58 protein-coding genes (1 of these 58 running past the window's edge) are annotated in these 55212 nt (G+C 65.0%); 44 read left to right on the top strand and 14 right to left on the bottom strand.

The genetic code is table 11. The annotated features are described in order from the left end of the window. Positions 1-408, bottom strand: the 5' portion of a protein-coding gene (locus Q1U94_RS12995) for a VOC family protein (protein WP_300545411.1). Its footprint begins 24 nt before the window's first position; 408 of the gene's 432 nt are visible here — the first part of the coding sequence; it begins with the start codon at positions 406-408; the stop codon falls past the left edge of the window. Between the two features lie 157 nt (positions 409-565). Here Q1U94_RS12995 and Q1U94_RS13000 point away from each other — a divergent pair, with 157 nt between their 5' ends. After that, positions 566-1186 carry a winged helix-turn-helix transcriptional regulator gene (locus Q1U94_RS13000; protein WP_300545413.1) on the top strand — a complete coding sequence of 207 codons (621 nt, stop codon included), beginning with the start codon at positions 566-568 and terminating at the stop codon, positions 1184-1186. Here Q1U94_RS13000 and erpA read toward each other — a convergent pair. Next, positions 1183-1512, bottom strand: a complete 330-nt coding sequence (gene erpA, locus Q1U94_RS13005; RefSeq protein WP_300545415.1) for an iron-sulfur cluster insertion protein ErpA — start codon at positions 1510-1512, stop codon at positions 1183-1185. The genes Q1U94_RS13000 and erpA overlap by 4 nt on opposite strands. 66 nt (positions 1513-1578) lie before the next feature. On the opposite strand from erpA, the gene Q1U94_RS13010 reads away from it, so the two are divergent. From Q1U94_RS13010 to Q1U94_RS13055, 10 genes are all read left to right on the top strand, one after another. Further along, positions 1579-2787 carry a deoxyguanosinetriphosphate triphosphohydrolase gene (locus Q1U94_RS13010; RefSeq protein WP_300545417.1) on the top strand — a complete coding sequence of 403 codons (1209 nt, stop codon included), beginning with the start codon at positions 1579-1581 and terminating at the stop codon, positions 2785-2787. Between the two features lie 113 nt (positions 2788-2900). Next, positions 2901-3740 (top strand): SPOR domain-containing protein, encoded by an 840-nt coding sequence (locus Q1U94_RS13015; protein WP_300545420.1) that lies wholly within the window; start codon positions 2901-2903, stop codon positions 3738-3740. Then, entirely contained in the window at positions 3737-4756 is a 1020-nt protein-coding gene (gene nagZ / locus Q1U94_RS13020) for a beta-N-acetylhexosaminidase (protein WP_300545423.1), read from the top strand. The genes Q1U94_RS13015 and nagZ overlap by 4 nt, the downstream gene beginning before the upstream one ends. A 24-nt stretch (positions 4757-4780) precedes the next feature. Continuing rightward, positions 4781-5590 (top strand): ScpA family protein, encoded by an 810-nt coding sequence (locus tag Q1U94_RS13025; RefSeq protein ID WP_300545425.1) that lies wholly within the window; start codon positions 4781-4783, stop codon positions 5588-5590. Continuing rightward, the gene (scpB, locus tag Q1U94_RS13030; protein ID WP_300545427.1) at positions 5583-6392 is read left to right on the top strand and encodes an SMC-Scp complex subunit ScpB; all 810 of its coding nucleotides are present in this window, start codon (positions 5583-5585) and stop codon (positions 6390-6392) included. The genes Q1U94_RS13025 and scpB overlap by 8 nt, the downstream gene beginning before the upstream one ends. A 103-nt stretch (positions 6393-6495) precedes the next feature. Next, on the top strand, positions 6496-6714 hold the full coding sequence (locus Q1U94_RS13035; RefSeq protein WP_300545429.1) for a twin-arginine translocase TatA/TatE family subunit: 219 nt from the start codon (positions 6496-6498) through the stop codon (positions 6712-6714). A 3-nt stretch (positions 6715-6717) separates the two neighbouring features. Further along, positions 6718-7077 (top strand): Sec-independent protein translocase protein TatB, encoded by a 360-nt coding sequence (gene tatB, locus Q1U94_RS13040; RefSeq protein ID WP_300545431.1) that lies wholly within the window; start codon positions 6718-6720, stop codon positions 7075-7077. 5 nt (positions 7078-7082) lie between these two features. Further along, complete coding sequence (tatC, locus tag Q1U94_RS13045) at positions 7083-7895, top strand: twin-arginine translocase subunit TatC (RefSeq protein ID WP_300545433.1); 813 nt, start codon at positions 7083-7085, stop codon at positions 7893-7895. Between the two features lie 74 nt (positions 7896-7969). Then, the gene (gene serS, locus Q1U94_RS13050; protein WP_300545435.1) at positions 7970-9247 is read left to right on the top strand and encodes a serine--tRNA ligase; all 1278 of its coding nucleotides are present in this window, start codon (positions 7970-7972) and stop codon (positions 9245-9247) included. A 7-nt stretch (positions 9248-9254) separates the two neighbouring features. Beyond that, positions 9255-9614, top strand: a complete 360-nt coding sequence (locus Q1U94_RS13055; protein ID WP_300545439.1) for a hypothetical protein — start codon at positions 9255-9257, stop codon at positions 9612-9614. Positions 9615-9623: 9 nt separating this feature from the next. Here the strand turns inward: Q1U94_RS13055 and Q1U94_RS13060 are convergent, their stop codons facing one another. After that, positions 9624-10001, bottom strand: a complete 378-nt coding sequence (locus tag Q1U94_RS13060; protein ID WP_300545441.1) for a type II toxin-antitoxin system death-on-curing family toxin — start codon at positions 9999-10001, stop codon at positions 9624-9626. Further along, positions 9998-10225 (bottom strand): hypothetical protein, encoded by a 228-nt coding sequence (locus tag Q1U94_RS13065; protein WP_300545444.1) that lies wholly within the window; start codon positions 10223-10225, stop codon positions 9998-10000. Before Q1U94_RS13065 ends, Q1U94_RS13060 begins: the two co-directional genes overlap by 4 nt. A gap of 174 nt (positions 10226-10399) precedes the next feature. On the opposite strand from Q1U94_RS13065, the gene surE reads away from it, so the two are divergent. From surE to Q1U94_RS13105, 8 genes are all read left to right on the top strand, one after another. Further along, entirely contained in the window at positions 10400-11194 is a 795-nt protein-coding gene (gene surE / locus Q1U94_RS13070) for a 5'/3'-nucleotidase SurE (RefSeq protein WP_300545446.1), read from the top strand. A 13-nt stretch (positions 11195-11207) separates the two neighbouring features. Continuing rightward, the gene (locus Q1U94_RS13075) at positions 11208-11849 is read left to right on the top strand and encodes a protein-L-isoaspartate(D-aspartate) O-methyltransferase (protein ID WP_300545448.1); all 642 of its coding nucleotides are present in this window, start codon (positions 11208-11210) and stop codon (positions 11847-11849) included. A gap of 37 nt (positions 11850-11886) precedes the next feature. Further along, positions 11887-12270 (top strand): hypothetical protein, encoded by a 384-nt coding sequence (locus Q1U94_RS13080; RefSeq protein ID WP_300545451.1) that lies wholly within the window; start codon positions 11887-11889, stop codon positions 12268-12270. A 165-nt stretch (positions 12271-12435) separates the two neighbouring features. Next, on the top strand, positions 12436-13362 hold the full coding sequence (locus Q1U94_RS13085) for a peptidoglycan DD-metalloendopeptidase family protein (RefSeq protein WP_300545453.1): 927 nt from the start codon (positions 12436-12438) through the stop codon (positions 13360-13362). A gap of 134 nt (positions 13363-13496) precedes the next feature. Next, positions 13497-13799 (top strand): preprotein translocase subunit YajC, encoded by a 303-nt coding sequence (yajC, locus tag Q1U94_RS13090; protein ID WP_300545455.1) that lies wholly within the window; start codon positions 13497-13499, stop codon positions 13797-13799. A 32-nt stretch (positions 13800-13831) separates the two neighbouring features. Next, positions 13832-15484 carry a protein translocase subunit SecD gene (secD, locus tag Q1U94_RS13095; RefSeq protein ID WP_300545457.1) on the top strand — a complete coding sequence of 551 codons (1653 nt, stop codon included), beginning with the start codon at positions 13832-13834 and terminating at the stop codon, positions 15482-15484. Positions 15485-15499: 15 nt separating this feature from the next. Further along, positions 15500-16447, top strand: coding sequence for a protein translocase subunit SecF (gene secF, locus Q1U94_RS13100; protein WP_300545460.1), 948 nt, complete (start codon positions 15500-15502; stop codon positions 16445-16447). A 94-nt stretch (positions 16448-16541) separates the two neighbouring features. Next, positions 16542-17150: a urate hydroxylase PuuD gene (locus Q1U94_RS13105; protein ID WP_300545462.1), complete on the top strand. Its 609-nt coding sequence runs from the start codon at positions 16542-16544 to the stop codon at positions 17148-17150. A 166-nt stretch (positions 17151-17316) separates the two neighbouring features. Here the strand turns inward: Q1U94_RS13105 and Q1U94_RS13110 are convergent, their stop codons facing one another. Next, on the bottom strand, positions 17317-18585 hold the full coding sequence (locus Q1U94_RS13110) for a serine hydrolase domain-containing protein (protein WP_300545464.1): 1269 nt from the start codon (positions 18583-18585) through the stop codon (positions 17317-17319). Between the two features lie 79 nt (positions 18586-18664). Continuing rightward, positions 18665-19270, bottom strand: a complete 606-nt coding sequence (locus tag Q1U94_RS13115; protein WP_300545466.1) for a superoxide dismutase — start codon at positions 19268-19270, stop codon at positions 18665-18667. Positions 19271-19377: 107 nt separating this feature from the next. Here Q1U94_RS13115 and Q1U94_RS13120 point away from each other — a divergent pair, with 107 nt between their 5' ends. Both Q1U94_RS13120 and Q1U94_RS13125 read left to right on the top strand, forming a co-directional pair. Further along, positions 19378-20193 carry a squalene/phytoene synthase family protein gene (locus Q1U94_RS13120; protein WP_300545469.1) on the top strand — a complete coding sequence of 272 codons (816 nt, stop codon included), beginning with the start codon at positions 19378-19380 and terminating at the stop codon, positions 20191-20193. A gap of 88 nt (positions 20194-20281) precedes the next feature. Continuing rightward, positions 20282-20977 carry an SDR family oxidoreductase gene (locus tag Q1U94_RS13125; protein ID WP_300545471.1) on the top strand — a complete coding sequence of 232 codons (696 nt, stop codon included), beginning with the start codon at positions 20282-20284 and terminating at the stop codon, positions 20975-20977. A gap of 32 nt (positions 20978-21009) precedes the next feature. Here the strand turns inward: Q1U94_RS13125 and Q1U94_RS13130 are convergent, their stop codons facing one another. From Q1U94_RS13130 to Q1U94_RS13145, 4 genes are all read right to left on the bottom strand, one after another. Beyond that, positions 21010-21618, bottom strand: coding sequence for a methyltransferase (locus Q1U94_RS13130; RefSeq protein WP_300545473.1), 609 nt, complete (start codon positions 21616-21618; stop codon positions 21010-21012). 86 nt (positions 21619-21704) lie between these two features. Continuing rightward, positions 21705-23105, bottom strand: a complete 1401-nt coding sequence (trmFO, locus tag Q1U94_RS13135; protein ID WP_366917294.1) for a methylenetetrahydrofolate--tRNA-(uracil(54)-C(5))-methyltransferase (FADH(2)-oxidizing) TrmFO — start codon at positions 23103-23105, stop codon at positions 21705-21707. Positions 23106-23141: 36 nt separating this feature from the next. Further along, positions 23142-24410: a M48 family metallopeptidase gene (locus tag Q1U94_RS13140; protein WP_300545478.1), complete on the bottom strand. Its 1269-nt coding sequence runs from the start codon at positions 24408-24410 to the stop codon at positions 23142-23144. After that, positions 24400-25584 carry a YjgN family protein gene (locus Q1U94_RS13145; protein WP_300545479.1) on the bottom strand — a complete coding sequence of 395 codons (1185 nt, stop codon included), beginning with the start codon at positions 25582-25584 and terminating at the stop codon, positions 24400-24402. The genes Q1U94_RS13140 and Q1U94_RS13145 overlap by 11 nt, the downstream gene beginning before the upstream one ends. 285 nt (positions 25585-25869) lie before the next feature. Between Q1U94_RS13145 and Q1U94_RS13150 the strand changes: the two genes are divergently transcribed. The 5 genes from Q1U94_RS13150 to Q1U94_RS13170 all read left to right on the top strand — a co-directional run bounded on the left by Q1U94_RS13150 (position 25870) and on the right by Q1U94_RS13170 (position 30757). After that, entirely contained in the window at positions 25870-26760 is an 891-nt protein-coding gene (locus tag Q1U94_RS13150) for a hypothetical protein (protein ID WP_300545480.1), read from the top strand. Between the two features lie 91 nt (positions 26761-26851). Beyond that, positions 26852-27904, top strand: coding sequence for a hypothetical protein (locus Q1U94_RS13155; RefSeq protein ID WP_300545481.1), 1053 nt, complete (start codon positions 26852-26854; stop codon positions 27902-27904). A gap of 158 nt (positions 27905-28062) precedes the next feature. Further along, complete coding sequence (locus tag Q1U94_RS13160; protein ID WP_300545482.1) at positions 28063-28959, top strand: hypothetical protein; 897 nt, start codon at positions 28063-28065, stop codon at positions 28957-28959. A gap of 152 nt (positions 28960-29111) precedes the next feature. Beyond that, complete coding sequence (locus Q1U94_RS13165; protein ID WP_300545484.1) at positions 29112-30062, top strand: calcium/sodium antiporter; 951 nt, start codon at positions 29112-29114, stop codon at positions 30060-30062. 71 nt (positions 30063-30133) lie between these two features. Further along, complete coding sequence (locus tag Q1U94_RS13170; protein ID WP_300545486.1) at positions 30134-30757, top strand: exopolysaccharide biosynthesis protein; 624 nt, start codon at positions 30134-30136, stop codon at positions 30755-30757. On the opposite strand, the gene uvrA is transcribed toward Q1U94_RS13170, so the two are convergent. Further along, positions 30754-33627 carry an excinuclease ABC subunit UvrA gene (uvrA, locus tag Q1U94_RS13175; protein ID WP_300545488.1) on the bottom strand — a complete coding sequence of 958 codons (2874 nt, stop codon included), beginning with the start codon at positions 33625-33627 and terminating at the stop codon, positions 30754-30756. The genes Q1U94_RS13170 and uvrA overlap by 4 nt on opposite strands. Positions 33628-33974: 347 nt before the next feature. Between uvrA and Q1U94_RS13180 the strand changes: the two genes are divergently transcribed. From Q1U94_RS13180 to Q1U94_RS13215, 8 genes are all read left to right on the top strand, one after another. Further along, positions 33975-36020: a S9 family peptidase gene (locus Q1U94_RS13180; protein WP_300545489.1), complete on the top strand. Its 2046-nt coding sequence runs from the start codon at positions 33975-33977 to the stop codon at positions 36018-36020. A 235-nt stretch (positions 36021-36255) separates the two neighbouring features. Further along, positions 36256-36747, top strand: a complete 492-nt coding sequence (ssb, locus tag Q1U94_RS13185) for a single-stranded DNA-binding protein (protein ID WP_300545491.1) — start codon at positions 36256-36258, stop codon at positions 36745-36747. Between the two features lie 31 nt (positions 36748-36778). Then, a complete protein-coding gene (locus Q1U94_RS13190) occupies positions 36779-37783 on the top strand; it encodes a carbon-nitrogen hydrolase family protein (RefSeq protein ID WP_300545492.1) in 1005 nt (334 codons plus the stop codon). A gap of 157 nt (positions 37784-37940) precedes the next feature. Beyond that, the gene (locus Q1U94_RS13195) at positions 37941-38339 is read left to right on the top strand and encodes a BlaI/MecI/CopY family transcriptional regulator (protein ID WP_300545494.1); all 399 of its coding nucleotides are present in this window, start codon (positions 37941-37943) and stop codon (positions 38337-38339) included. Beyond that, the gene (locus Q1U94_RS13200) at positions 38336-40003 is read left to right on the top strand and encodes an ankyrin repeat domain-containing protein (RefSeq protein WP_300545495.1); all 1668 of its coding nucleotides are present in this window, start codon (positions 38336-38338) and stop codon (positions 40001-40003) included. Before Q1U94_RS13195 ends, Q1U94_RS13200 begins: the two co-directional genes overlap by 4 nt. A gap of 69 nt (positions 40004-40072) precedes the next feature. Next, positions 40073-41602, top strand: a complete 1530-nt coding sequence (locus Q1U94_RS13205; protein ID WP_300545496.1) for a serine hydrolase — start codon at positions 40073-40075, stop codon at positions 41600-41602. 78 nt (positions 41603-41680) lie between these two features. Next, positions 41681-42976 carry an SDR family oxidoreductase gene (locus Q1U94_RS13210; protein WP_300545498.1) on the top strand — a complete coding sequence of 432 codons (1296 nt, stop codon included), beginning with the start codon at positions 41681-41683 and terminating at the stop codon, positions 42974-42976. Continuing rightward, the gene (locus tag Q1U94_RS13215; protein ID WP_300545500.1) at positions 42976-43440 is read left to right on the top strand and encodes a DUF2269 domain-containing protein; all 465 of its coding nucleotides are present in this window, start codon (positions 42976-42978) and stop codon (positions 43438-43440) included. Before Q1U94_RS13210 ends, Q1U94_RS13215 begins: the two co-directional genes overlap by 1 nt. Here Q1U94_RS13215 and Q1U94_RS13220 read toward each other — a convergent pair. From Q1U94_RS13220 to Q1U94_RS13230, 3 genes are all read right to left on the bottom strand, one after another. Further along, entirely contained in the window at positions 43437-43994 is a 558-nt protein-coding gene (locus Q1U94_RS13220; protein WP_300545502.1) for a superoxide dismutase family protein, read from the bottom strand. The genes Q1U94_RS13215 and Q1U94_RS13220 overlap by 4 nt on opposite strands. A gap of 36 nt (positions 43995-44030) precedes the next feature. After that, entirely contained in the window at positions 44031-45044 is a 1014-nt protein-coding gene (locus tag Q1U94_RS13225; protein ID WP_300545503.1) for a kelch repeat-containing protein, read from the bottom strand. Between the two features lie 117 nt (positions 45045-45161). Then, positions 45162-46436 (bottom strand): ectonucleotide pyrophosphatase/phosphodiesterase, encoded by a 1275-nt coding sequence (locus tag Q1U94_RS13230; RefSeq protein WP_300545504.1) that lies wholly within the window; start codon positions 46434-46436, stop codon positions 45162-45164. A gap of 272 nt (positions 46437-46708) precedes the next feature. Here Q1U94_RS13230 and gyrA point away from each other — a divergent pair, with 272 nt between their 5' ends. The 10 genes from gyrA to tgt all read left to right on the top strand — a co-directional run bounded on the left by gyrA (position 46709) and on the right by tgt (position 55157). After that, positions 46709-49522 carry a DNA gyrase subunit A gene (gene gyrA / locus Q1U94_RS13235; RefSeq protein ID WP_300545506.1) on the top strand — a complete coding sequence of 938 codons (2814 nt, stop codon included), beginning with the start codon at positions 46709-46711 and terminating at the stop codon, positions 49520-49522. Beyond that, positions 49519-49773, top strand: a complete 255-nt coding sequence (locus tag Q1U94_RS13240) for a hypothetical protein (protein ID WP_300545508.1) — start codon at positions 49519-49521, stop codon at positions 49771-49773. The genes gyrA and Q1U94_RS13240 overlap by 4 nt, the downstream gene beginning before the upstream one ends. Positions 49774-49777: 4 nt before the next feature. Continuing rightward, on the top strand, positions 49778-50266 hold the full coding sequence (gene coaD, locus Q1U94_RS13245) for a pantetheine-phosphate adenylyltransferase (RefSeq protein WP_300545511.1): 489 nt from the start codon (positions 49778-49780) through the stop codon (positions 50264-50266). A gap of 2 nt (positions 50267-50268) precedes the next feature. Continuing rightward, positions 50269-51219 (top strand): peptidylprolyl isomerase, encoded by a 951-nt coding sequence (locus Q1U94_RS13250; RefSeq protein WP_300545546.1) that lies wholly within the window; start codon positions 50269-50271, stop codon positions 51217-51219. Positions 51220-51224: 5 nt separating this feature from the next. Continuing rightward, positions 51225-51677, top strand: coding sequence for a peptidylprolyl isomerase (locus Q1U94_RS13255; protein WP_300545514.1), 453 nt, complete (start codon positions 51225-51227; stop codon positions 51675-51677). A 132-nt stretch (positions 51678-51809) separates the two neighbouring features. Beyond that, positions 51810-51950 (top strand): hypothetical protein, encoded by a 141-nt coding sequence (locus Q1U94_RS13260; protein ID WP_300545516.1) that lies wholly within the window; start codon positions 51810-51812, stop codon positions 51948-51950. A 3-nt stretch (positions 51951-51953) separates the two neighbouring features. Beyond that, the gene (locus Q1U94_RS13265) at positions 51954-52259 is read left to right on the top strand and encodes a hypothetical protein (protein WP_300545518.1); all 306 of its coding nucleotides are present in this window, start codon (positions 51954-51956) and stop codon (positions 52257-52259) included. A gap of 49 nt (positions 52260-52308) precedes the next feature. Beyond that, positions 52309-52914 (top strand): peroxidase-related enzyme, encoded by a 606-nt coding sequence (locus Q1U94_RS13270; RefSeq protein WP_300545521.1) that lies wholly within the window; start codon positions 52309-52311, stop codon positions 52912-52914. A gap of 54 nt (positions 52915-52968) precedes the next feature. After that, positions 52969-54027 carry a tRNA preQ1(34) S-adenosylmethionine ribosyltransferase-isomerase QueA gene (gene queA / locus Q1U94_RS13275; RefSeq protein WP_300545524.1) on the top strand — a complete coding sequence of 353 codons (1059 nt, stop codon included), beginning with the start codon at positions 52969-52971 and terminating at the stop codon, positions 54025-54027. Further along, positions 54024-55157, top strand: a complete 1134-nt coding sequence (tgt, locus tag Q1U94_RS13280; RefSeq protein ID WP_300545527.1) for a tRNA guanosine(34) transglycosylase Tgt — start codon at positions 54024-54026, stop codon at positions 55155-55157. The genes queA and tgt overlap by 4 nt, the downstream gene beginning before the upstream one ends. The last annotated feature ends 55 nt before the right edge of the window (positions 55158-55212 follow it).

The raw sequence follows: 55212 nt of genomic DNA on the forward strand, positions 1-55212 counted from the left end.
GCCCTGCAGCGCGGCTTCGACATCCATCCAGGCCAGTTCCCAGATATGGCCGTCCGGGTCGGCGCAGCTCCGGCCGTACATGAAGCCGAGATCCTGTTTCGGGCCGGGATCGATCCGGCCGCCCGCCTTGCCTGCCCTGTCCACGGTGGCATCGACATCGGCCCGGCTCTCGCGCGACAGGCAGTTGAGTACCTGGGCGTGGGTGGTGGCGTCGACGATCGTCCGGTCGGTGAAGTCGGCGAACCGGGCATGGGTGAGCAGCATCACATTGATCGCCTCCGAGAAGCGCATCATGGCTGCGGTTCCGTCGCAGAACCGGGAGTCCTTGACGGCACCGATCGCTTCGTAGAAGGCGATGGACCGGTCGAGATTTCTGACGGGCAGGTTGACGAATATCATCTGGGTCATTGTGCGATCCTCTTCGGGGTCCGGCGTGTCTTGGCGATTCTGTCGAAGCGAGTTATAAAAAGCAACTATGAAGTTAAAAAAAATAACACAAAATAGGCGGGACGCCTTCGAGGGACCGCCGCGGCGTTATGACGACGCCTGTGCGGCTGCGCACGCGATGGAGATTCTCGGCGAGCGCTGGGCGCTTCTGGTGGTGCGCGAACTGCATACCGGTCCGAAACGCTTCACCGACATCAAGGCGGCCCTGCCAGGGATCAGTTCGAACATCCTCACCCAGCGCCTGGAGGGGCTGGAGCTGACGGGGATTGTATGCAGGCGGGTCTTGCCGCCACCGGCGGCGTCGACGGTTTACGATCTGACCGAATGGGGCTTGCAGAGCGCACCGGTCCTGATGGAGCTGGGCCGGTGGGCGGCGCGTTCGCCCTGGCTGCACGGCACGCATTTTTCGCCCGCCTCCTTCATGCTCTCGCTTCGCACCATGTTCGATCCGCACAGCGCGAAGGGCGTGGCGGGGCAGATCGACTTCCAGCTTGGCGATACCCGGCTGACATCCCGCATCGGCAATGGGCAGATCGAGATCGTGCCGGGGGAGGGGGCAAGCCCCGATCTGGTGCTGTCAGGCCCGGCCGAGGCGGTGGGCAGCTTCATCTATGGCGGTGTGCCGCTGGCCCAGCTGGAGACGGAGGGCGTAGTCACGGTCGCCGGCGACCGCGGCCTGGCCGACGTCCTGCCGGGTTGTTTTCCGCTGCCGGAGACGGCGGAAAAGCCGGACGGCTAGATCGAAAAACTTGTCCCGCAGCCACAGGCGGCGGTGGCGTTGGGATTGTGGATCTGGAAAGAGGCGCCGATCAGTTCGTCGACATAATCGATCTCCGAGCCTTCCAGGAAGGGCAGGGAGGCCTCGTCGATAACGACTTTGGCACCGTCGCGCTCGATCACCATATCGTCCGCATTGACGGTGGAATCGAGATCGAACTTGTAGGAAAAGCCGGAGCAACCGCCGCCTTCGACACCGACGCGGAGCAGCGTGCCCGCGGCCTGGGCGGCGAGGATGGTGTTGATCTGTTTGGCCGCTGAGGCCGAGAGTGTCACATTAACCGTCATGGCAGACCCGTCCGGGGGCGTTTCCGTTTGCGCGCTCTTCCCGTATATGGACCGCCTGACGCGCCGATGAAAGGCCTTGACCACATGACGATTGCGGCCATCGACCGTTCCCGTGCTGCCTATGCCTGCCATCCATCCCGGTCGCGGGGGCGGCGTTTTGCCCAGCCCGACAGCGAAATGCGCAACGCTTTCCAGCGCGATCGCGACCGGATCATCCATTCCGCCGCCTTCCGCCGGCTGAAGGAAAAGACCCAGGTCTTTGTGGCGCATGAGGGCGATCAATACCGCACCCGCCTGACCCACTCGCTGGAAGTGGCCCAGATCGCGCGCACTCTGGCGCGCACGCTGGATGCGGACGAGGACCTCGCCGAAGCCCTTGCCCTGGCCCATGATCTGGGGCATCCGCCCTTCGGGCATGAGGGCGAGCGCGTGCTGGCCCAGCGCATGAAGGATTTCGGCGGTTTCGACCACAATGCCCAGACCCTGCGCGTGGTGACCAAGCTGGAAGTGCGCTATCCGGAGTTCGAAGGACTGAACCTGACCTGGGAAACGCTCGAAGGCGTGGTCAAGCACAATGGTCCGCTGCTGGCGAACGGTGCGCGGGAAGAGGATCTCGCCTGGGCTTTCACGGCTTATGATGGCTGGCGCGATCTGGAGCTCGACACGCATGCCGGGCTGGAGGCCCAGATCGCCGCGATTTCCGACGATATCGCCTATAACAACCACGATATCGACGACGGGTTGCGTTCGGGGCTTCTGGAACTGGAGCCGTTGCTGGAGCTGCCGCTGGTGGGCGAGATTTTCCGCCGCGTGGAAGAGCGCTGGCCCGGGCTCAACCGCAACATCCTGATCCACGAAGCGGTGCGCGATCTTATCGGGGTGATGGTGGGGGACGTTCTGGAAGAGACGCGCCGCCGGCTGGACGAGGCCCGGCCCGACAGCGCCGAAGCGGTTCGCGCGCTCGACAGTCCGGTCGTGGCCTTTTCCGAGGAAATGACGCTGCATCTGGCCGCCCTGCGCCGCCACCTGTTCGCCCACATGTACCGGCACTACAAGGTCAACCGGATGATGAGCCAGGCCGGGCGGGTGATGCGCGATCTGTTCGACCTCTATCTGAACGACCCCGGCGTGCTGCCCACCGGGGTGCAGGCCGGCATGCGCGGCGCCGGCACGGCGGAATCGGCGCGGCACATCTGTGACTATATCGCCGGCATGACCGACCGTTTCGCCGTCGAGGAGCATCGCCGTCTGTTTACCGTTCAGGGATATTTCTAGCGGCAGACGGCATTGGGTTGACCTGCCGCATGAAACCGGCGGCCGGTCGGTGCTATCGTTATGGTGCGTCAGGCGATTCGCGTGGCGCTAAATGTGTGAGACGCCAGGACACGATGACGGATCAGGACGACGACGAGCGGATCGGAGCCTACGCGCCGCCCGCGGATGAATTCTCGACCTTCGATGCGCGCGAGGAAGACGCGCGCCGCGGCCCACTCTTGCTGACGGCGGCTCTGGCGGTGTTCATCCTGTTCCTCGGCGTGGTCTGGAGTGCCTACAATCAGGGCCTGCGCGAAAGCGGCCGCGATGGCGCGCCGCGCCTGGTGCCCAATGAGGAGCCCTATCGCGAACGCCCCGCCGATCCGGGCGGCGAAGAAACACCCGACACCGATCTGGATGTCTACAACCGCCTGACCGGCGAGGATGAGGGCGGGGACGAGACCGTCTCCCTGCGCCCGGCCCCGGAGGAACCGCTGGAGGAAAGCCGTCCCGCCCTGCGCGTGGAAACGGTCGATGCCGACGATGCGGGAACGCCGCCGGAAGATACCGCGCGGGAGGCGTCGGATGTGACGCCGCGCCCGGCGCCGGCCCGCCCCGAACCGGAACCGGCGGCTACGGATCCGGACCCCGCCCCGGCCCGCGAGCCCGATCCGGCTCCGGCCGAGCCGGCCGCGCGCGATGCGGTGCCCGCGGTCGACCTGTCGGGTGACTGGGTGGTCCAGATTGCCTCCTTCCGCAGTGGAAGTGATGCCGAAGCGGCCTGGGTCGCCTTCCGGACCCGCTTCTCCGACATTGCCTCGGGTCTGGCACCGGATGTGGCACAGGTGGAAATCGCCAATCGCGGCACGTATCACCGCCTGCGCATCGCGGCCTTCGCCACGCGCGATGACGCCGTGGCCTTTTGCTCGACCCTGCAGTCGCGCGGGCAGGATTGCCTGGTGGCCCGGCGATGAGCGGTGTGACGGCGGCGATCTACGGGCTGGAAGGCACGACGCTGAGCCCTGAGGAGAAAGCCTTTTTCCGCGATGCGGACCCCTGGGGCTTCATCCTGTTTGCGCGCAATGTTGACGGCGTGCGCCAGTTGGCGCGGCTGACCATGGAGCTGCGCGACTGTGTTGGCCGGGATGCGCCGGTGCTGATCGATCAGGAAGGCGGACGCGTGGCGCGGCTGAGGCCGCCCACCTGGCGCAAGGCGCCGCCGGCCCAGCTGTTTGGCGATCTCTTCCTCAGGGATGAGGAGGCCGCAATCGAGGCGACCTGGCTTAATCATCGCCTGTTGGCGCACGAACTGCGCACGGTGGGAATCGATGTCGATTGCGCCCCTGTGGCCGATCTGCGTATTGCCGGAGCCGATGCCATCATCGGCGATCGCGCTCTCGGCGAAACGCCGGAGCCCATTATCCATCTCGGCCGCGCCGCCATGGACGGGCTGATGGCGGGCGGTGTGGCGCCGATCGTCAAGCATATACCCGGCCACGGCCGGGCCATGGCCGACAGTCATCTGGAATTGCCGGTCGTACCGGAAGAGCACGGCCTGCTGTCGGAGACCGATTTTGCCCCGTTCAAGGGTCTGAGCGACGCCCCGATGGCGATGACAGCACACATCGTCTACGCCGATATCGACGGTGACCATCCCGCGACCCAGTCGGCCGAGGTGATCGGCAGGATCATTCGCGGCGAGATCGGGTTTGACGGCCTGTTGATGACCGATGATCTGTCGATGAAAGCGCTGACCGGCTCGTTCCGGGAACGCGGCGAGCGGTCGCTGTCGGCAGGATGTGATATGCTGCTGCACTGCAATGGCGACAGGGCCGAGATGGCGGCGGTTGCGGAAGGGGCCGCACGGCTGGACGGCCGGCGCCTGGACCGGGCCCTGGCGGCCGAGTCCGCGCGCGCGCGTATCGAAGATTTCGACCCGGCCGAGGCCGAATCGCGGCTCAATGATCTCTTGGTGCCGGTTGCCGGCTAGCCGGCGGTCAGATCGGAGCACGGATTGAGCGAAGATTTCGAGGAAGACGTCCGGTTCGAGGCCGCCGAAGAGGCGGAGGCCGATGCCCTGATCGTCGATCTCGACGGTTTCGAGGGCCCGCTCCACCTGCTGCTGGCGCTCGCGCGCAAGCGCAAGATCGATCTTGCCCGCATCTCCATTCTCGAGCTTGCCGAACAGTATCTGCAATTCATGGAGGCGGCGCGCCGGCGCCGGCTCGATCTGGCCGCCGACTATCTGGTGATGGCGGCCTGGCTGGCCTTCCTGAAGTCCAAACTTCTCCTGCCCAAACCGCCCAGGGACGACGAGGAACAGCCGGCTGAGATCATGGCGGCCGCACTGGCCTTCCGCCTGCGCCGGCTTGAAGCCATGCGGGCGGCCGGCGAGGCCCTGTTCGCCCGGCCGCTGCTCTATTCGGATGTGCACATGCGGGGCGAACCGGAGGGTGTGCGCTCGACACGGTCCGTCACCTACGAGGCCGATCTCCACGACCTTCTTTCCGCCTATGCCACACGCCGTGTTCGCCAGGTGCGGTCGAGCTACCGTCCGCCTGCGCCGCGAGTCTATGGCCTGGAAACTGCACGGGAACGTCTCGAGACGCTGATGCCCGAGGTGAGGGAGTGGTGCGAACTGGACAGCCTCTTGCCCGATAACGGGGAATTGGGGGCCGATCCGCCGCCCCTGCGTTCGGTGCGTGCAAGCTCGATGCTGGCCGCGCTTGAAATCACCAGGGAAGGCCACGCACGATTGCGCCAGCGCGAGGCCTATGCGCCGCTCTATGTTCGCGCAGCCGGGGAAGACGCGAAGCATGACTGACGATACCGACAGCAAGACGGACGATGCGATTTCCGATGCGATCGCGGCGCTGCGCGAACGTGCCAGCCACCAGGGCCCCTCGGCCCTGGCCGACGAGGAGGCGTCTCAGGCGCTTGGCGTCCATCTGGCCGTCAACACGGAGCGCCGCAATCTGCGTATTCTTGAAGCGCTCCTGTTTGCCGCCAGCGAGCCGCTGGACGAAGAGACGCTGATCGGCCGGCTGCCGCTGGAGGCGAATATCCAGCATCTCCTGGCCACACTGGCCGCCGAGTATGAAGAGCGCGGTGTGCGGCTGGTCGAGGTCGGTGGGCGCTGGCGGTTCGAAACCGCACCGGATCTGGCCGACGTGCTGACCGAAGTGCGCCAGGAACCGCGCAAGCTGTCCCAGGCGGCCCTGGAAACCCTGTCGATCATCGCCTACCACCAGCCCGTCACGCGTGCCGAGATCGAGGAAATCCGCGGCGTTGCGGTGTCCAGGGGCACGCTTGATTTACTGTTTGAATTGCGCTGGATCCGCCCGCGCGGCCGGCGCCGCACGCCGGGCCGGCCCGTGACCTACGGCACCACATCGCAATTCCTTGAATACTTTTCGCTGTCCACCATCGGGGACTTGCCGGGCATGGCCGACCTCAAGGCCGCCGGACTGCTGGATGCGCGCCTGCCGCCGGATTTCACTGTGCCGGATCCGGGCCGGTCGGAGGGACTGGATGGCGGTGAGGATCCGCTGGATGACGAAGAGGCCCACGCCTTTCATGTCGATTTCATGGACGGCGAGGACGACGGGCCTGACGGTGCGGCCTGACCCGCGCGGTGAGATCAATTGCCGACGGCCCTGATTGACGGGTTGGACGCCGCGCGGCAAACGCAGTAGATCAAGAGATGTTCTAGATAGACGGAGAAGCCAAATGGCTCCGGGTATGTGGCAAATCCTGCTGGTAGTACTGCTCGCCGTGCTGTTGTTCGGCGGCCGCGGCAAGATTGCCTCCGTCATGGGCGATTTCGCCAAGGGCATCACGAGTTTCCGCAAGGGCCTCAAGGACGAGGACGGGAGCGAGGGCGCGTCTTCCGACGATGCGGCCGCGCTCGGTTCCGAGACCCGCGACGACGAAAAGACCGGGAGCTAGGCGATGAGCCCCGGCATCGGCATGCCGGAACTGCTGGTGGTACTGGTCCTGGCGCTTGTGGTCGTCGGACCGCGTCAGCTGCCCGTCATGATGCGCAAGGTCGGCCAGATCATGAATCAGGCCCGCGCCATGGCGAAGGAATTCCAGCATTCTTTCGACGAGATCGGCCGCGAGACGGAACTGTCTGAATTGCGCAAGGAAATCGAGGCCCTGAAGAAGGGCAATCCGGTCGAGGAAATCCGCGGCGAGCTCGACAAGGCGGCCTTCGAGGCCGGCCATGGCGGCGGGACGGTGCAGGAATCCAAACCGGTGGGGTCTGAAACCGGCAAGGCGGCCAGCCTGCCGCACCGGGGTGGCGAGTAGGCGGTATGGCCCAGATCACGCATGACGAGGACGAGGTCGAGGCCAGCCGTGCCCCGCTGATCGATCACCTGATCGAGCTGCGCCAGCGTCTCATCGTCGTCATTGCCTTCCTTACGGCAGCTTTCGTGATCTGTTTCGTCTTTTCAGGTCAGCTCTACCAGCTGCTTTTGATTCCCTACCGTGATGCCGCAGCCGCCATTCGGGGCGTGCCGGTGGAGGAGCTGGATCTGACGGCGAATTTCTTCGCGCCGCTGGAGTTCTTCTTCGTCAGGCTGAAACTCTCGCTGGTCGGAGCGATCATCGTGATCTTTCCGGTCATCGCCTGGCAGGTCTACGGCTTTGTGGCGCCGGGGCTCTACAAGAACGAGCGCGGGGCCTTTGCGCCCTTCCTGGCGATGTCCCCCATCCTGTTCGGCGCAGGCGTGGGCTTTGTCTACTACTTCGTCCTGCCCATGGTGATGCGCTTCTCCCTGGGCCAGGAACAGGTGCCCGAACTGGCGGGGACGCGGATCGAGCTTCTGCTCAATGTCTCCGACTACATGAATCTCATCACCACCTTGATGCTGGTCTTCGGCGTATCCTTCCAGATGCCGGTATTTCTGATGCTGCTTGCCAAGGCGGGTATCCTGCGCGGGGAAACCCTCCTGAAGGGCTGGCGTTTCGCCGTGGTCGGTATCGCGCTGTTTGCTGCCTTCGCCACACCGCCCGATCCGGTGAGCCAGATCATGCTCGGCGGAGCGCTGCTGCTGCTCTACTTCCTCTCCATCGGCGGCATGAGGCTGATGGAGCCGAAGGACGAGCCGGACGAGACCTCCTGATCCGGTTTACGCCGCGCGCGGGCGCGGCTATAGCCGCCTTCTCCCATTCCTCCTGATCCTCCACCGGTTCCGCCATGCACGATATCAAGCTTATCCGCGACAATCCCGAAGCGTTCGACAAGGGCCTGGCCCTGCGCGGAATGGAAGCGCAGTCCGCCACACTGCTGGACCTGGATGCCCAGCGCCGGGAAGCTGTCACACGCCAGCAGGAGGCCGAGACCGAGCGCAACGCCCTGTCCAAACAGATCGGCAAGGCCAAGGCCACGGGTGACGAGGCCGAATTCAACCGCCTGCGCGGCGAGGTCGACCGGCTGAAGACAGTGCTGGAAGAGGCGGGGCAGCAGGCGCGCCATTTCGAGGAAACGCTGAACCAGCACCTGGCCGCGCTGCCCAACCTGCCGGAAGCCGGCATTCCGCAGGGCCAGGACGAGACGCAGAACGAGGAAGTGCGCCGCTGGGGCGAGGCGCGGGCTTTCGACTTCGAGCCGAGGGACCATGTCGATCTGGGCGAGGGGCTCGGCCAGATGGATTTCGAGAAGGCGGCGGCCATCTCCGGCGCCCGTTTTGTGGCGCTGAAAGGCGGCCTGGCGCGGCTGGAGCGGGCGCTGGCGCAGTTCATGCTGGACCTGCACACCGGCGAGCATGACTATACCGAAGTCTCGCCGCCCTACATGGTGCGCGACGAAGCGATGTTCGGGACGGGGCAGTTGCCCAAATTCGCCGACGACCTGTTCCGTACCACCGACCATCGCTGGCTGATCCCCACCGCGGAAGTGCCGCTGACCAATCTCGCTCGCGACGCCATCCATGCCGAAGACGCGCTGCCGATGCGCTTTACCGCACACACACCCTGCTTCCGCGCCGAAGCCGGTTCCGCTGGGCGGGATACGCGCGGCATGATCCGCATGCACCAGTTCCACAAGGTGGAAATGGTCTCCATCGTGGCACCGGATGAAAGCGCGGCCGAACTTGACCGCATGACGGGCTGTGCCGAGAAGGTCCTCCAGCTGCTGGAACTGCCCTACCGTGTGATGCTGTTGTGCACCGGCGACATGGGCTTTTCCGCCAAGCGGACCTACGACCTGGAAGTCTGGCTGCCCAGCCAGCAGGGATATCGCGAGATTTCCTCCTGCTCGAACTGCGGCGATTTCCAGGCCCGGCGCATGAATGCCCGTTTCCGCAAGGACGGCGAAAAGCGTCCGGCTTTCCTGCACACGCTGAACGGTTCCGGTGTTGCCACTGGCCGCGCCCTTCTGGCGGTGATGGAAAACCACCAGAATGAGGATGGTTCGATCACCGTACCCGAGGTGCTGCGTCCCTATATGGCAGGGATGGAGCGGATCGGGGACTGATCCGGTCGTGGCCGGTCGTCAACGCGATACCATCGCATCGGCCGGCTTTCGCTTTGCGGCGGAACTGATCGCCTGGATCGCCGGCCCGTGGGCTGTGGCCGTGCATGTTTCACCCGTCGCGGCGGTACCGGTCCTGATCGTGCTGGTGGCGCTGCCGGCCGTGTTCTCGACGCCGGGCGACAAGCGCCAGGTGCTCGTCCCGGTGCCGGGGCGTGTGCGCATCCCGATCGAACTCCTGCTCTACACCGTGGCGGCAGTCGCACCGTGGTTCGCCTGGTCCGATTGGGCGGGGTGGGCGTGTCTTGCCGTGGTCGCCGCGGGTCTTGGCTTCGGCATTCCCCGATTTCGTTGGCTGCGGGAGCGCTGAGCGGACGTCCTAGCGCTTGGCCGTGTTGGCCCGCAGCCAGGGTTCGAGCTTTTCGAACCGGAACTCACCGGCTTCGTAGAGCGGCAGGATGAAGTCGAGAGCCTCGTCCTTTCCGGCCGTCAGCCGGAGGTTGTTCAGGCCAAGAAAGATCACAGTTGCGGCAAGGGCTGTCCGCTTGTTCCCATCGATGAAAGGGTGGTTCTGGGACAGGCTTTCCCACAGCGCGGCGGCTTCTTCGATGACGTCTCGATAATAGCCCGAGCGGGGACGATGCAATGCGGCATCCAGTTGCCCCGGATCGCGCAAGCCCGCCGATCCTCCGTAACGGTTGATCTGCAGGGCGTGGATGTCGAGAACGTCTTCGAGTTCGAGATAGGAGCGGCTCACTCGGCCAGCTTCCGGTAGACGTCGTCATACTGCGCCATCGACTCTTCATGCAGGGCGAGAATGCGGGCCTTGCGATCAGACGTTTTGCGGGTTTCGATCAGATTGCCGATTGCTTCTTCGACCAAGGTCTGGATTTGCCGGCCTTCCGCCTTGGCTAAATTGCGAAGATCGGCCAGCAATGCACTGTCGATTTGTGTCGCAAACTTCTCGCGGGACTTATTCATGCCGGGCTCCATGCGTTGGCGGAAGCGTATCATGAAATTTCTTGATACTGCAAACTGGCGGATACCGTTTACGGGAAATTACGCGTCCAACTGGGATGCGTGGGCTGGCAGCGTTGCCGATTTCGTCTAGAAGCATGCGCTCGCCAGTCTCCCGACAGCAAGGACATCCGGCCCATGATCCCCGACAATCCGCGCATCCTTCTCACCAATGACGACGGCATCCGCGCCCACGGCCTGAAAGTGCTGGAGAGGATCGCGCGGCAATTGTCCGATGATGTGTGGGTCGTGGCACCGGCGGAGGAGCAATCGGGCGCCGGACGCTCGCTGACACTGCACTCGCCGCTCCGGGTCCGGAAATTCGACGAGCGCAAGTTCTCCATCACCGGCACGCCGACCGATTGCGTTCTGATGGGCGTGCAGGACCTCATCCCCGGCAAGAAGCCCGACCTTGTGCTCTCGGGCGTCAATCGCGGTCAGAATATCGCCGAGGACGTGACCTTTTCCGGTACCGTCGCCGGCGCGATGCAGGGCATGCAGCTGGGCATCCCGTCCGCCGCCCTGTCCCAGGCCTACGGGTTCGGAAAGGATGATCCGATCGAGTGGGAAACGGCCGAGCTCTACGGTGCCCCGATCCTGCGCCGCCTGTTCGACCTGAAATGGCCCGAGGACGTGCTGATCAACATCAATTTCCCGGACCGCAAGCCGGAGGATGTCACCGAGGTCGAAGTCACCCGCCAGGGCCGGCGCGACCAGCACATCCTGCACGCCGAACACCGCACCGATCCACGCGGAGTGGATTATTACTGGCTGGCATTCAAGGGCATCCTGTCCAATCCGCCCGAGGGTGTGGACCTGAAGGCCATCTATGAGGGCAAGATTTCCGTCACCCCCCTTCACATGGACCTCACCCACGGCGAAACTCTGGGCAATCTGAAACGCATGCTGGGCGGCGTCCCGCCCAAGCAATGAGAAAGCCAAGGCGATGAAACTCCCCGACCCGCGCATGATCCAGCTCGTTATGAGCCTGCGCGGCGGCGGTGTGACCGATGCGAAGGTGATGGGCGCCATCGAGCGCACGCCGCGTCACCTCTTCGTGCCACAGCGCTTCGGTGACCAGGCCTATGACGACCGCGCCCTGCCGATCGATTGCGGCCAGACCATCTCCCAGCCCCTGATCGTCGCCCTCATGACGCAGGCGCTGAAACTGGACGATCGTTGCAAGGTGCTCGAGATCGGTACCGGCTCCGGCTATCAGGCTGCTGTGCTCGCCCGGCTGGCGCGGCGGGTCTATACGGTTGAGCGCTATCGTACCCTGGCCAAGGAGGCGGAGGACCGCTTTCACGCGCTGCGCCTGACCAATATCGTCGCCCGGATCGGTGACGGCACGCAGGGCTGGCCGGAACAGGCGCCGTTCGACCGCATTATCCTCACGGCTTCCGCGCCGCAGCGTCCGGATGCAATCCTGGAACAGCTCAAGGAGGGCGGCATCGCCGTCGCTCCCGTCGACCGGGGACCGAAACAGGTGCTCGTGCGTTATATCCGGCAGGGCGGCGAGATATCCGAGACGGACCTTCTGGACGTCCGGTTCGTTCCGCTGGTGAAAGGCGAGGCCAGGGCGCTCTGACTGTCATGCGGACGGTGTTGCGTGCTAATCTGCGGCCATGGCGATCACACTTGAAATGCTGGATACGCCAGGCTTGGTGAAACTAGTGATCACCGGGCAGGCGAGCCGCATCGATCATGTCGTTCACATCAACCGGCTTGACGGAATGATCCGTTCCGGCCGGATGCGGGCCCTCCTGGTCGATGCGAGTGCGGCCGAACTTCTCGGCAAGGACAGTTTCTCGCACGAAGTCTGGGACGCATTGTTCACCGTGATCCGCGATATGCCGTTTGCCTACCTGCCGCCCAAGGGACACGAAACGCCCGAGCGGCGGGCCATGATCGACACGCTGGTCCGTGAATGGGACGGCCGCTACCGCGAATTCGACTCCTGCGATGCCGCGCTGGCCTGGTGCCGCGACATGCTCAGTGCGGGAGAATGAACCAGACTGCCCGGGTAGTTTCTTTGTCCCGGCGCTGGACGTCATCGCCTGTGCATCATTTAATATCGCACCGGGTCCGCATCCGGCAGCGCATGGCTAACCGGCGGTTAAGCCTTGGTATGGCTTGATGCAGCTCGATTTGTCGGCCGGAGTGCGTTGCCAGCGATGCGTGTGCCTACCCTGATCTGTCTCATAGCGGCTTTGAGCGCCGGCCTTGCGGCCTGCGCCTCGACGCCGCGCGAGCCGGCCCGGGTGGAAAACCGCTATCCCGGTGCGAACGTATCGGGCTCAAGCAGTCCGTCGCGGATCTCCCGCATGGATTGCGGCAACAGCTATACGGTCCGCCGCGGCGACACCCTCTCCGAGATCGCCGTACGCTGTGGTGTGGACATGGAAGAGCTGGCCTCGGCCAATTCGCTCTACCGGCCCTATGCGCTGAATGTGGGCCAGGTGCTTTCGATGCCGCGGCCGCCGGTGCATGTGGTCCAGCGTGGCGAAAATCTCTATCGCATCGGGCTGCGCTACGACGTGCCCTTCCAGCAGCTGGCGGCCCACAACGGCATTCGCCCGCCATACAATCTGGAAGTCGGTCAGCAGATCCGGCTGCCGCAGGGTGCGACCGTGGTCAATCTCGCCAGCCGCGACACGAGTGCGGGATCCGCTTCCACCTCGCGCGCGCCCACCCGCGAAACCTCGCCGCCACCTGCCCAGGCCGGGGCGCCCCGGTTCGACTGGCCGGTTCGCGGTGCCGTTCTGTCCAGTTTCGGCCGCAAGCCCGATGGCGGCCGCAATGACGGTATCAATATCGAAGCGCGGACCGGCGACAGTGTCCGGGCAGCTGCGCCGGGCCAGGTCGTCTATGCCGGCAGCGAATTGGCGGGCTATGGACAGCTCGTCCTCATCCGCCATACCGGCGGTTTCGTGACAGCCTACGCCCACAATTCCCGCCTCATGGTGCGCGAGGGCGACCAGGTGAGCCAGGGCCAGATGATCGCCGAAGCCGGTTCCAGCGGCTCGGTCGACCGTCCGCAGGTCCATTTCGAGATCCGCAACGGCGTCAATCCCGTCGACCCGATGAGCTATCTGCGCTGACACGCGGCATGACGCCCAACAGTCAGGCCTTGTTGCAACACAGGCCTGCGCCGATATAGTCCCGCGCAATTCTTTTTTGCGGCACGGGCGGCTCGGCTGATCCTGTGCCCCGGCTATTTGGGGTCTCGCTCAACATGGAAGCTTTTCTCGCCTCTCCGATTCCCATGCTCGTCCTCATGGGTCTCGTCTTCTATTTCCTGCTCATCCGCCCGCAGCAGAAGCGGATGAAAGAACACAAGGAAATGGTGGAAGGCCTCAAGCGCGGTGACGAAGTCGTCACACAGGGCGGTCTCATCGGCAAGGTGGCAAAGGTCGCCGACGAGGAAGTCACGGTCGAGCTGGCCGACGGCGTGAAGGTGCGCGTGGTGCGCCAGACCATTGCCTCGGTGCGCGGCCGTCCCGAGCCGAAGCCGGCCAACGACGCCAAGTCCGACTGATCTTTCGACCGTAGCTGAAAGGCCGCGCTGCCATGCTGTATTTCGGGCGCTGGAAACTGCTCGCCATTTTCGTGGTCATTCTGGCCGGGGTGCTCTATTCGCTGCCCAATTTCGTGCCGGAAGACGTGCGCTACGAGATCGACGAGGCGGCCGGTACAAGCGAGCCGCGCGGCATTTGGCGCTTTATTCCCTCGAGCACCGTCAATCTCGGCCTGGACCTCCAGGGCGGTTCCCACATCGCCTTCCAGGTCGACATGGACGAGGTACGCACGGCCCAGCTGGAGGGCCTGGCTGCGGATGCGCGCCAGACCCTGCGCAATGAACAGCTTCTGCCGCGTTCGGTCGCCGTGATCGGCGAAGAGGTTGTGGTGCTGTTGATCCGCGAGGAGCAGCGCGATCAGGCCTTCGAGAGCCTGCGCCAGCTCAACGGGCCCGTCACCACGGTTTCGGGTCAGCCCGGCCTGGCCCAGATGTACGACATGCGCCGTGATCCGGACGATCCCGGCGCCATTCGTATCGGTGTGACAGACGAACAGTTCGAGGCGATCAAGGAACGTACGCTGCGCCAGTCAATCACCGTGATCCGGCGCCGGATTGACGGTCTGGGCACGACAGACCCGACCATCGCCCGGTCCGGCGATGACCGTATTCTGGTGCAGGTGCCCGGCGCGGAAGACCCGCAGCAGATCATCGACCTGGTTGGCACCCAGGCCGCGCTCAGTTTCCATCTCGTCGACAATACGGTTGACCCGGGCCCCAACGGTCAGGCACGCGTGCCGCCTGGACGGACGATCTATCCCGTCGCCAATACCCAGCCTGTGCAGTACCTCGCGGTCGAGACACGGCAATTGCTGACCGGTGAAAACCTGACCAGTGCCAATGTGACCACGCATCCCAGCTATACCGGCCCGGTGGTCGGTTTCAGGCTGGATACGCAGGGCGCGCTGGTCTTCGGGGACATCACCACGAACAATCGCGGCCGCCAGTTTGCCATTGTTCTGGACGACGAGATCATTACCGCGCCGCGCATCAACGAGCCCATCCTGGGCGGTTCGGGTGTCATCGGCGGCGGATATACCTACGACACCGCATCCCAGCTGGTCATCCTGCTCAACGCCGGCGCCTTGCCCGCGACGCTGACGCCGGTCGAGCAGTACACCATTTCGGCCAGTCTCGGCCGGGACCAGATCGAGAGCGGCAAGCTGGCGATCATGATCGGCTTTGCTGCCGTGATCGTGTTCATGGTCGTCGCCTACGGGGTCTTCGGCGTATTCTCGGTGACCGCACTGCTCGTCAATGTAGTGCTGATCCTGGGTGGCCTGTCGGGCCTGGGGATGACGCTGACCCTGCCGGGCATTGCCGGTATCATCCTGACGATCGGTATGGCGGTGGACGCCAATGTGCTGATCTTCGAGCGCATCCGGGAAGAAGTCCAGCACGGCCGAACCCCGGCGAATGCGCTGCAGGCGGGTTACGAGCGCGCCCTGGCGGCCATCCTCGACGCCAATATCACGACCTTCATCGCTGCGGCCGTGCTGTTCATGCTCGGTGCCGGCCCCGTGCGCGGTTTTGCCGTGACGCTGGGTATCGGCATCGTCACGTCGGTGTTCACGGCCTTCGTCTTCTCGCGCCTCCTGGCGGTGCTGTGGCTGCGCGGCTTCAAGCCCAAACAGCTGCCGATTTAGGGGGAGGGACACGCCATGACTTTCGCACTTATAAAATACCTGCCGACCACGGCGAACGTACCCTTCATCCGCGGTCGCATGATCGCGCTGGGTTTCTCGGCGCTCCTGATCGCCTTTTCCCTGTTCGAATTTGCCTCGGTCGGGATCAATTTCGGCATCGATTTCCGTGGTGGTATCCAGACCGAGGTGGAAACCGGCGCGGAGACCACGACCGAAGATCTCCGCACAGTTGCCGCTGCCCTCAATCTGGGCGAACCGCGCATTCAGGAAGCGGGCAATCAGCTCCAGGAGAGCCGGACCTTCTTTGTTTCCCTGCCCCTGCAACCGGGAGAGGGCAATGAAGCGGAACTTGCCAACCAGGCGGCCCGTGAGGCGTTGGAGGCGGCGCTGACGGAGAATTTCGCCGATCTGACCGTGCGCGGCACCACCGTTATCGGCGGTGCAGTCTCGCAGGAATTGGTGGTGACCGGTTTCACGGCCATTGGCGTCGCGCTCTTTCTGATGCTGATCTACATCTGGTTCCGCTTCGAATGGCAGTATTCCCTGGGCGCCATTGTCGCCCTGATCCATGACGTCATTCTGACTGTGGGCATGTTCTCGGTCACCCAGATGACGTTCGACCTGGCGACGGTCGCCGCGATCCTGACCATTGTCGGCTATTCCATGAACGATACCGTCGTCGTGTATGATCGCATTCGCGAAAATCTGCGCAAATACAAGAAGATGCCGCTTTCCGAAGTGCTGAACCTGTCGATCAACGACACGCTGTCGCGCACCATCCTGACCTCGCTGACCACGCTGGCTGCGCTGATCTCGCTCTACATGATCGGCGGCGCCTCTCTGGAAGGTTTCGCCTTCGCCATGATCTGGGGCGTCCTGATCGGGACCTACTCCTCCATCTTCGTGGCGGCACCTATCCTTCTCTTCACCGAGGTGCAGCGCGAAGGCACTCAGCCCAGCTAGACAACCAGGGAACGAAGCCCCCTATCCTGAAACGCGAATTCCTGTAATTTTCCCCTGTGTAACAGAATCAAGCTGAACACAGGGGAGGGAATTCATGGCTGGAGTTCTGACTAATCTGCGCACGACGGTGATCGTGTCGCTTCTGCTCGCCGTGATTTATCTGGCGGCCTACGTACTTTCCGGGGCGATCACCGTCGGCCCGGCCTTCTGGCAGGCCCTGGCGCGCTGGACGCATGTCGTCTCGGGTATCATGTGGATCGGCCTGCTCTGGTATTTCAACTTTGTGCAGATCCCGAACATGCCGAACATCCCGGACGAGCAGAAACCGGCCATCGGCAAGGTGATCGCGCCGGCCGCGCTGTTCTGGTTCCGCTGGGGGGCGGCCTTCACCGTTCTCACCGGTCTGATCGTGGCCGGCCTGCGCGGCTATTCGCTGGAAGTCCTGTCGCTTGGGCTCCTGGCCGACACCTACACGCCGCAATATTCCTTCATCGGGATCGGCATGTGGCTGGCCATTATCATGGCGGCGAATGTCTGGTTCGTGATCTGGCCGAAGCAGAAAATCGCCCTGGGCATTGTCGAGGCGGACGCCGATGCCAAGCCGGCTGCGGCGCGTACGGCCATGCTGTTCTCGCGCACCAATACGCTGCTGTCCTTGCCCATGCTGATCGCGATGGCGATGGCACAGACCGTATTCGGCTGACCCTCCGAACAGGTCCGACAACAAGCAGGGCCCGCTATCCGGCGGGCCCTGCGACATGTCTGGGGGAACATGTGAGCCAGACGGGCAAGCGAACAGGGAGGGGCGCCCGTCTGTATAAAATGGAACGGCGGGGCCGGCACTTTCCGTCGCACCCGCCGCCGCTTTTTCAGTCGAAGGCGAAGCTGGCGTAGACCAGCGGACGAAAGACTGCGCCGGTGCGTGGATCGGGCCGGTGCTGAGAGGGCTGGATCTGGGTCAGGGCAACGGCGCTGACCCCGGTGGCCGGGCTGACGAAGAAATCCGTGTCGAAATATCCGCCCCAGCTGAAATCGCCGACAACACCGCGGGCTTGTTGGCCGTTCGCTGGTGCCAGGACCACATCGCCGCCATAGGCATAGGCCCGGCCCTCCCAGGCTTCACCGAGCTGTTCGGGCGTCGTATGGGGCCGCATCATCAACTCGACGGTCCCGGTTTCGAGAATACGCACTTCGCCCAGTGCGCCGCCATTGGCCAGCATCATCGCGAACCGGGCATAGTCGCGCGCCGTGGAGACCAGGCCGGCACCGCCGGATGCCCAGTCGGGCATGAACGCCTCGGGGTATTCCGTAAGGCTGCCATCCCCGGTGTGCACGTAGAGAGGGGACATCTCATCCTCGGAAAAGTCGACATCCTCGAAGAAGAATCCGGTCGACGTCATGCCGAGGGGCTCGAAGATTTCGGTTTCCAGATAATCCTCGAAGGCCATGCCCGAGGCCGCCTGCACGACCGCGCCGAGCACATCATTGGCATAGGAATAGATCCAGCGTTCACCCGGATCGGTATAAAGCGGGAGCGCCGCGAGCTGCTCCATGCGGGCATTCAGATCGCCTTCGCCGGAATAGAGCGAGTTGTCGATATAGAGCCGGCCGAGATCGGTTTCTCCATCGAAGATATAGCCCAGTCCCGCCGTATGGGTGAGCAGATGGTGCACGGTCATCGCCGTGTCCGGCTCGCGGGTCTGGATCTCGCTCGCCTCGTTGGCCATGGGGCTGACCGCGACGCGAACGTTGGCAAAGGCCGGAATATAGTCGCCAACAGGATCGTGTGGCGAAATGCGGCCGTCCTCGATCAGCGTCATCACGGCCACGGCGGTAACCGGTTTGGACATGGAAGCGATGCGCACCGGGCTGTCCACGGTGAATGCGTCGCCGGTCTCGATGTCGATCACACCGGCCTCGGCGATATACGCCACGTCCTCGCCTCGCGTGACGATGGCCGCATAGCCGGGACGGACGCCGTCTGCGACAAGAGCTTCGAAACGCGCATCGATCGCATCCAGCGCGGCTGGATCGAAGCCAAGTGCGCGCGGGTCGTCGACCGATTCGAGCGATTGGGCAAAGGCAGGCAGGCCGGTGGCGGCAAACGCCAGGACGGCCACAACGGAACGGTACGCCATGAATCTCCCCTCGGGATTTGTTATCGACCGAGGGGGAGGTTAGGGCGGGCTCGCGCACTTGGCGAGCCCGGAGCCAGGCCTACTGTGCCGCGGCGAGGTTCTCGGCGGCAAATTCCCAGTTCACCAGGTGTTCGAGGAAGGCCGAGATGTAGTCGGGACGGCGGTTCTGGAAGTCGAGATAATAGGCGTGTTCCCATACATCCATTGTCAGAAGCGGGGTGATGCCGGCCTCGGTCAGCGGTGTTTCCGCATTCAGCGTCTTGCGCACTTCCAGCTTGCCGTCCTTCAGCACCAGCCAGGCCCAGCCAGAGCCGAACTGGGTGGCGCCGGCCTTGGCGAAGGCGTCCTTGAACGCGTCGACGGAGCCGAAATCGCGATCGATCATTTCGGCCAGCTGGCCGGTCGGCTGGCCGCCCCCATTGGGCCGCATGGATTGCCAGTAAAAGGTGTGGTTCCAGATCTGGGCGGCATTGTTGAAGATGCCCTGCTGTTCCGGCTTCCCGGCGGTTTCGCGGATCACGTCTTCCAGCGATTTCGGTGCCAGCTCCGTCCCTTCGACCAGGCCGTTGAGGTTCTTCACATAGGCGGCGTGGTGCTTCCCGTGGTGGAATTCCAGTGTCTCAGACGAGATATGGGGAGCCAGCGCATCCTTGGCGTAGGGAAGATCGGGCAGGGTGAAAGCCATGAAAACCTCACATTGGACTGAAAGTGGGAAGGATAAAGGCCTTGCCGGCCATTGTTCGATGCCCGGACATATGGTGTGGGAGACGGCTCTGTCCACCGGTTAAGCACATGCCCGAGAACGATTTCGACACTTTGCTCAGATCCGCCGATCCGGATCGGCGTCTGGCCGCCCTGTTCGCCCCGCCCGACGTGCGGCAGCGGCTGTTCGCGCTCTATGCCTTCAACCAGGAGATCGGCAAGATCGCCGAGGCGACGTCCGAAGGTATGATCGGAGAGATGAAACTGACCTGGTGGCGCGAGGCGGTCGCCGATCTCTACCTGAGCGAACCGAAGATCCGCCGCCATGCGGTCACAGAAGGCCTGGCCGGATTGACGGACCGGCTCGCCGAGCCCGACCTGACGGCGCTGATCGCCGCGCGTTACGACGATATCGGGGCCCGGCCCTTTGCTTCGCTGGACGATGTTCTGGCCTATGTCGACGCGACGGCGGGACAGTTGATGCAATTGGCGCTCACGCTCTGCGAGGCCGAGTTGGATGCGGATGTCGTGCGTGCTGCCGGGCGGGCCTGGGGCCTGACCGGTCTGCTGCGTGCCTTTCCGGTGCGCGCCAAGATCGGCCGGGCGCCGGTGGGCGGTGACGATCTCGGCCGGGTGGGGGCGACGCCGGCCATGCTGGCCCAGGGGCTGGGTGAGGAGAAGGTCGCCGAGGCAATCAAACCGGTGCGCGACGCCGCGGAATCCGCTCTGACCGATCTCGACACGGCCGGGCCGCTGCCTGCTGAAACAGTGCCTGCGCTGGGCTATGCCCGGCTGGCACGGGGCTATCTGGACCGGCTTCCCGGGAAGCCCTACCAGCTTGCGCCGGAGCGGCCGCTGCTGCCGCGCCAGCTGCGCCTGACCTGGCTGTCGCTGACTGGCCGGTGACATTTTCTTTTACAGGACTAGAGTTGAAGCTGGGGCCCGGATCGCGCATCACGGCCCGTCAAGAAGAATCGATCAGGGAGACGACGTCATGTTCCACGCGCTCATCACCGGCGCCAATCGCGGTCTCGGCCTCGAGCATGCGCGGCAATTGCTGGAACGCGGCTGGCACGTGACCGCCGCCGTGCGTAATCCGGATGCCGCGGCCGAGCTGAAGGCCCTGCCCCAGGGCGAGGGCAAGCTGGACGTGGTGGCGTACGATGCGGCCGATCTGGGTGCGGCCGGCAAACTGGCCAGGCTGGTCGACGGGCCGATCGACCTTCTGTTCGCGAATGCTGGGATGATGACGCCCACGACGCGGCAATTCGGTTCCGCGGCCAACGAAGACATGACCCTGGAATTCCGGGTCAATTCGATCGCGCCGCTGGCCCTGGCAGAAGCCTTCGCCGATCGGGTCGCGGCGTCGGACATGAAAGTTATCGCATTGCAGTCGTCGCGGATGGGCTCTATCGCCGACAATGGATCGGGCGGTGCTTACGGTTACCGGGCCTCGAAGGCCGCCCTGAATGCGATCGGCAGGTCGCTGAGCCATGATCTCAAGGACCGTGGCATCGTCGTTCTGATCCTGCATCCGGGCTGGGTACGCACCGATATGGGCGGTCCCAACGGCCAGCTGACCGTTCGGGAAAGCGTCGAGGGACAGCTGGATCTGATCGCGCGGGCCTACAACCAGCCGGCAATGTCCGGCCGTTTCTTCCATGTGTCGGGCCAGGACCTGCCCTGGTAGACCGGTCCTGACCGTCGCACTTTTTGCAGGGTCTATTTCTTCGCGATCACCATGACGCGGCTCTTGGAGACGTGTTCCGCCGTGAGGTGCGGGCCGTCCTCGCTGAATTCCAGCGTGGTGTCGTCGCGTTCGATCACGTCGCGAAGCGTGTTCATGTACGCGTCGTCGGCAAGCGTCAGCGCGTTGAAGGAAACGGCCAGGCGCGCGCCCGGCTTCAACCCGTCGACGATCGCCGGGAGACATTCCGCCGGCGCGGCGCCGACCGAAACGGCGCCCACGGCGGCCACAACGTCGTAATCCTTGAACATCGCCGTATCCGGCACGCCCAGCGGCGTCTTGAAGAGCTCGTTGTAGAGCCCCTTGGCGCGTGCCTTTTCGAGCATGCCTTCGGAGATGTCGCAGCCGTCGAGCCGGTTGAAACCGGCTTCCTTGAGGGCGCTGCCGGACAGGCCCGTACCGCACGCCCAGTCGAGAATGCGCGGATTGGACTGCGTTGCCGGCAGACACTGTTTCAGCGCTGCGGCGATACGCCCGGGTGTCTTGTATGAATTCGTGCCGAGATCGTCGTCATAGCTGCTGGCCCAATCGTCATAGGCTTCGCGCTGCTCGCCCTGATCGTCGACGGTGTAGATCTTGTCCAAGTAAGTATCAGTCATGCCCCAAGGCAAGCATGCTGAAATGGGGAAGTCCACCGCTGCCCCGTAAAGCTTCCATGACGAATGCAGGTCTAGGCGTTCTGCCAGGCCGACAGGTCGTCGAGCGCGCGAGCGCTCATGGCCATTTTGCGCGCCACGCCTTTCGCCTTGCCGCGAATACGCTTGCCCTCGGCGTCGACTTTTGGCGTTTCGATAGCGGGGAAGAGGCCGAAATTGACGTTCATCGGCTGGAACGAGCCCTTGCCGCCGTCCAGATGACCGCCCGTGACATGCGCGATCAGCGCACCCATCGCCGTTGTCGCGGGCGGTGCGCCGATCGGCCGGCCCAGCCGTTCCGCAGCCGCATAACGCCCGGCGAGAAGACCCATCGCGGCGCTCTCGACATAACCCTCCACCCCGATCAGCTGGCCGGCAAAGCGCAAGCGCGGCCGCGACTTCAGCCGCAGCTGGCTGTCCAGCAATTTCGGCGAGTTGAGGAATGTGTTGCGGTGAATACCGCCCAAACGCGCGAACTGGGCCCCTTCCAGGCCCGGGATCATGCGGAAGATATCGGTCTGGGCGCCGTATTTCATCTTGGTCTGGAAGCCGACCATGTTGAACAGCGTGCCCAGCGCATTGTCCTGTCTCAGCTGCACGATGGCCCAGGGTTTCACGGTCGGGTCGTGCGGATTGGTCAGGCCGACCGGTTTCATCGGGCCATGGCGCAGGGTCTCGCGGCCACGCTCGGCCATGACCTCGATGGGCAGGCAGCCGTCGAAATAGGGCGTGTCGGCTTCCCACTCCTTGAACTCAGTCTTGGGGGCGTCCAGCAGGGCGTCGATGAAGGCGTCGTACTGGGCCTTGTCCATCGGACAGTTGAGATAGGCTTTCTTCTCCGCCTCCGTTTCGCCCTTGTCATAGCGCGACTGGAACCAGGCCTTCTCCAGATTGACGCTCTCCCGGTAGATCACCGGAGCAATGGCATCGAAAAAGGCCAGTTCGCCTTCGCCGGTCTCGTCCAGGATGGCTTTTGACAGGCTGTCGGAGGTGAGGGGGCCGGTGGCGATGATCACGCTGTCCCACTCTTCCGGCGGCAGGCCGGACACCTCGCCGCGCTCGACGGTGACCAGCGGATGCTCGCTCAAGGTCTTTGTGACGGCGGCGGAGAAAGCGTCGCGATCGACCGCCAGCGCACCGCCGGCCGGCAGACGGTTCCTGTCGCCCATCGTCAGGATGATCGAGTTCAGCTGCCGCATCTCCTCATGCAACAGGCCGACAGCATTGGTGCGGTGATCGTCCGAGCGGAAGGAGTTGGAACAAACCAGTTCGGCCAGCCCGTCCGTCTTGTGGGCATCGGTGCCCTTCACCCCGCGCATTTCGTGCAGGATCACGGGCACGCCGGCGCAAGCCAGCTGCCAGGCGGCCTCGGAGCCGGCCATGCCGCCACCGACGATATGGACGGGTTTCATCGCGTTTTCGGTCATGCGCGGCATATCGAGCCGGCACGCAGGGGAGTCAATGGGGATGGCTCAGTGGCCGGCCGCGTCTGCCCCGTTTTCGGCTTCCTCGGTCCCGGCCGGCCGGACCGCATCCTGGATCCGGTCGCGCATCTGCTCGACCGCGGTGTCCGAACGGCTGACCCCGGCTTCACACACGGCATCGAGCGCGGCCCACTGCGTGTCTTCCAGCGCCGGTTCTCCGGACCAGTCCAGCGCCGCCGCCGCTGCGCGGGCGCGGGCGGCTCGCCGGGCCGTGTCCGGATGGGTGCGCAGCACAGCGCGCAGCCAGGCTTCGGCGCGGGTGCCCGAATCCGGTGGTGCGGTCGCGTCATCGCCGTCATTGCCGGCCTCTGTGTCGGCTTCCATGTCTTCGAACACCACCTGCATGCGCTCGAAGAAATCGGCGAGTGCGTGCGGGTTGAGATCGGCAGTGTGGAGGTATTGCAGCGCATATGCGTCGGCCTCGGCCTCAGCGCCGCGCGAATGACGCAGGCTTTCCAGGGTGGCGCCGGTGCGGGCGAGCTCCTGGCCGGCGCCGGAGCCGCCGCCGATGAGGAATTCGAGCAATACGCCGAAGCCCATCTCCCGCAATTGCGCGGCCATGACATGGCGGTGGGCGATATGGGCCGCTTCGTGGGCCAGTACGCCGGCGAGTTCGTCCGGGCTCTTCATCTCGTCGATCAGCTCGTCGGTAATCACGATATGGCCGCCCGGCAGCGCGAAGGCATTGGGGAAGTGTGCGTCGACAATGCGCGGGCGGAATTCGAAGGGCGAGTCCGAGACGGCGTGAAGGCGCCCGGCCAGCTCGTCGAGCGCGGCCTGGGCTGTGTCGGTGGTTTCGCATTCGTCGGTGAACCAGGCGACGAACTGGTTGGAGCGTTCGCCCAACCGGTATTCGACGTCCACGGGTATGGCATGGGCAAGCGGATGGGACAGGGCGGGCAGGCCGAAGAAAAGGAAGCCTGCGATGCCGGCCGCCGTCGCCGTTAGCGTGCCGCCGAGTATCCAGGTGCCGCGCCGGGCCTGGCCCGGATCCAGCAGTTTCGGCAACAGCGCCCGCAGGCTGGCCACGCTGTCAGGTTCGATGCTCAGCCGGGCGTCAGACCCGCGTTCGGTCAGGACAACCGCCCCGTCCGGCCGGTCGGGCAGGCGTTTGAGCCGCCGGATGCGCCAATAAACGCGCAGCGCCTCTCCGGTAATAGCCAGCCGCCGACCCTCGACGGCAATCGTGACGGCGTGGATCGCTGCCGTATCGCCGTCGGCGAAGGTGCCGGTTATGACAGACGGATCAGATGACATTGCCGATATCGAATGCGTCGGCGAGCCCCTCGCCGGATTTCGGTCCCCGGTCGGCATTCTGGCGGATCGTTTCGATATCGATTTCGCCATTGGCCTCCAGGCGGTTGAAAACATAGCGCCACAGCCGCATCTGCGCGATGGGCAGGCCGAAGCCCAGCGTGAAGACGATGATCAGCAAGTTGACCACATAGACCCAGCCCAGGCTGAGAAAGCCCGCCCGCAACCGGAAATCCAGATCGTCCAGGCCCAGGATTTCGGCCTTCCGGCGTAGCAGCGCGGCCGCATAGGGCAGGGAGAAGAGGCCGACCACTGCAAAGAAGACGAACAGCGCCGCATACATTTTCACGATCATCATGAGGGTCGGCGTCGCCGGAACCTCGCCTGAGGCGAGGTCGGGCCAGATCAGCGCCATATAGACAACGACAAACGCGATATAGCCGATCACTCCGGAAAACCAGGCGAGCGCAAAGGCGGGATAAAGAGGGCCGGCAAGACCTTCATCCTCCTGCAGGATCGTGAACTGGCGGTCGCCATAGAAGGTTTCGCGCCAGAGCCGGCGGGTCAGGCGCATCTCGGCGGCAGGACTGTACCAGCCCAGAGTGATGATGCTCAGCAGCGCATAGCCGATGGTGGCCCAGGCATAGCCGTTGGCCGAGCCGGCCTGGCCCAGCCGGATACTGCGCCAGGTCGTGCGCGAGAGGCGATAGCGCCGCGCCACCCACATGGCGATGCCCAGCAGCCAGTAGAAAAAGAGCAGGAAGGGGATATAGGCCACGCCGAAGACAAGCATGAAATGCTCCGGCGGCAGCAGCAGCTGGCCGGCGAAGAAGAGTGCATAGACCGGCAGGAAAATCGCGATCATCACAAAGATGAAGGAGCGGAACAATTCCCAGCCTGTACCGGTATATTCCAGCGGTATGCCGTTGATCGTGGTCGTCGACCAGAGATAGCGCCGCACCCGTGTGCGTCCCCAGAAACGCCAGAGGGTCAGGGTAACGATGTTGAGCAGCGCGTTGAGCAGGGTGATGGGGGCAATGCCGCCCCAAGTGGCGGAACTGGCGAAGACAAGGCTCTCCCCGCGCCGGGCCCCGGCGGTGTCGGGAAGCGGTTGGGGCGGCGTACCGGCATCCTCCGGAACCGCGCTCGTTCCGGCTTCCCCCGTCTCGTCTGTCATGGACGCCCCCGGCACTCGAACAGGCCGACACGTTAGCGTGGCGCGAGCTCCGGTCAATGTGGAACCGGCCCCGGATGGCAACCTGAAGTAGCGGGTGTTCCGCCGATGGCTCTGGCGCGGCGGGACGGGGCAGATGCATTTCCTGGCCAGTACGGCCGCCCTTGTGTGTGCACCGAAACGATGCGGCATGCGGTGCGTTCGGGCAGGGCCTGACGGTGCACTTTCACTTCAAACTGCGCTAGAGGGTCCAAATTCGCTCGTTTTTCCGGAGCCGCGGACCCGTCCATGCCCCAATCCCAAGTCCCTGTCCTGCGCAGTGTGTTCGCCGCCTATGCCTTTTTCATTGCGCACTGGCGTCCGATCCTCGTGGCGGGAATACCCTATACGGCAGCATACGCAGCGCAGCTGGCGCTGTTGCAGACACAGCGTGCGGGTGACGCGCAGGCGGTCCTGGGGCTCGGGCTGATGGCGCTGTCCATCGTCACGCTTGTGACCAGCGTGGCACTGTCGGCAGCGGCGTTGCGCATGGCCGTGCGCGGGGATTTCGGTGGCTGGCTGGGCCTGCGTCTGGGGCAGGACGAGTTCCGGATCTTCGTCGTGTCCATCCTGGTAGCGCTGCTCACCCTGATCGTCTTTGTCCTGGTCTTCCTGTTCTGGGGCACATTGTTCGGCACGATTGCGGCGGGCAGTCTGGAACGCGCGGGCATCGACCCGGAAACGGCCGGCTTCGATCTCGCCCAGGCGACCGGTTATATGGGAACTGCAGACTGGGTCATCGTGGTCCTGTCCGGACTGGCGGGGCTGGCGATCGTGGCCTGGTTGTCGGCACGCCTGGTGCTCTCGCTTCCCGCCACGATTGCCCAGGGGGCGATCCGCGTGATGAAGGTCTGGCCGCTCAGCCACCGCAATGGCTGGCGGATCGCTGCGGCGCTCGTGCTGGCGGGCGTGCCGGTGACCATTGTCGAGCTGGGCCTGTATGAGGTGCTGAGCGCGATGCTGGGCCATCGCGTGATCGACGTGACCGCCGTTCTCGGGCCGGAATTCGCCGAAACGCCGGGCATTGCCCGCATGCGCGAATACAGCCTGTGGATGGGTCTGTTTTCGGCGATCAATATTCCCGTGTTTTCCGGTCTCTACGCCTATATCCACCAAAACCGCACGCGCGCTCTCGCCTAGCGGGGGACGGGGCGGGGCCGCTTCCCTCTGGCACCTGTGGATGGATCGGGCATCATGGCGGCCTCGTCAGAAAAGGCCGGGAGGGGTCGCCATGACGTCACGCCAATTCGATATCGGCACTGCCATCTTCTACTTTTTCAAGCGCTTCGGTGAAAATCCGGGCGGCGCGATCTGGATCGCGCTGTGTCAGGCTGCCCTGGTTGCCGTCTTGGTTGCCGGCGCCTTTGCCATCATGATTCCGGCCTGGGAAAACCTGGTCGAACTGGTCATGCTCGAGGAGAGCGGCCGGCTCAGCGAGGAGGAGGCCGTCGCCCGGGTCTTCGCCATGATGGGGCCGAGCCTGATCGTGCTCACCCTCGCCTCGCCTGTCGCCATTGTCTGCGCCTTGATGTTCCAGGGCGCCTGGCTGCGCTTTCTCACACACGGAGAAGTGAAACCGGGCATTCCCTTCCGGATCGGCGGAGACGAAATCCGCCTTCTGGGTGTGAACCTGCTCTATATCGCCCTGGCCATCGCCGCGTATGCGGTCGTCGCCGTGATCTTCGTGGTCACGGGCGTGGGCGCGGCCTTCTGGATCGAGGGCAGTGGCCATGATGTGGGCGCAGGTATCGGCGCCGGGCTGATGATGATGACGGTAGTCCTGGCGGTGATGGTTGCCGCGCTGATTGTGGCGGTCAAACTCGCTTCGGCCCCCGCGATGAGTGTGCGCGAACGGCGGTTCCGCTTCTTCGAGAGCTGGAGTGCGACGAAGGGCGTATTCTGGCACATGCTGGTCAGCTATGCCGCCGTCGCGGTGATGATGCTGGTGATCTCCACCATTCTCGGGTTTTTCGTGCAGATCCTGCTGCTGGGCGCGATGTGGCCGTTGATCAACGAGATAATCCAGCTGGACATGGCAGGCGGCGCGTCGGATCCGCAGCAGGTCTTCGACATGCTGGGCAATTATTTCTCCCACCCGGGTACGATTGCTGTCCTGATCGCGGTGTTCCTGGCGGGGTATGCGGTGCAGATCGCGCTGGAAGGCATGTGGCACGGTGTGGGTGCCTACAATGCCGTGCGCAATGATGGCGGCGAGAGCCGCGATCTTGACGCGCCGACGCTGGAGGACGGGCATCCCATGGGCAGTTCGCCGAGCGAGGGTTAGCGGCTCTGCACGGTTCAAGATTGGCGGCCCGGTTCGATCGAACCGGGCCGCTTGTTCCTGGGCGATCGCATGAGGATCGCAACCTAAGAGTATTTCTGATAATCTGTCGCCATCAGGCTGTATCGTGCGGTCTGACAATGCGACAGGGAGACTGTGCCATGAGCACCAATGTAGCAGGCGTGTACATCACCGGCCTGTTCGGTCAGGGCGGACTGCTGACCCCAACCAAGACCGAGCTCCTGAACTCGAAAATGAACGACTATATCTTCTGGTCGGTTCATGTGAACGCGGATGCCTCGCTCCACTACAACAACGAACCGCTGGCCGAGAACGGTACGTTGAATGCGGCCACGGCGGGTCCGATCGGCGACATCATTTCCGACGCCAAACAGGCCGGCCTGGTGTCCTCGGTCTGGTTCTCCATTGGCGCGGGGGGCGTGAGCGACTTCCAGAACATCCAGAGCATTCTCGACAAGGGCGGCACGCTGGAAAAGACGCTCTATGCCAATCTCAAAGCCCTGATGGGGTTGGGCGCGACCGGTTTCGATCTCGACTATGAGGAAGATCTGAGCGACCCGTCAGCCTTTATCAGCCGTTTTACCGTCGGGCTGAACCAGAAGCTGGGCGCGCGGGTCACCTATTGCCCCTACTACGGCCCGCAGATGTGGATCGATGCGCTGATCGCCAATCAGAAGGCGCTGGGCCGTCAGCCGGTCAAGGCCTTCAATCTGCAATGCTATTCCGGTGGCGGCGGCAATGATCCGCGCACCTGGGTGCAGGCAATCCGCGATGCAGGCCGGGCAACCGGCGTGAGCGATCCCAATGGCTTTGTCCGGCCCGGCATGGCCGTGGCCGGTTCGGTGTCGGCACCGGCCCTGAGCCCGTCGCAGATGACCGATCAGCTCAATGGGTGGGGCTCGCCCGGCGGCTGGATCTGGAACTCGGCCAATGTGCTCAAGAACCAGCAGTCACAGGGTTACTCCATTCCGGACTATGCGGGGGCCCTGTTGGATGCGCAGCTGGTAAAACCGCCGGAAGGAACGCCGGCGGCATAGGGCGCGGGCGCCGGGAATCTGTTAGGATCGACGTGCGGGAATGCCGGTCGTGAAATCCCTCTGGTGCGCAGTGGCGGGCCGGTGCACGCGACTGGCCGGATGCCGATCCGCCGCGCGTGCGGCGGATCGGCTTCAGTCAGGGACGGTTTCTTATGCTTGTCGATATCGCTCTCGTCTTGGCGGGGCTTCTCCTGCTTTTTCTCGGCGGTGAAGGTCTGGTACGCGGCGGCGTCGCCCTGGCCGAACGCCTGGGCCTGTCCAAACTGCTGATCGGGCTGACGGTGGTCGCCTTCGGCACGTCGACGCCGGAACTTCTGGTCTCGGTCAATGCCGCGCAGAACGGCACGCCCGATATCGCCCTGGGCAATGTCGTGGGATCGAATATTGCCAATATCCTGTTGATCGCCGGTCTTTCGGCCCTGATCGCGCCGATCCTGGACTGGAAACGCACCATCGTGCGCGACGCCCTGGTGATGGTCTTCGCCTCACTGGCGCTGATGGCGCTGACCCATGGCGCGGCGATCGGCCGGCTGGAAGGCGCTGTCTTTCTCGGGGTTCTGATCACGTATCTGGCGGCGACCTACTGGATGGAGCAGCGTGAGCGTACGAGTAGTGTCTACGCCGAGGAGGCGGCCGAATTCGAGGGCGTCGCCCTGCAATCGCCCTGGATCGCCGGCGGTTTTGTTCTGGGCGGGATTGCCGCCTTGATGTTCGGAGCCGACCTGCTGGTCGACGGGGCGGTGTCGATGGCGCGGCTGTTCGGCGTGCCCGATGCCGTGATCGGACTGACCCTGGTGGCTATCGGCACCTCGCTGCCTGAGCTTGCCACTTCCATCGTGGCCGCCCTGCGCCGGCATTCCGATGTGGTTCTGGGCAATGTGATCGGCAGCAATATCTTCAACATCCTGGCCATTCTCGGCATCACGGCCATCATTGCGCCGATCCCGGTGAGCGAACGCTTCCGCCTGGTCGAAACCCCCGTCATGCTCGGCGTGGCGGTTGTGACCGTATTGCTGCTGGTGGCGCTCAGGCGCTGGAACCGTGTTGTGGGCGCCGCAATGCTGGCGGCTTATGCCGTGTATCTCATCTGGCAGTTCGTATAGCGCCAGCGGCCCTTTTTCGCCACGATCCCGGTGCATGGGGAGGACGTTCGGATGAGTTGCAAGGAGCCGGCGTGACCGACACCACCGATGTGCAGGGCGAAGACCGGCCGCCCGGTCCTCATCCGCTGGAAACCCTGTTCGACGAGCTGGTGGCCGCTGCGGACGGTAGGTCGATCACGCTGGGGACCATTCTCGACGCGCTGGAAAGACGCTCCTTCGGACCGCTGCTTCTCCTGCCAAGCCTGATTTCCGTCATGCCGGTGATCGGCATGCTGCCGGGCGTGACCTGGGCCATGTCGGCACTGACCCTGCTGATCTCGCTCCACTTCCTGGCCAATTCGAAAAAACTCTGGCTGCCGCAACGCATTCGCCGGCAGGAAATTCCCGCCTGCGGCTTTCGCAGGGGTGTGGAGTGGGCGCGGCCCTGGCTGCGCCGCGTCGACAGCGTGGTCGAGCCGCGCTTGCACCTCCTGTTCTCCTGGCCGTGGACGACGGGTTTTGCCGCACTGTGCGTGCTGATGTCGCTGGGGATGTTTGCCGCATCGGTCGTGCCCGGCGGCGTGGTCGTGCCGGCGCTGGGCATCATCATCATGGCGGCCGGCCTTACGGCTCGCGACGGTCTCGTCCTGGCGCTCGGGGGAATTGCTTCGGCCGGGGCGTTATGGGCGGTGTGGCTGATCGTGGGCGCCGTCTAACCCGCCTTCGCCCTCAATTCCCGGTCCCGTTCCAGCATCGGGGCCAGATAACGCCCGGTCCAGCTTTCCTTGACTGCCGCGACATCCTCCGGCGTGCCCTCGGCCACGATGCGGCCGCCGCCTTCACCGCCCTCCGGGCCCAGATCGACGATCCAGTCGGCGGTCTTGATGACGTCGAGATTGTGCTCGATGACGATCACCGTATTGCCCGCCTCGACGAGTTCGTGCAGCACTTCCAAAAGCTTGCGAACATCCTCGAAATGCAGACCCGTGGTCGGTTCGTCGAGGATATAGAGCGTCTTGCCGGTGGCGCGCTTGGAAAGCTCCTTGGACAGCTTGACCCGCTGTGCCTCGCCGCCGGAGAGCTGCGTCGCCGGCTGGCCGATCTTCACATAGCCCAGCCCGACGCGTTTCAGCGTTTCCATCTTGTCACGCACGGCGGGTACGGCCTTGAAGAAGTCCGCCCCTTCCTCGACCGTCATGTCCAGCACGTCGGCGATCGACTTGCCCTTGAACTTGATTTCCAGCGTCTCGCGGTTGAAGCGCGCCCCGTGACAGACATCGCAGGGTACGAAGACGTCGGGCAGGAAATGCATCTCGATCTTCACCACGCCGTCGCCCTGGCATGCCTCGCAGCGCCCGCCCTTGACGTTGAAGGAGAAGCGGCCGGGCTTGTAGCCGCGCGTCTTGGCCTCGGGCAGCTGTGCGAACCATTCCCGGATCGGCGTGAAGGCGCCGGTATAGGTTGCCGGATTGGACCGCGGGGTGCGTCCGATGGGCGACTGGTCGATGTCGATCACCTTGTCCAGCCGGTCGAGGCCTTCGATACGATCGTGCGGTGCGGGCACCTGCTGGGCCTTGGCGAGTTTGCGGGCGGCGGCCTTGTAGAAGGTCTCGATGGTCAGCGTCGACTTGCCGCCGCCGGACACGCCGGTCACGCACGTCATCACGCCCAGCGGGAATTCCGCATCGATTGTCTTGAGATTATTGCCGCTGGCCCCGACAACCTTCACCGTGCGCTTCCTGTCGATCTTGCGCCGGTTTTCCGGCACTTCGATGCGCCGCGTGCCGGCGAGATACTGGCCGGTCAGGCTTTTCGGATTGGCCATCACCTCCTTGGGCGTGCCCTCGGCGACGACCTCGCCGCCATGCACGCCGGCGGCGGGCCCCAGATCGACCACGTGATCGGCAGTGAGGATGGCTTCCTCGTCATGCTCGACCACGATCACCGTATTGCCCAGATCGCGCAGGCCCTGCAGGCTTTCCAGAAGACGGGTATTGTCGCGCTGGTGCAGGCCGATCGAGGGTTCGTCGAGGACGTAGAGTACGCCGGTCAGGCCCGAGCCGATCTGGCTGGCCAGGCGGATGCGCTGGCTTTCCCCGCCCGACAGCGTGCCCGAAGCGCGGTCCAGGGTGAGGTAGTCCAGACCCACATCGACCAGGAATCTCAGCCGTTCGCGGATTTCCTTGAGAATGCGTTCGGCGATCTGGCGCTGTTTCGGCGTCAGCGTGTCCCCGACACTGGAGAACCATTCCTCCGCGCGCCGGATCGAGAGTTTCGAGGCCTGGGCAATATCCTGCCCGTCGATCTTCACGCTCAGCGCCTCCGGCTTGAGACGCTGCCCGCCGCAGGTTTCGCACGGCTGGGAGGACTGGAAGCGGGCGAGATCCTCGCGCACCCAGCTCGAGTCGGTCTCGCGCCAGCGCCGTTCCAGATTGGGGATGACGCCTTCGAAGGGTTTCTGGGTCTCGAATTTCCTCAACCCGTCCTCATAGACGAAGGTGACCTTCTCCTTGGTCCCCCACAGCACGATCTTGCGGAAGTCTTCCGGCAAGGTGCGCCAGGGCTGGAACATGTCGCCGCCGAAATGCCCGGCCAGGGCCTGCAGCGTCTGCTGATAGAGTTTCGACGTCGCCCGGCTCCAGGGCGCGATGGCGCCGTCGGACAGCGGTTTGTCGACGTCGGGCACGACCAGGTTCTCGTCGAATTTCAGCGACTGGCCCAGCCCGTCACAGGTGGGGCAGGCGCCGACCGGATTGTTGAAGGAGAAGAGGCGCGGCTCGACCTCCTCGATGGTGAAGCCGGAAACCGGGCAGGCAAATTTCTCCGAGAACAGCATGCGCTCGGCCTTGCCCTTTTCGTCCTGGCGGTCGGCGAACTCCGCCACGGCGATGCCGTCGGCCAGCTTCAGCGCCGTTTCCAGACTGTCGGCAAGCCGGCTTTCCAGCTCCGGCTTGATCACCACCCGGTCCACCACGACGTCGATATCGTGCTTGTACTTCTTGTCGAGCGCGGGGACGTCCTCGAGCGTGTAGAACTCGCCGTCGACCTTGACCCGCTGGAAGCCGGCCTTCAGCCATTCGGCGAATTCCTTGCGGTATTCGCCCTTGCGGCCACGCACGACGGGGGCGAGCAGGTAGAGGCGGGTGCCGTCCTCCAGCGCCATCAGCCGGTCAACCATCTGCGAGACGGTCTGGCTCTCGATGGGCAGGCCCGTGGCCGGCGAGTAGGGCACACCCACGCGGGCCCACAACAGGCGCATATAGTCGTAGATCTCGGTGACCGTGCCGACTGTCGAGCGCGGGTTTTTCGAGGTCGTTTTCTGCTCGATGGAGATCGCCGGGGACAGGCCTTCAATGGAGTCCATGTCGGGCTTGGCCATCAGTTCCAGGAATTGCCGCGCATAGGCCGACAGGCTTTCCACATAGCGCCGCTGGCCCTCGGCATAGATCGTGTCGAAGGCGAGGGAGGATTTCCCCGAGCCGGACAGGCCCGTGAACACGATCAGCGCATCGCGCGGCAGGTCGACGGAAACGTTTTTCAGATTGTGCTCGCGTGCACCCTGCACACGGATTTTTTCGAGGGCCATGGTTTGTCCGCTACCCGGGCAGGAGAACTACTTCATCCGGAACAATAGGAGAACGTTGTGGCGCCGTCCAGACAGGTCCGAAGGGCGACAGATAGGGTGCGGATGCGCCTGCGTCCAGCGCCTCACTTTCTGTGCTGACAGCACGGTGGCGGGAAGCCTCGCCGATCCGGGCGCTGCGATGCATTTGTCGCGGCCCTCATACCAGGGCTTGTCCTGCCGGGACGGGAGGCCATATCACGAGACTATCATAACGAGCCCCGGCTGGATCCGGGTATTGCAAGAAGGCACGCCGGGATCCGGATAACCAGACGCCGGAGCAGACTGCAGAGCACAGGGGAGGTTTTTGCATGTATCGATCCATTCTTCAGGGCGCGTCGGCCCTCGTGGCAGGGTGTGCGATTGCGGCGCCGGGCTTTGCCCAGGATGCGCTGACGCTGGAAGACCTGTTCGAGATCCGCCAGGTAGGCGCCATAGCGCTCGCGCCTGACGGCGATGATGTCGCATTCACCGTTTCTGTGCCCCGCAATGTCGTCGACGGGGACGCGGACGGTACGCCGGATGTCGAGCTCCACATCGCTTCCGGTGCCGACGAGGCCAGAGCCTATATCACGGGCGAGGGACGCGTATCGGGAATCGAGTGGCGGCCCGACGGCGAAGCCGTGACCTTCCTCACGCGCCGGGATGGTGACAGCCACACCGCGCTTTACGAGATTCCCGTTGCCGGTGGTGAAGCGCGGCGCATCCTCAGCCACGACAGTTCGATCCAGTCCTATGTGATTGCGCCGGACAACGAGACCGTGTTCTTCATCGCCCGGGACGAAGTCGACCCGACCGAGCGTACGCTGCGGGAGCGCGGATTTCGCGCGAACGTTTATGAGGAGAACGGCGAGTTTGCCCATGTCTGGCGTGCCCGCCTGGGGGATGACGCGGCGGACGCCGAGATGCTCGACCTGCCGGGTCACGCATCATCGCTTGTGATCAGCGAGGACGGCAGCCGTCTGGGTGTTGTCCTGGCGCCGACCGCACTGGTCGATGACTCCCTGATGGAGCGGCGCTGGCATGTGGTCGATGCCACAAGTGGTGCGCTTGTCTCCACGATCGACACGCCCGGCAAGATCGGCGGCGCTGCCTTCTCGCCCGACGCGTCGCAGCTGGCCTTTCTCGCTGCGGCTGACCGGGCCGATCCGGTTGCCGGCACGCTGCACGTCGCCGATGCGGCCAGCGGTGCCTATCGCGCCATCGCCCGCGGTGCCGAACAACATGTCAGCCAGGTCGCCTGGCGCGACAGCAACACCATCATTGCGCTCGCCTCGATTGGTACCGGGACAGCGCTGGTCGACTACAATGTTGACGGGCGTGAAGAGCGCCGATCGGCCCATGAGGGCCTGATTGTCGCGTCCATGGATTATGATCGCGACGATCGTGAGCTCGCTGTCGTGGCGCATGCACCGGATCATCCGCGTGAGCTCTTCGTCGCTGATCGCCGCAATCTGGAGCGCTGGACGGACCACAATCCGCAGCTCGCCGATATCGCCTGGGGCGATCAGCGCGCCTATTCATTCGAGGCGCGCGATGGCGAGCGCATCGAGGGCGTGCTGGTGACCCCGCAGGGTGAGGCCCCCGTCGGCGGATGGCCGCTTATCATGACGGTTCATGGTGGGCCGGAAGCGCATGACCAGAACGGTTGGGTGAATGGCTATTCCCGCTTTGGCCACATCGCCGCCGGTGAGGGCATGGCGGTCTTCTACCCCAACTATCGGGGCTCCACCGGCCGGGGCGAGCGGTTTGCCAAGCTGGATCACGCCGATGCGCCGGGTGAGGAATTCTGGGATCTGGTCGATGCAATCAATGCCCTGTCCCGCGATGGCATCGTGGATGCGGACCGGGTCGGCATCACCGGCGGGTCCTATGGCGGGTTTGCCTCCTCCTGGGGGGCGACCATCGCGAGCGAGCATTTCGCCGCGGCCGCGCCCTTTGTCGCCCTGACCGATCTCATCAGCTTCTACGGCACGACCGAGATTCCGGTCGAAATGGTCGATGTCCACTTCATGGAACCGCCGTGGACGGACTGGACGGCCTATCTGGAAAACAGCCCGACCTATCATGCGCCGGGGTCGACCACGCCAACCCTGATCTTGCACGGGGAAGCCGATACGCGGGTTGATACCAGCCAGTCCTTCATCCTCTATCGTATCCTCAAGATGACCTCGCAAGCACCGGTGCGTCTGGTGACCTATCCAGGCGAAGGCCACGGCAATCGCATGGCGGCCGCCCAGTATGACTACGGCCTGCGCGTCATGCGCTGGATGCAGCATTATCTCCAGGGCGAGGGCGGCGAGCCGCCGGCCGCGGATCTGGGCCTGGCGGACCGGTTGGGACTCGACGAGGACTAAGTCCCTGATCCTCACGGCTCTTGGGGGAGGTGCGTTCGCGCCTCCCCTTTTTCTTGGGTTTTCGGCGGCCGGAACGGGCTGCAGAGCGCCGGTGGGATGCAGTGGGGCAAGCTGGACGTCGCGGACACGGGCGCGCACACTGCGCCGCGAGTCGTCGGCCTTGATCGACGGAACAGAGTATGAACAAATACCGGCGACCCGAATACGGGCGCTGCGGAAAACGGAGATGTGGGCGATGGCGGGAAGCGTCAACAAGGTAATCCTGGTCGGCAATCTGGGACGCGACCCGGAAGTGCGCCGCATGAACAGCGGCGATCCGGTCGTCAATCTCTCGGTGGCGACCTCGGAACAGTGGCGTGACAAGTCTTCCGGCGAGCGCCGCGAAAAGACCGAATGGCACCGCGTGGTGATCTTCAACGAGCAGCTGGCCAAGGTGGCCGAGAACTACCTCAAGAAGGGGATGAAGGTTTATATCGAGGGCCAGCTGCAGACCCGCAAATGGACCGACCAGAACGGGCAGGAGAAATACTCCACCGAGGTGGTGCTGCAGAAATTCCGCGGCGAGCTGCAGATGCTCGATTCCAAGGGCGAGGGCGGGGCCTATCAGGGATCCGGCGGCGGTTATGACAGTTTCGGCAGCCAGGACAGCGGCGGCGGTTCGCGTCCCATGGAAGGCCCGAAGGAAGACTTCCGCAACGCCGACCTGGACGACGAAATCCCGTTCTAGCCACCCGCACCGATAACGCACGGGCTTGCCGATGGACCTGGTCGAAGCCAACACGCCTGCAGACATCGGCGAGCGCGATGCGCTGACGGTGGCCCTGGCGCAGATCGCGCCGGTCTGGCTGCGCCGCGAGGAGAGCCTGGCCAAGATCGCCGATGTGATCGCGACCGCTGCGGGCAGAGGCGCACAGCTCGTCGTGTTCGGCGAAGCCCTGGTGCCCGGCTATCCCTTCTGGATCGAACGCACTGGCGGCGCCCGCTTCAACGATGCACGGCAGAAGGCGTTCTATGCCCGCTATGTCGACCAGGCCGTCATCGTCGAGCGCGATCTGCCGCCCATCTGCGAACTGGCCCGCCGGCACGCCATCGCGGTCTATCTGGGTATTGTCGAGCGCGCGCCGGACCGCAGCGGGACCAGTCTCTACTGCTCCCTGGTCCATATCGGCGCGTGCGGGCGGGTCCTGTCGGTCCACCGCAAGCTGCAGCCGACCTATGAGGAACGCCTCGCCTGGGCGCCGGGTGACGGGCAGGGCCTTGTCGTCCACGACCTGGGACCGTTCCGGGTTGGCGGGCTCAATTGCTACGAGAACTGGATGCCGCTGTCGCGCTCGGCGCTCTATGCCCAGGGCGAGGACCTGCATGTCAGCGTCTGGCCGGGCGGATTACACAATACGCGCGCGCTTCCCGGTTTCATTGCGCAGGAATTGCGTGGCTATGTCATCGCGTGTTCAGGACTGATGCGGCCCCAGGACTTTCCGGCCGGCACGCCATTGCTGGACGAAATCCTGGCCGGCGGCGAGTCCTTTCTGGCCAATGGCGGCAGCTGTATAGCAAGGCCGGACGGCAATCTTCTGGTCGAGCCCGTGCTGGACTGCGAGGCACTGATCCTGGCGCACCTGGATCATGCCGACGTGCGCGCCGAGCGGCAGAATTTCGATGTGGCCGGGCATTATTCCCGCCCCGATGTGACCCGGCTGACGGTCAATCGTGACCGCCAGGCGATTGCCGGTTTCACTGGCGGTGCCGAAGGTGATGCCTGAGCGAACTTCTCAACCTGCTGATGGTTATCGGCTTTTTTGAGCGGTACGCTCAGGGGGACCGGGGCGCCGACGATCCTCCGTGCAAACACTACTAATTTGTTAGTTGAATGATCGCGCCCGGCATGCAGACTGGATTCATCAACTAAGGAATTCGTAGATGGCTCGTCCCGCCTCGCCCCAGCTTACCGATGCCGAACAGCGCATCATGGCCGTGCTCTGGCAGCGCGGCGAAGCCAGTGTCCGCGATCTCACCGATGCGCTCGAAGCCGAGCACGGCCTGGCCTACACCACAGTGCTGACCACCATCCGGATCATGACCGGGAAGGGTTATGTCGGCTTTCGCAAGGAAGGCCGGGCCCACATCTACCGCCCGCTTCTCAGCCGCGAGGGTGCGCAGAAGAAGGCGCTGGGCTCGCTGGTCAGATCGCTCTTCGGCGGTTCGCCGCAGGAGCTGGCCCAGCATCTCGTAAAGGACGAACAGCTGACTCTCGAAGACATCGAGGCGCTGCGTGCGGAATTGCTCAGAAGCCAGGGCGGTGAGGAGGACAAGTCATGATCGAGATCTGGATTCAGGCCGCGGGCCTGACACTCGCCGGGGCCACGCTTCTGGCCGGATCGGCGCTCGCCTTCGACCGGTTTGCGCCGCGCGGTCTCCTGCGCGAGCGCCACGACCTGGCCGTGGCCGTGATCGCCATCACACCGCTGATTTTCGCAACGGCCCTCATGCCGCAACAGGCAGGGTCTGCGGAAGAAGCGGCCGTCTATCTCCATTATCCCTCCGTGGCCGCTGAAACCGCGCAAACGGGTCCGGCCGCCAGTACCGGGCCGCGCCTGCCCGACGGGGCCGGCGGCGATCCGGCTGGAGGCTTTGACTGGCCGGCACTGCCCTATCACTCGATTTTCGGCGCGCTTTTGCTCGCCTGGATACTGGGTAGCGCGGCTATGGCAGTCCGTCTGGCGGCTGACCTGGCGGCGCTCCGGCGTTTGATCGGCCGCGCCCGGCCGTTTACCCCGCCGGCGAGCCTCACCCTGTCGCGCGCCCTGCCCGTAGCGGAAAGCCCGGACGTTGCCTGCCCCATGCTGGCCGGTTTCTTCCGGCCGGTGATCCTGGTGCCGTGCGGCTTCCGGATTGACGTGTCCGCGCGCCCTGTCCTGGAACACGAGATCGCACATGCGCGCCGTGGCGACACTTGGGTCGCGCTGGGCTTGCGCCTCGCCATGGCGGTGTTCTGGTGGGCCCTGCCGTTGCGCCTCCTGCAGCCGGTGATCGACCGGTCCCGCGAAGCCCTGTGCGACCGGCAGGCCGCGCAGATCACGGGCGAGCCGCGTGCCTTGGCGAGCGCGCTGCTCGACACCGCTGCGGCCGCCGTCAGAACACCCTCCCTGGCTCTGGCGGCGGCGCCAACCCGTTCGGGACTGGCCCGGCGGATTGGCCATCTCACCGACCCCGATACGCTTGCACGAAAGGATACAGTCATGCGTTTTGCCCTCATTCTGCCCGTCCTGGCGGCGGGAACCTTGGCGCTGACGCCCAATGTCGGTGCGGCCGGCGGCATCGAAAACAACGCAGTGCCCACCCGCACGCTCGATACATCTCTCGATCTCGACGCCAGCCTGTTCCAGGCCGCGCGAAGGGGCCGCACCGGCTGGATCGAGGAATTGCTGGCGGAAGGCGCCAATCCCGATGTGGCCTTTCGCGGCGACGGCACAGCGCTGACGGCGGCCGCCCGCAATGGCCACACCCGGGCGGTGGAGATACTGCTCGAGGCCGGCGCCGATCCCGATCTGGGGAGCGGCGGAGACGGCAATCCGCTGATCGCGGCGGCCGCGCGCGGCGATCGTGACGTCGTCACTCGTCTGCTCGCTTATGGCGCTGATGTGGACTCGGCCTGGCCCGGCGACGGCAATGCCCTGATCGCGGCCTCCCTCCGCGGTCAGACGGATATCGTCAATCTCCTGGTCGAGGCGGGGGCCGATCCCAACGGCTATGTCCGCGGCGACGAGACACCCCTCATCAATGCGGCCCAGCAGGGTCATGTCGATGTCGCCGAAATCCTGGCCGAAGCCGGCGCCGACCTATCCCTGACCGTGCTCGCCAATATCCGTAACGGTGAGGAAATCTACCGCTCGCCGATCAGCGAGGCCCGCCGCAACGGTCATCGCGGCATGGTGGCGTGGCTGGAAGCCCGCGGTGCCACCCACAATCCCCCGTCCGAATAGGGCGAGCCGGTGCGCGCCCGCCCCCCGGCGCGCGCGCACCCGTCCCGTTCCGCGCACCTGGAGTTTGCGATGTTTGCCTATGCCTTCGCCGCAATGGCGAAATCCCTTCGCCTGTTGGCCGGTCTGGCGTTGGCCCTGAGTACCGCTGCCGCCTCGGCCCAGGACCCCGCCGGTTTCACCGAGCGCCTGCGTCCGCGTATCCAGATGGCCGATGCACCGCAGACCTGGACGCTGGACGAGCGGATGGCGCATTACGGCGTGCCCGGCGTGGCGCTGGCGATCATCGAGAATGGCGAGATCGTTCACGCCGCCGGTTATGGTGTGCTGCAGGCCGGTGCACCGGATCGTGTCGATGCGGACACCGTGTTCTCGGCCGGATCGGTCAGCAAGATCGCGACGGCGACGCTGATCCTGAGGCTTGTGGAGGCGGGATATCTCGATCTCGACGCCGACGCACTGACGGGCGTGACCTCATGGTCCCTGCCGGCCGCGCGTGATACGGCGGCGGGAACGCCGGTGCCGCTGCGGGCCATCCTGTCCCACACGGCCGGGTTCAACCTGCACGGCTTTGCCGATTTTCCGCCCGGCGCCGAACTGCCCGATACGGTGGAAACCCTGAATGGGTCGATGCCGGCGGTTCACGAAGCCCTGGCCCGGCAAACGCCCAGCGGCGAGCGCTACCGCTATTCCGGGGGCGGCTATACCCTGGCCCAGCTGTTGGTCAGCGATGTGATGGTAAGCCCGTTTGCAGACGTGGCAGCCATTCATCTCTTCGAACCGCTGGGCATGACACGCAGCACATTTGCCAATCCGCTGCCGGAGGACTTCGGCAATATCGCCCGCGCCCACAATGCATCCGGCGAACCCGCCGCACTGCCGCGCGGCTATGAGGCGATGCCCGAAGCGGCGGCCTCGGGTCTGTGGACCAGCGCCCGCGATCTTGGCCGCCTGACCGCTGCGCTCATCGGCAGCTATCGCGGCAGCGGGCATGCGTTGGCGCAATCGCGGGCGGTCGAGATGATGACGCGCGTGGCGCCAGGCGAGCACGGCCTGGGGCCGCGTCTGGCCGGCCGGGGGGAGGACTTCATCTTCCATCATGGCGGCGCCAACAACTCCTACCGCGCCTGGATCGAGGGGCATCTGACCACCGGCGGCGGTCTGGTGATCCTCACCAACGGCACGCAGGGCCGGGCCCTGATTGACGAGATCCGCAATGCCGTCGCCGACACAATGGGCTGGGCCCTCAACCGGCCGGTGCTCGCGCCGGCCGTCGCGCCCGACATCGCGGTGCTGGAGGCCTATGCCGGCACATACACCGTCGATCCGGACTTTCCGCTCGCCGTGCGACAGCAGATGGTGGGCTGGATTTTCGAGAGCGATGTCGAAGTTCGGGTTGAGGACGGTGCACTGGTGATCGGACGGGCCGGGGGCGACCGGTTCGATGCCCTGATCCCGCTCACGCCCACGCGGTTCGCCATGCCGGGACTGTCGCAAACGGTCGGCATTGCCGAGTTCGAATTTCACCGCAATGCGCTGGGCGAGACGACGGGCGCCAGACTCCGGCTCGCCAATGCCCAGTCGCACTATCTGCGGCAATAGGCTGTCGGGCCTGTCTGCCTCTTCCGATGCGCGCGCGAGCTTGTAGAGTGGCGCAAAGGCCTATCGGAGGTGGCAGGCATGCGCATTCTGGTCGCTGGAGCGTCGGGGTTCATCGGCTCGCATATCGCAGCCCACCTGCACGCACGTGGGTACGATGTCGTCGCGTCGGCCCGCGATGTCCAAAGGGCAGCACTGCGGGCACCGGGACTGGACTGGACCGGATGCGATTTTCGCCGCGATACCGCCGGCGACTGGATGCCCCGGCTGGCCGGCGTCGATGCCGTGATAAATTGCGTCGGCGTTCTGCAGGACGGGCTGGGCGACGATAGCCGGGCCGTGCATGTCCGCGGTGCGGAGGCCCTGTTCGAAGCGTGCGAGCGGGCCGGTGCGCGGCGCGTACTGCATATCTCCGCTGTCGGCGTCGACGATCGCGCCGGGTCGAACTATTCGCGCGACAAGCTGGCCGGGGAGGCGGCGCTGCAGAGCCGCGATCTCGACTGGTTGATCCTGCGGCCCTCGCTTGTGGTGGCCCGCAATGTCTATGGCGGCACGGCGCTGATCCGGGCGCTGTGCGGCGTGCCCTGGATCACTCCGGTCGTCGGCGGAGACCAGATATTCCGTCCGATCGGGATGGACGATCTGTGCACCGCCGTCGCCGACCTCCTGCGCGAAGATGCTCCCAGACACCAGCTGTTCGACCTGGCGGGCCCGGAGCGGGTGAGCCTGACGGACCTGGTCCGTGGCTATCGGCGCTGGCTGGGGTTCGGTGAAAGCCGGATCTGGCGGGTGCCGCGCTGGCTGGCGGCGCCGGCCTTCCGCTTTGGCGACCTGCTGGGCTGGCTGGGCGTGCGGACATCGATGCGCTCGAATTCCCTCAAACAGCTCGACTTCGATGTTGAGGGCGATCCCGTACCGTGGATTGCGGCGACCGGCGCCCGGCCGCGCGGTTTTCATGCCTGGCTGGCCGACCATCCCGCCGGTGTGCAGGACCGCTGGCATGCCCGGCTCGGCTTTGTGCGGCCGCTGGCGCGCTGGGTGCTGGGGCTCTACTGGCTGTTGACGGGCGTGCTGGCGCTCACCATTGCCAGAGAAAATGCCCATGCCGTGCTGACAGAGGCCGGATTCTCCGATGCTGCCCGGCCGTCCGTCCTGTGGCTGGGTTCGCTGTTCGATATTGCGCTGGGGGCCGCAATGCTGGCGAAGTGGCGGGTGCGGACCGTCGCGGCGATCATGGTGCTGGGCACGATCGGCTATATCGCCACGCTGAGCGTGACCTTGCCCGGCCTGTGGGCGGATGCGCTGGGGCCTGTCCTGAAAGTCTTTCCGATGATGGCACTGGCGCTGATGATCGCCGCGACGGAGGATGAGCGCTGATGGATCCCTATCCCGTCCTGCGCCTGATCCACATCCTTTCGGCCTCCATATTGTTCGGATCGGGCCTGGCGATCGCCTTTTTCATGATGATGGCCTGGCGTTCTGGCGACAGGGCCGCATTCGCGCTGACGGCCCGGCATGTCGTGCTGGCCGACTGGGTCTTCACGGCAACGGCGGTGGTGGTCCAGCCTGTATCCGGCATCGCGCTGGCCCATGTGGCCGGATGGCCGCTGAGTGCGCCCTGGCTGATTGCGAGCTATCTGCTCTACGGCCTCATTGGCGCCTGCTGGCTGCCCGTGGTGTGGATCCAGTACCGGGTGAAGGCGCTGCTGGCCGGTGCGCCGGAGGAGCCGGTCCCGCCGCGCGTGCACCGTCTCATGCGGACCTGGTTCATCCTGGGCTGGCCGGCCTTTCTCGCCCTGATCGGCATTTTCGTTCTGATGATCGTCAAGCCGGGGCCTTAGCCGCCGGAAATTGTCCCGCAGGCGATCCGCGCCCCCGCGCCCCCGATGGGCTGGGATGTGTGATCGTCAGCGCCCGCATGCAGCACGATGGCCGAACCGTCCTCGTCCAGCAGGTTCACCCGGCCCGCCGCGCCGGTCAGCGTGATGCCTGTGGAATAGAGTTCGGCATTGATATTGCCGGCGGCGTCGGCCCACAGATTGGGCAGGTCGGCCGGCTCCGGACCCTGCAGGTTCAGCAGGCCGTGCGCCCGCCCCTCCTGATTGATGTGATCGCCGGCCCGCGTGAAGCCGGTTCCGGTGCAATCGGCCGTATCGTGGAGATGGGCGGCATGCCAGCGCCCGCGGGCCTCAACCGGCAGGTCGTTGACGCGAATGCGGATCAGCACGCCCTCCGGACCTTCCCGCAGTATGGCCATGCCCGAAATGGGATCGCCATTGCCGGCGCCGGTGATCGGGACGCGGGCGGTGACGGGTTGCGGCGCAGCAGGCTGGGCCGGCGTGGCCGCAGCCATCAGGGCGGCGAAGGCGATCGCCGGGATGAGACGATTGAACATGCAAGGCTCCGCTGGGAACGCACCGCCTATGTAGGGTCACGGAACCAGCGCTTCCACCCTGTTCGACGTGCCTTGTGCGCTGGGCCCGGTCGCTCCGGCGATGGCAAAGACCGATCCGTTCAGCGAGACCCCGCCGAGGCCGTGCCTCGGCGTCAGCATGGCAGGTCCGGAGTCCCAGCGGTCGCCGTCGGGGTCGTAGATCCAGACATCCGGATAGACGCCGCCGCCATCGGGCCCGAAATACTCTCCGCCAAAGGCGTAGATGCGGCCGCCCGTCACAGCGGCGGCCAGACCGCCCTGGCCCTGGGGCATCGGCGCCAGGGAGTGCCAGCTATCGCTGTGCGGATCATAGGCCTCGTGATGGGCGCGATTGCCGTCATTGACGCGGCGCCCGCCAACGATATGGAAACGACCGTTCAGCACGACGCCGGCCGCCGAATTGCGCGGATTGGGATTGGGAGCGGCCCGATGCCAGCGGTTTTCGCCAGCATCGAACACAAAATGCGCGCCACTGTCGGCATGGTCGGGCCAGTTGGCATTGGCCTCGCCGGCGGGTTGCCGGCCGGTGGCGACGTGGATCTGCCCGCCCAGTGAAACAGCGCAGGTCTCGGCGAAGGGGGCGGGCAGGGGGGCGGCCTCGTGCCAGGTATTCGACGCCGGGTCGTAACGCGTATTCGCCGCGATCATGTTCCAGGCGCCGCCATTGCCCGCCCGGAAGCCACCGATGGCATAGATCGCACCCTCATGGCCGACCAGGTTGGGATGGTGACGCGGTTCGGGCAACGCGGCGATCTCGGTCCATTCATTGGTCCATTCATCGGGCGCCCAGCGGAAGGCGCGGTCGAGAATGCCCATGCCCTCGCGGCCCGTATCCGGCGACAGGCCGCCGGCAAGGTAGATCTGTCCGTCGAGGATGGCGGGGTAGATTTCCTGTGTGCGCACGGGCAGCGCGGCCCGGTGCGACCAGGGTGGCGGCAGGGCCGCCCCGGGGCCGGCCATGCCCAGCGCCAGCGTGCTTCCGACAAATCCGCGGCGGGTCAGTGTCGTCATGAATGGCCTCCCTTGCTCGCGATCAGTCAAGCGGAAGGCGTTCGCGAGTTCCACTGAAAGTTTTGAAGGGTGACCGGTCCACGTCTCACCGGGCGTCCGTTGCCGACTGGCGGGGGCTCACTCCTCCGCCGGGCAATGTCCGCCGGTGATACGTGCCACCTCGGCCGGATCCCCATCGGTCTCGGCCGGTTCCAGGTCCAGTGCGCAGGCGATGATGCCGTAGACATTCACGTTCTCGAACGCGTCCGGACGTGTGCCTTGCGGGAAGACGGGGCCGGCGCCGATGAAGGTTGCGCCCATGGGCTCGGCCCGGTTGTCGTACCCGTGCTGGCCGCGCAGCGAGGACAGATAGGGGCTGGAGAAGTTGGCGTCGGAGCGAGAGATCAGCCAGTCCGGATCGGCCAGGATGAAGAGGTCCGGTCCCCTGGTCGGGTGATCGAACCGCCACTCGGGCGAATAGTCTCCGGGCCGGTAGACCGAGAGATGCGGATGCGCGCCCTGCAGTTCGGCTTCGGCACGGGCCACCGCGGCCTCATCGCCAAAGGCCATCAGAAAGGGCTCCAGCCCGGCGCCGTACGGACCCGCAAATTCCTTGACGAACAGGCCTTCGAGCGCGGAGTGGTCGTCGATCATGATCACGCGCTCCGTGCCCACGGGGGCCATGCCATGATCGGAGACGACGATGATATTGGTGCGGCCGAGAAGGCCGCGCGCCTCCAGACCGGTGACCAGATCCCCCACCAGCGTATCGACGCGGGCAACCGCCTCGCCCTCGGCCTCGGTAAACGGGCCGGCGCGGTGCAGCACCGTGTCGACATGGTCGAAATAGACGGCGGCGAAGCGCGGCTGTTCCGCGGCCGGTGCATCAAACCAGGACAGGACTTCGGCGACGCGGTCCTCATAGGGCATGTCGTGCTGATAGGGATGCCAGACCGAGGCGTATTCGCCGTCGACCGGCGCTTCGGACCCGAGCCAGAACATGATGTGGCTGCGCACATCCTGGCGTTCCGCCGTGATCCAGATCGGCTCCCCCTGCCACCAGAAGGCATCCTGCGGACCGCCTGCGCGTGCCGAGAACAGGCGCTCGGCCTCGGCGTCCCAGGGCGAGTTGGAGACCATGCCGTGATGTTCCGGATAGAGCCCGGTGGCCAGCGAGTAGAAATTCACGAAGGTCTTGGTGGGCATCACCGGCAGCATGCGGTCCGGCCGCACGCCGCGCTCGGCCAGTGCCTGCAGATTTGGCGCGTCCCAGCGGTCGATGGCGTCATAGCGCAGCCCGTCCAGGCCGATCATCAGGACGATGGGGGCCTCGGCAGCCTCTTCTTCCTGGCGCGGCATGTGCGAACAGGCAGCGGCAACGAAAACGAGCAGGACGGGCAGAAGGCGGTGCATGTTCATGTCCCCGATCGGAAGCGATGTGTTGAGTGTCCGGGTGTAGGCCGTGGAGATGACGAACGGAAGACACCGGGCGGGATTTCGCTGCCATCGCCAACCGCCCCCGGCGTTTGCGCCCGCCCCCCCCGATTGTTAAGACTTGGCGACAGGCCTGCCGCCTGATTCACGCGCCGATGCGACCCTATGCGGGGGCGGCGTGAAGAGGCGGCGTTTTTCGTGGCAGCGGATTGTTCCTTCCGCGCCCGGAAACAAAAAGAAAGAGGACCGCCTTGAGCGATCGCGACGACGAGCTTCCCCCGGCTGGCGGCGACGCCGGCCTACCTGACGGCATCGGCCATATTTCGATCGAGGAGGAGATGCGCTCCTCCTATCTCGACTATGCGATGAGCGTGATCGTGTCGCGCGCGATCCCCGACGCGCGCGACGGCCTCAAACCGGTCCACCGGCGCATTCTCTACACCATGCACGAGAACGGGCAGACGCACGAGAAGGCCTACCGCAAGTGCGCCACGGCCGTCGGTGACGTGATGGGCCGCTATCACCCGCACGGCGACCAGGCCGTCTACGACGCCCTTGTGCGCCTGGCCCAGAGCTGGTCGATGCGGGTGCCGCTGATCGACGGGCAGGGCAATTTCGGATCCATCGACGGCGATCCGCCCGCGGCCTACCGCTATACCGAAGCGCGCATGGAGAAGGTGGCCCAGGCATTGCTGGCCGATATCGACAAGGACACGGTCAACTTTGTCGACAACTATTCCGCCGAGCGCAAGGAACCGGTGGTGCTGCCGGCGCGCTTCCCGAACCTCCTGGTCAATGGTGCCAACGGAATCGCCGTGGGCATGGCGACCAACATCCCGCCGCACAATCTTGGCGAGGTGATCGACGCGACGCTGGCGCTGATGGACAATCCGGCCCTGACCGAAAGCGAGCTGCTGGAATACCTGCCCGGTCCCGATTTCCCGACCGGCGGCCTGATTCTGGGCCGTACCGGCGCCCGCAACGCGATCGCGACGGGGCGCGGCTCGATCGTCATGCGCTCGCGCACCACGATCGAGGAAGCGCGCAATGGCCGCCAGGCGATCATCGTGCACGAGATTCCGTTCCAGGTGAACAAGGCCTCGATGATCGAGAAGATCGCCGAACTGGTGCGCGACAAGAAGATCGAGGGCATTGCCGATCTGCGCGACGAGAGCGACCGCACGGGCCTGCGCGTGGTGATCGAGCTGAAACGCGACGCCAACGCCGATGTGATCCTGAACCAGCTCTATCGCTGGTCGCCCATGCAGACCAGTTTCGGCGCCAATATGCTGTCGCTGGTCGGTGGCCGTCCGCAATTGCTGGGGGCGCTGGATATTCTCAAGGAATTCCTGCGCTTCCGCGAGGAAGTCGTGGCGCGGCGCTGCAAGCACGAGCTGAGCAAGGCCCGCGACCGCGCCCATGTCATTGTCGGCCTGGCGCTGGCCGTGGCCAATATTGACGAGGTGATTGCCCTCATCCGGCGCGCGCCCAACCCGGCCGCCGCCCGCGAAGAGCTGATGTCGCGCGACTGGCCGGCGGCCGATGTCGCGCCGCTGGTGGAACTGGTTGCCGATCCGCGTTCGGTGCTGCGCGAGGGCAATGTGCTGCGCCTCACCGAGGAACAGGCCCGCGCCATCCTGGAACTGCGCCTCAATCGCCTGACCGGTCTGGGCCGTGAAGAATTGGGCAATGAGGCCAAGACGCTGGCCGAACAGATTGCCGATCTGCTGGATATCCTGCGCTCGCGCCAGCGTGTCCTGGATATCATTCGCGACGAAATGGCCGAGGTGAAGGAAAACTACGCCACGCCGCGCCGGTCCGAATTCATCGATGCCGAACTGGATTTCGAGGACGAGGACCTGATCCCGCGCGAGGACATGGTCGTCACGGTTACCCATGGCGGTTATGTCAAGCGCACGGCCCTGTCCGACTACCGGGCCCAGCGCCGCGGCGGCAAGGGCCGGGCGGGCATGTCGATGAAGGATGAGGACTTCGTCTCCACACTCTTCGTTGCCTCCACCCACGCACCGCTGCTCTTCTTCTCCAATCGCGGCATGGTCTACAAGACCAAGACCTGGCGTCTGCCGCTGGGCGCGCCGAACACGCGCGGCAAGGCGCTGGTCAACATGCTGCCGCTGGAGCAGGGCGAGACCATCACCTCCATCATGGCGCTGCCGGAAGACGAGAGCGTCTGGGCGGAGATGGACGTCATGTTCGCCACCAACAAGGGCACGGTCCGCCGCAACAAGCTGTCCGACTTCGTCCAGGTCAATCGCAATGGCAAGATCGCGATGAAGCTGGAGAGCGAGGACGATCGCATCGTCAATGTGGCGCTGTGCACCGAAGACGACGATGTTTTCCTGGTCTCCGAAAAGGGCCGGGCGATCCGCTTCCCGGTGACGGCGGTGCGCGTGTTTGCCGGCCGCAATTCTGTCGGCGTGCGCGGTATCCGCCTGGCGGACGGCGACACGCTGATCTCGATGACGATCCTGCGCCATGTCGACGTGACCACGCCGGAAGCGCGCGCCTACATGAAACACGCCACCGCCATGCGCCGCGCCCTGGGCGAGGACGAGGCCGAGCTGCCGGCCGCGGTCGAACCCGACGAGGAGGGCGAGGAGGGCGAAGCCGCGCTGACGCCGGAACGTATCGCCGAACTGGGTGCCGCCGAACAATTCCTGCTCACCGTTGCCGCCGACGGCATGGGCAAGCGGTCCTCCGCCTATGATTATCGCACCATGGGCCGCGGCAATCAGGGCGTCGCTGCGCACGATCTCTCCCGTGAGATCACCCTGGCGGCCAGTTTCCCGGTGGAGGATGCCGACCAGATCATGGCGGTGACCGATGGCGGGCAACTGATCCGCTTCCCGGTCGACACGGTTCGTATCGCCGGCCGCTCCACTCGCGGTGTGCGTCTGATCCGTCTCAATGAGGGCGAGAATGTCGTCGCCGTCGTGCGCATCCAGGATGCGGGCGACAATGGCGAGAACGGTGAGGACGAGGCCGGCGAAGGCGAGGATGCACCGGAGAGCCCGGACGCTCCCGGCGAAGGCGGCGAGGCGTGATCGAACCGGCGGTTCTCGCCGCCTTCCTGCCGCTTGTCCTCGATCCGGGCCGGGCGGCCCTGCCACAACTGGCCCTGCTGGCTGCCCTGTTCCTGGCCGTGGCGCTGGTTATCGACAGCGCCTGTGCCGCCTTCGGCGGGGCGCTGTTGCAGGTTTTCAGCGCCAAGCGTTTCAAATTATGGGCAAACAGGCTATCAGGCGGCGTGTTGCTGATGGCGGCCGGCCGGCTCGCCCTGCGCCGGGAGGCCTGACCTGATGACCCGTACCGCGCTCTATCCGGGCACGTTCGACCCGATCACCAATGGCCATCTCGACATTATCGGACGGGCCGTGAAACTCGTCGACAAGCTGGTCATCGGTGTGGCGGTCAATGCCGGCAAGAAACCGCTGTTTTCCGTCGAGGAACGCGTTGAAATGGTGCGGACCGAAGTCGACAAGTTCGAAAACGGCGCGGCGATCGAGGTGATGCGCTTCGACGGGCTGCTGATGCATTTCGCCGAGGAAATCGGGGCTCAGTCCATTGTGCGCGGGCTTCGCGCCGTGTCCGATTTCGAGTATGAATTCCAGATGGTGGCGATGAACCAGCGTCTCAATGACGACATCGAAACCGTCTTCCTGATGGCCGATCCGCGCCACCAGGCCATCGCCTCGCGGCTGGTCAAGGAAATCGCCGCCCTGGGCGGTCGCGTTTCCGATTTCGTGCCGGCCTCCATCGAAGCCCGTCTCAAGGAGCGACTTGCGTGATCATGCGTTTCACCGTTTCCGCCACTCTCGCCCTGGCCCTGAGCGCCGCGGCATGCGCCCGCGACAACGCCGCCGGCAATGCCGAAACCGAAACCGCCGCCGCGAACACTGCGGCCGCCGTCGTGCAACAGGCCGAACCGGCACCGTCCTGGGATTTCCCGGAAGAGGCCTGGCGCAGCGTCGATCAGGACCGTCTGCTCTATATCGAGACCGATCACGGCATGATCGTCGTGGAGCTGGCCCCGGAATTCGCGCCGAACCATGTCGCCCGCATGCGCGAACTCGCCGGCGAGCGCTTTTACGATTTTCTGGTGTGGCACCGGGTGATCGACGGCTTCATGGCCCAGGGCGGAGGCTCCCGCGCCAATCCCGGCCATGCTGCCGACATTCCGCCGCTCGAGGCGGAATTCACCATCCGCCGGTCGGGTGAGCCGGCCGTCAGCGAGTTGCAGGACCGCGTCGTCAATCCGCGGGAAATCCCGCAAATGGCCAAAGCCGGCTTCTGGAACGGTTTCCATGCCGGCACCCAGACCGCGGCGCTGGCGGGCATTACCGGCGATGGCCGGGTCCAGTCCTGGCTGCTGCATTGCCGGGGTGCAGCCGCCATGGCCCGCACCAGCGATCCCAATTCCGCTCTCAGCCAGTTCTACATCACCACGGGCAGCCCGGATCACCTGAACGCCACCTACACCGTCTGGGGCCGGGTGCGTCACGGCATCCAGGCGGTCGATGCGATCCGCGTCGGTTCGGCGATGGAGGATCCCGACTTCACGCCCGACATCATCCGTTCGATGCGCGTGGGCAGCGAACTGCCGGCCGAGGCGCAGATCGGGGTCGAGGTGATCGATACCGGAAGCGAGGCCTTTGCCGGCTATCTCGATACGCTGCGCGACGCCCAGGGCAATCTGCCCGATATTTGCGAAATCACCGTGCCGACCCGAATTGAGGAGTAAGACACATGGCCGAAGAACAGATCGTATTCACCCTCGAGGGCGGTGACGTCACCATCAAGCTGCGACCGGATCTGGCGCCCAAACATGTCGAGCAGATCACCAAACTGGTGAAGGAAGGCTTCTACGACGGCCTGAATTTCCACCGCGTGATTGACGGTTTCGTGGCCCAGGGCGGCTGTCCGCAAGGCACCGGCATGGGCGGCTCGGGCACGAATATCCCGGCCGAGTTCTCTGCCGAACCGCACAAACGCGGCACCATGTCGATGGCCCGCGCTGCCGATCCGGACAGCGCCTCCAGCCAGTTCTTCATCTGCCTGGACGATGTGCCCTATCTCGACAACCAGTACACGGTCTGGGGCGAGGTGATCTCGGGCATGGAACATGTCGACGCCCTGCCCAAGGGTGAGCCGCCGGCCAATCCGGGCAAGATCGTCAAGGCCAGCGTCGTCGGGGCCTGATCCAAACGGACAGAACACGAAGAAGCCGCGTTATCCCACGGGTATCGCGGCTTTTTTGATGGGAGTTTTGCGCTTCCTTCAATCGGCCCCGACCAGCATGCAGTCGGCAAGGCAATGCGTTCCGGGGCACTTGTGGCCAAAATCCAGGGCAAGCTTCACGGTATCAGCCGCATGCGGTCGCGCACGCCGCCGTTCGGGCGGCATTTCATCCGCATCGGCGACACGGCCCTGCGCGGCATCATCGTGCCGGCGTCCATTGACGATTGTCTGTAAGCGGTGCGCGAAGGCAGCGAGACCTCATTGCAGACCGGCCGGCCCGCCTGTTTCCGCGTCGTGGTGGGCGTGAGGCTCGGCGGCGAAACCTTGCGCATCAGTCCGCCCGATTTCGCCCGGGTGTCCCTGATCGCGGGACCGGTGATCTTTCTCGCCCTCTTCATCCTGGTGGTCTGGTGTCTGTTCAGCTTCGGCTTCGGGCACGACACCCAGGCCAATCTCCGGGCGATGGCGGCGCCGTGGCTGCTGCCGGGCGCGCGCCTGCTGCAGCCTCTCTGCGATGTACGGTCCTGGCTGATATGGCGCTGACCGCATTGCGCGATTGCGCCCGGGGGCGACGCAGCCGACACTCGTCATCATGAGCTGGATCGAAACGGTAGACCCGGATGCGGCCGACGGCCGTTTAAAAACCCTGTTCGAGCGCACGGCCGGTCCCGGCGGCCAGGTCGACAATATCCTCCAGGCCCACGGTCTGAGGCCACATACGCTGGAGGGCCACATGGCGCTCTACAAGGCGGTGCTGCACCATTTCGGCAATGCGCTGGACAAGGCCTATCTGGAGACGATCGGCATCTATGTCAGCCTGCTCAACCAGTGCACCTATTGCGTCGAACACCATTTCGCCGGGCTGAAACGCCATCTCGCAGACGATGAGCGGGCCGGGGCGATCCGTGCCGCTCTCGAGCAGGATGCGCTGGGCGAGGCCTTTTCCCGCCGCGAGGCCGCCGGTCTGGTCTATGCCCGCAAACTGACCCGGGAACCCCAGCATCTCGTCGAAACCGATATCGCCGCCCTGCGCGCCGCCGGTTTCCAGGACGGGGAAATCCTGGAGATCAACCAGGTCACCGCCTATTTCGCCTATGCCAACCGCACTGTTCTCGGGCTTGGCGTCAGTCATGAAGGCGAAACGCTGGGTCTGTCACCGGGGCAGAGCGACGACCCGGAGAACTGGTCGCACGGCTGAGCCACGGCGGCCGGCACTGGCCTCATCCGGCGACTTCGTCTATCCCCCGCCGCCATGCGTGTTTCCGATTTCGATTTCGAACTGCCCGAAGATCTCATAGCCCTGCGTCCGGCGCGGCCGCGCGATGCCGCGCGCATGCTGCATGTAAACGCGTCCGGCGAATTGGCCGACCGCGGTGTGCTGGACCTGCCCGACCTGCTGCGCGAAGGTGATCTTCTGGTCTTCAACGATACGCGGGTGATACCGGCCGCGCTCAACGGCACGCGCCCGGCGCGGGCCCAGGGCGGAGGCGGGGATGTCGCCGTCGAGGTCAATCTGCACAAGCGGGTGGACGCCTCGACCTGGCGCGCCTTCGTGCGGCCGGCCAAGCGCTTGCGCGTGGGCGATGTCATCCGGTTCGGCACGCTGGAAGCCGAGATTACCGGCAAGTCCGAAGGCGGGGATACGCGCCTGACCTTCGACCGCACCGGTGCCGCGCTGGATGCGGCGGTCGCCGCCACCGGCGCGCCGCCCCTGCCGCCCTATATTGCCCGCAAGCGCGGTGCCGATGCGCAGGATGTCGAGGACTATCAGACCCTGTTCGCGCGTGAGGACGGATCGGTGGCTGCGCCGACGGCCGGCCTGCATTTCACCGATCGCCTGTTCGAGGCGCTCAGGGCGAGGGGCGTGGAGAGGACCCAGGTCACCCTGCACGTCGGAGCCGGCACCTTCCTGCCGGTCAAGGCCGAGGATACGAAGCAACATCGCATGCATGCGGAATGGTGCACCGTGTCCGGCGGCGCGGCAGCGGCCATCAATGCGGCGCGGTCCGAGGGCCGCCGGGTCGTGCCGGTGGGGACAACGGCGCTGCGCACGATCGAAAGCCTGGCCACGCCGGACGGGCGGATCGAGCCGGCCAGCCGGGATACCGACATCTTCATCACGCCGGGCTATGATTTCCGCGTGACCGACGCGCTGATGACCAATTTCCACCTGCCACGTTCGACCCTGTTCATGCTGGTCAGCGCGCTGGCCGGCCTCGAGACGATGAAGCAGGCCTATGCCCATGCCATCCGTTCGGGCTATCGCTTCTATTCCTATGGCGATGCCTGCCTGATCGAACGCGCCGCATGACGACTTTTCCCTACGAGATATCCGCCACCGACGGCGCCGCGCGCACCGGCGTCCTGAAGACGCCGCGCGGCGATATCCGCACGCCCGCCTTCATGCCCGTGGGCACGGCCGGAACGGTCAAGGCTCTCTACATGGACCAGGTGAAGGCCGCGGGTGCGGACATCATTCTGGGCAATACCTATCACCTCATGCTGCGCCCCGGCGCGGAACGGGTGAAGCGGTTGGGCGGGCTGCACAGATTTTCCACCTGGCAGGGCCCGATCCTCACCGACAGTGGCGGTTTCCAGGTCTGGTCATTGTCCAAACTGCGCAAGATGAGCGAGGAGGGGGTGAAGTTCCGCTCCCATATCGACGGGTCGGAACACAATCTCACGCCGGAACGCTCGATCGAGATCCAGGCCGACCTGCTAGGCGCCGACATCTCCATGCAGCTGGACGAATGCACGCCGTTCGGGTGTTCGGAAAGCGAAGCCCGCCAGTCGATGGAGCTCTCCATCCGTTGGGGCCAGCGCTCCAGGGCGGCTTTCGGCACGCGCGACAGCCAGGCCCTGTTCGGGATTGTCCAGGGCTCCGTCTTCGAGAATCTGCGCCGCGAAAGCGCCCGGCGCCTGGTCGAGACCGGCTATGACGGCTATGCGATCGGCGGGCTGGCCGTGGGCGAGGGATTCGAGGCGATGTGCGAGGTGCTGGATTTCACCACGCCGCACCTGCCCTCCGAACGGCCGCGCTATCTCATGGGGGTGGGCAAGCCGATCGATCTGGTCGAGGCGGTCGCCCGCGGGGTCGACATGTTCGACTGTGTGCTGCCCACACGTTCTGGGCGGCACGGCCAGGCCTGGTCCGATTATGGTCCGGTCAACATCAAGCGCGCCGAGTTTGCCGAGGACGACACGCCGCTCAACCCGGAAATCGCCTGCCCGGCCAGCCGGGATTATTCCAAAGCCTATCTCCACCATCTCTTCCGCGCCGGGGAATATCTCTCGGCCATGCTCCTGTCCTGGCACAACATCGCCTATTTCGAGGATCTGACCGCGCGCATGCGAGCGGCGATTTCCGCAGGTGAATTCGAGACGTTCCGCCGCGATTTCCGGGCGAGGTGGGAGGAGGGGCAGGCCCGCGCCGCCCAATAGAAAGCGGCGCCCCCGAGGCACAAGGGGCGCCGCTGGAGCTTCAGGCGCGGGGAGG

The organism is Maricaulis sp. (genome assembly GCF_030149515.1).
Lineage (GTDB): Bacteria > Pseudomonadota > Alphaproteobacteria > Caulobacterales > Maricaulaceae > Maricaulis.

What these genes read in the sequence shown, in the direction of transcription:
- Q1U94_RS13120 (WP_300545469.1), top strand. Translation starts at nt 19,378, where the DNA reads ATGCCCGAGAACGATTTCGACACTTTGCTCAGATCCGCCGATCCGGAT.
- tatB (WP_300545431.1), top strand. Translation starts at nt 6,718, where the DNA reads ATGAGCCCCGGCATCGGCATGCCGGAACTGCTGGTGGTACTGGTCCTG.
- coaD (WP_300545511.1), top strand. Translation starts at nt 49,778, where the DNA reads ATGACCCGTACCGCGCTCTATCCGGGCACGTTCGACCCGATCACCAAT.
- Q1U94_RS13270 (WP_300545521.1), top strand. Translation starts at nt 52,309, where the DNA reads ATGAGCTGGATCGAAACGGTAGACCCGGATGCGGCCGACGGCCGTTTA.
- Q1U94_RS13220 (WP_300545502.1), bottom strand. Translation starts at nt 43,994, where the DNA reads ATGTTCAATCGTCTCATCCCGGCGATCGCCTTCGCCGCCCTGATGGCT.
- Q1U94_RS13200 (WP_300545495.1), top strand. Translation starts at nt 38,336, where the DNA reads ATGATCGAGATCTGGATTCAGGCCGCGGGCCTGACACTCGCCGGGGCC.
- Q1U94_RS13145 (WP_300545479.1), bottom strand. Translation starts at nt 25,584, where the DNA reads ATGACAGACGAGACGGGGGAAGCCGGAACGAGCGCGGTTCCGGAGGAT.
- tatC (WP_300545433.1), top strand. Translation starts at nt 7,083, where the DNA reads ATGGCCCAGATCACGCATGACGAGGACGAGGTCGAGGCCAGCCGTGCC.
- Q1U94_RS13155 (WP_300545481.1), top strand. Translation starts at nt 26,852, where the DNA reads ATGACGTCACGCCAATTCGATATCGGCACTGCCATCTTCTACTTTTTC.
- Q1U94_RS13105 (WP_300545462.1), top strand. Translation starts at nt 16,542, where the DNA reads ATGGCTGGAGTTCTGACTAATCTGCGCACGACGGTGATCGTGTCGCTT.
- trmFO (WP_366917294.1), bottom strand. Translation starts at nt 23,105, where the DNA reads ATGCCGCGCATGACCGAAAACGCGATGAAACCCGTCCATATCGTCGGT.
- Q1U94_RS13150 (WP_300545480.1), top strand. Translation starts at nt 25,870, where the DNA reads ATGCCCCAATCCCAAGTCCCTGTCCTGCGCAGTGTGTTCGCCGCCTAT.
- Q1U94_RS13195 (WP_300545494.1), top strand. Translation starts at nt 37,941, where the DNA reads ATGGCTCGTCCCGCCTCGCCCCAGCTTACCGATGCCGAACAGCGCATC.
- ssb (WP_300545491.1), top strand. Translation starts at nt 36,256, where the DNA reads ATGGCGGGAAGCGTCAACAAGGTAATCCTGGTCGGCAATCTGGGACGC.
- Q1U94_RS13180 (WP_300545489.1), top strand. Translation starts at nt 33,975, where the DNA reads ATGTATCGATCCATTCTTCAGGGCGCGTCGGCCCTCGTGGCAGGGTGT.
- Q1U94_RS13160 (WP_300545482.1), top strand. Translation starts at nt 28,063, where the DNA reads ATGAGCACCAATGTAGCAGGCGTGTACATCACCGGCCTGTTCGGTCAG.
- Q1U94_RS13115 (WP_300545466.1), bottom strand. Translation starts at nt 19,270, where the DNA reads ATGGCTTTCACCCTGCCCGATCTTCCCTACGCCAAGGATGCGCTGGCT.
- yajC (WP_300545455.1), top strand. Translation starts at nt 13,497, where the DNA reads ATGGAAGCTTTTCTCGCCTCTCCGATTCCCATGCTCGTCCTCATGGGT.
- Q1U94_RS13215 (WP_300545500.1), top strand. Translation starts at nt 42,976, where the DNA reads ATGGATCCCTATCCCGTCCTGCGCCTGATCCACATCCTTTCGGCCTCC.
- Q1U94_RS13165 (WP_300545484.1), top strand. Translation starts at nt 29,112, where the DNA reads ATGCTTGTCGATATCGCTCTCGTCTTGGCGGGGCTTCTCCTGCTTTTT.
- Q1U94_RS13065 (WP_300545444.1), bottom strand. Translation starts at nt 10,225, where the DNA reads ATGAATAAGTCCCGCGAGAAGTTTGCGACACAAATCGACAGTGCATTG.
- Q1U94_RS13210 (WP_300545498.1), top strand. Translation starts at nt 41,681, where the DNA reads ATGCGCATTCTGGTCGCTGGAGCGTCGGGGTTCATCGGCTCGCATATC.
- Q1U94_RS13010 (WP_300545417.1), top strand. Translation starts at nt 1,579, where the DNA reads ATGAAAGGCCTTGACCACATGACGATTGCGGCCATCGACCGTTCCCGT.
- Q1U94_RS13035 (WP_300545429.1), top strand. Translation starts at nt 6,496, where the DNA reads ATGGCTCCGGGTATGTGGCAAATCCTGCTGGTAGTACTGCTCGCCGTG.
- uvrA (WP_300545488.1), bottom strand. Translation starts at nt 33,627, where the DNA reads ATGGCCCTCGAAAAAATCCGTGTGCAGGGTGCACGCGAGCACAATCTG.
- Q1U94_RS13190 (WP_300545492.1), top strand. Translation starts at nt 36,779, where the DNA reads ATGGACCTGGTCGAAGCCAACACGCCTGCAGACATCGGCGAGCGCGAT.
- erpA (WP_300545415.1), bottom strand. Translation starts at nt 1,512, where the DNA reads ATGACGGTTAATGTGACACTCTCGGCCTCAGCGGCCAAACAGATCAAC.
- scpB (WP_300545427.1), top strand. Translation starts at nt 5,583, where the DNA reads ATGACTGACGATACCGACAGCAAGACGGACGATGCGATTTCCGATGCG.
- Q1U94_RS13080 (WP_300545451.1), top strand. Translation starts at nt 11,887, where the DNA reads ATGGCGATCACACTTGAAATGCTGGATACGCCAGGCTTGGTGAAACTA.
- serS (WP_300545435.1), top strand. Translation starts at nt 7,970, where the DNA reads ATGCACGATATCAAGCTTATCCGCGACAATCCCGAAGCGTTCGACAAG.
- Q1U94_RS13085 (WP_300545453.1), top strand. Translation starts at nt 12,436, where the DNA reads ATGCGTGTGCCTACCCTGATCTGTCTCATAGCGGCTTTGAGCGCCGGC.
- Q1U94_RS13225 (WP_300545503.1), bottom strand. Translation starts at nt 45,044, where the DNA reads ATGACGACACTGACCCGCCGCGGATTTGTCGGAAGCACGCTGGCGCTG.
- nagZ (WP_300545423.1), top strand. Translation starts at nt 3,737, where the DNA reads ATGAGCGGTGTGACGGCGGCGATCTACGGGCTGGAAGGCACGACGCTG.
- surE (WP_300545446.1), top strand. Translation starts at nt 10,400, where the DNA reads ATGATCCCCGACAATCCGCGCATCCTTCTCACCAATGACGACGGCATC.
- Q1U94_RS13255 (WP_300545514.1), top strand. Translation starts at nt 51,225, where the DNA reads ATGGCCGAAGAACAGATCGTATTCACCCTCGAGGGCGGTGACGTCACC.
- Q1U94_RS13250 (WP_300545546.1), top strand. Translation starts at nt 50,269, where the DNA reads ATGCGTTTCACCGTTTCCGCCACTCTCGCCCTGGCCCTGAGCGCCGCG.
- secF (WP_300545460.1), top strand. Translation starts at nt 15,500, where the DNA reads ATGACTTTCGCACTTATAAAATACCTGCCGACCACGGCGAACGTACCC.
- tgt (WP_300545527.1), top strand. Translation starts at nt 54,024, where the DNA reads ATGACGACTTTTCCCTACGAGATATCCGCCACCGACGGCGCCGCGCGC.
- Q1U94_RS13015 (WP_300545420.1), top strand. Translation starts at nt 2,901, where the DNA reads ATGACGGATCAGGACGACGACGAGCGGATCGGAGCCTACGCGCCGCCC.
- Q1U94_RS13125 (WP_300545471.1), top strand. Translation starts at nt 20,282, where the DNA reads ATGTTCCACGCGCTCATCACCGGCGCCAATCGCGGTCTCGGCCTCGAG.
- Q1U94_RS13000 (WP_300545413.1), top strand. Translation starts at nt 566, where the DNA reads ATGGAGATTCTCGGCGAGCGCTGGGCGCTTCTGGTGGTGCGCGAACTG.
- Q1U94_RS13075 (WP_300545448.1), top strand. Translation starts at nt 11,208, where the DNA reads ATGAAACTCCCCGACCCGCGCATGATCCAGCTCGTTATGAGCCTGCGC.
- Q1U94_RS13110 (WP_300545464.1), bottom strand. Translation starts at nt 18,585, where the DNA reads ATGGCGTACCGTTCCGTTGTGGCCGTCCTGGCGTTTGCCGCCACCGGC.
- Q1U94_RS13205 (WP_300545496.1), top strand. Translation starts at nt 40,073, where the DNA reads ATGTTTGCCTATGCCTTCGCCGCAATGGCGAAATCCCTTCGCCTGTTG.
- Q1U94_RS13140 (WP_300545478.1), bottom strand. Translation starts at nt 24,410, where the DNA reads ATGTCATCTGATCCGTCTGTCATAACCGGCACCTTCGCCGACGGCGAT.
- queA (WP_300545524.1), top strand. Translation starts at nt 52,969, where the DNA reads ATGCGTGTTTCCGATTTCGATTTCGAACTGCCCGAAGATCTCATAGCC.
- secD (WP_300545457.1), top strand. Translation starts at nt 13,832, where the DNA reads ATGCTGTATTTCGGGCGCTGGAAACTGCTCGCCATTTTCGTGGTCATT.
- Q1U94_RS13230 (WP_300545504.1), bottom strand. Translation starts at nt 46,436, where the DNA reads ATGCACCGCCTTCTGCCCGTCCTGCTCGTTTTCGTTGCCGCTGCCTGT.